Source organism: Larkinella sp. C7 (assembly GCF_006149005.1).
Lineage (GTDB): Bacteria > Bacteroidota > Bacteroidia > Cytophagales > Spirosomataceae > Larkinella.
This window is the reverse complement of the sequence record NZ_VBSL01000016.1, coordinates 57,672-115,342: the sequence shown is the minus strand read 5'-3', so window position 1 is coordinate 115,342 and position 57,671 is coordinate 57,672. Positions and strand designations below refer to the sequence as shown.

At 54.1% G+C, this 57,671-nt stretch carries 42 protein-coding genes (2 of these 42 cut by a window edge); 35 read left to right on the top strand and 7 right to left on the bottom strand.

Annotation, left to right across the window (positions count from 1 at the left end; genetic code table 11):
• The 18 genes from FH871_RS26970 to FH871_RS26885 all read left to right on the top strand — a co-directional run.
• Nucleotides 1-788: the 3' portion of a RagB/SusD family nutrient uptake outer membrane protein gene (locus FH871_RS26970; RefSeq protein ID WP_138994522.1), read on the top strand. It extends 658 nt beyond the left edge of the window; 788 of the gene's 1,446 nt are visible here — the last part of the coding sequence; the start codon falls outside the window, past its left edge; the stop codon is at nucleotides 786-788.
• Nucleotides 789-816: 28 nt separating this feature from the next.
• Complete coding sequence (locus FH871_RS26965; protein WP_138994521.1) at nucleotides 817-2,283, top strand: FAD-dependent oxidoreductase; 1,467 nt, start codon at nucleotides 817-819, stop codon at nucleotides 2,281-2,283.
• Nucleotides 2,283-3,683, top strand: coding sequence for a sialate O-acetylesterase (locus tag FH871_RS26960; protein ID WP_171062966.1), 1,401 nt, complete (start codon nucleotides 2,283-2,285; stop codon nucleotides 3,681-3,683). The genes FH871_RS26965 and FH871_RS26960 overlap by 1 nt, the downstream gene beginning before the upstream one ends.
• 270 nt (nucleotides 3,684-3,953) lie before the next feature.
• On the top strand, nucleotides 3,954-4,583 hold the full coding sequence (locus tag FH871_RS26955) for an RNA polymerase sigma-70 factor (RefSeq protein WP_171062965.1): 630 nt from the start codon (nucleotides 3,954-3,956) through the stop codon (nucleotides 4,581-4,583).
• A 99-nt stretch (nucleotides 4,584-4,682) separates the two neighbouring features.
• The gene (locus FH871_RS26950; protein ID WP_138994518.1) at nucleotides 4,683-5,690 is read left to right on the top strand and encodes a FecR family protein; all 1,008 of its coding nucleotides are present in this window, start codon (nucleotides 4,683-4,685) and stop codon (nucleotides 5,688-5,690) included.
• Nucleotides 5,691-5,714: 24 nt separating this feature from the next.
• Complete coding sequence (locus FH871_RS26945) at nucleotides 5,715-9,158, top strand: TonB-dependent receptor (protein WP_229317612.1); 3,444 nt, start codon at nucleotides 5,715-5,717, stop codon at nucleotides 9,156-9,158.
• Between the two features lie 19 nt (nucleotides 9,159-9,177).
• On the top strand, nucleotides 9,178-10,674 hold the full coding sequence (locus FH871_RS26940; protein WP_138994517.1) for a RagB/SusD family nutrient uptake outer membrane protein: 1,497 nt from the start codon (nucleotides 9,178-9,180) through the stop codon (nucleotides 10,672-10,674).
• Between the two features lie 47 nt (nucleotides 10,675-10,721).
• Entirely contained in the window at nucleotides 10,722-11,996 is a 1,275-nt protein-coding gene (locus FH871_RS26935) for a hypothetical protein (protein ID WP_229317611.1), read from the top strand.
• A 9-nt stretch (nucleotides 11,997-12,005) separates the two neighbouring features.
• The gene (locus FH871_RS26930) at nucleotides 12,006-13,361 is read left to right on the top strand and encodes a hypothetical protein (RefSeq protein ID WP_138994515.1); all 1,356 of its coding nucleotides are present in this window, start codon (nucleotides 12,006-12,008) and stop codon (nucleotides 13,359-13,361) included.
• Nucleotides 13,362-13,484: 123 nt separating this feature from the next.
• Nucleotides 13,485-14,063, top strand: coding sequence for an RNA polymerase sigma-70 factor (locus FH871_RS26925; protein WP_138994514.1), 579 nt, complete (start codon nucleotides 13,485-13,487; stop codon nucleotides 14,061-14,063).
• A gap of 902 nt (nucleotides 14,064-14,965) precedes the next feature.
• Nucleotides 14,966-15,994 carry a FecR family protein gene (locus FH871_RS26920; protein ID WP_138994513.1) on the top strand — a complete coding sequence of 343 codons (1,029 nt, stop codon included), beginning with the start codon at nucleotides 14,966-14,968 and terminating at the stop codon, nucleotides 15,992-15,994.
• A 300-nt stretch (nucleotides 15,995-16,294) separates the two neighbouring features.
• Complete coding sequence (locus FH871_RS26915) at nucleotides 16,295-19,600, top strand: SusC/RagA family TonB-linked outer membrane protein (RefSeq protein WP_138994512.1); 3,306 nt, start codon at nucleotides 16,295-16,297, stop codon at nucleotides 19,598-19,600.
• A 126-nt stretch (nucleotides 19,601-19,726) separates the two neighbouring features.
• Nucleotides 19,727-21,163, top strand: coding sequence for a RagB/SusD family nutrient uptake outer membrane protein (locus tag FH871_RS26910; RefSeq protein WP_138994511.1), 1,437 nt, complete (start codon nucleotides 19,727-19,729; stop codon nucleotides 21,161-21,163).
• Nucleotides 21,164-21,262: 99 nt separating this feature from the next.
• Entirely contained in the window at nucleotides 21,263-22,645 is a 1,383-nt protein-coding gene (locus tag FH871_RS26905) for an FAD-dependent oxidoreductase (protein ID WP_138994510.1), read from the top strand.
• A gap of 8 nt (nucleotides 22,646-22,653) precedes the next feature.
• The gene (locus FH871_RS26900; protein WP_138994509.1) at nucleotides 22,654-23,808 is read left to right on the top strand and encodes a hypothetical protein; all 1,155 of its coding nucleotides are present in this window, start codon (nucleotides 22,654-22,656) and stop codon (nucleotides 23,806-23,808) included.
• A 12-nt stretch (nucleotides 23,809-23,820) separates the two neighbouring features.
• Nucleotides 23,821-24,813, top strand: coding sequence for an FAD:protein FMN transferase (locus FH871_RS26895; protein ID WP_138994508.1), 993 nt, complete (start codon nucleotides 23,821-23,823; stop codon nucleotides 24,811-24,813).
• Between the two features lie 65 nt (nucleotides 24,814-24,878).
• Entirely contained in the window at nucleotides 24,879-27,989 is a 3,111-nt protein-coding gene (locus FH871_RS26890) for a PVC-type heme-binding CxxCH protein (RefSeq protein WP_138994507.1), read from the top strand.
• Nucleotides 27,990-28,006: 17 nt separating this feature from the next.
• Nucleotides 28,007-28,942, top strand: a complete 936-nt coding sequence (locus FH871_RS26885) for a hydroxypyruvate isomerase family protein (RefSeq protein ID WP_138994549.1) — start codon at nucleotides 28,007-28,009, stop codon at nucleotides 28,940-28,942.
• 52 nt (nucleotides 28,943-28,994) lie between these two features.
• Here FH871_RS26885 and FH871_RS26880 read toward each other — a convergent pair whose 3' ends face one another.
• From FH871_RS26880 to FH871_RS26865, 4 genes are all read right to left on the bottom strand, one after another.
• Nucleotides 28,995-30,416, bottom strand: a complete 1,422-nt coding sequence (locus FH871_RS26880; protein ID WP_138994506.1) for a sulfatase-like hydrolase/transferase — start codon at nucleotides 30,414-30,416, stop codon at nucleotides 28,995-28,997.
• A 138-nt stretch (nucleotides 30,417-30,554) separates the two neighbouring features.
• Nucleotides 30,555-30,866, bottom strand: a complete 312-nt coding sequence (locus tag FH871_RS26875) for an isoamylase early set domain-containing protein (RefSeq protein WP_138994505.1) — start codon at nucleotides 30,864-30,866, stop codon at nucleotides 30,555-30,557.
• Between the two features lie 246 nt (nucleotides 30,867-31,112).
• Nucleotides 31,113-33,410: a TonB-dependent receptor gene (locus tag FH871_RS26870; RefSeq protein ID WP_138994504.1), complete on the bottom strand. Its 2,298-nt coding sequence runs from the start codon at nucleotides 33,408-33,410 to the stop codon at nucleotides 31,113-31,115.
• A gap of 144 nt (nucleotides 33,411-33,554) precedes the next feature.
• Entirely contained in the window at nucleotides 33,555-33,920 is a 366-nt protein-coding gene (locus FH871_RS26865) for a hypothetical protein (protein WP_138994503.1), read from the bottom strand.
• Between the two features lie 121 nt (nucleotides 33,921-34,041).
• On the opposite strand from FH871_RS26865, the gene FH871_RS26860 reads away from it, so the two are divergent.
• Both FH871_RS26860 and FH871_RS26855 read left to right on the top strand, forming a co-directional pair.
• Complete coding sequence (locus tag FH871_RS26860) at nucleotides 34,042-35,235, top strand: Gfo/Idh/MocA family protein (protein ID WP_138994502.1); 1,194 nt, start codon at nucleotides 34,042-34,044, stop codon at nucleotides 35,233-35,235.
• Nucleotides 35,236-35,268: 33 nt separating this feature from the next.
• Nucleotides 35,269-36,918: an ATP-binding protein gene (locus tag FH871_RS26855; protein ID WP_138994501.1), complete on the top strand. Its 1,650-nt coding sequence runs from the start codon at nucleotides 35,269-35,271 to the stop codon at nucleotides 36,916-36,918.
• Between the two features lie 3 nt (nucleotides 36,919-36,921).
• Here the strand turns inward: FH871_RS26855 and FH871_RS26850 are convergent, their stop codons facing one another.
• Complete coding sequence (locus FH871_RS26850) at nucleotides 36,922-37,653, bottom strand: GntR family transcriptional regulator (RefSeq protein ID WP_138994500.1); 732 nt, start codon at nucleotides 37,651-37,653, stop codon at nucleotides 36,922-36,924.
• A 130-nt stretch (nucleotides 37,654-37,783) separates the two neighbouring features.
• Between FH871_RS26850 and FH871_RS26845 the strand changes: the two genes are divergently transcribed.
• From FH871_RS26845 to FH871_RS26800, 10 genes are all read left to right on the top strand, one after another.
• The gene (locus tag FH871_RS26845) at nucleotides 37,784-38,575 is read left to right on the top strand and encodes an SDR family NAD(P)-dependent oxidoreductase (protein WP_138994499.1); all 792 of its coding nucleotides are present in this window, start codon (nucleotides 37,784-37,786) and stop codon (nucleotides 38,573-38,575) included.
• A 112-nt stretch (nucleotides 38,576-38,687) separates the two neighbouring features.
• The gene (locus FH871_RS26840; protein WP_138994498.1) at nucleotides 38,688-39,566 is read left to right on the top strand and encodes an ROK family protein; all 879 of its coding nucleotides are present in this window, start codon (nucleotides 38,688-38,690) and stop codon (nucleotides 39,564-39,566) included.
• A 28-nt stretch (nucleotides 39,567-39,594) separates the two neighbouring features.
• A complete protein-coding gene (locus FH871_RS26835; protein WP_138994497.1) occupies nucleotides 39,595-40,383 on the top strand; it encodes a sugar isomerase domain-containing protein in 789 nt (262 codons plus the stop codon).
• Between the two features lie 31 nt (nucleotides 40,384-40,414).
• Nucleotides 40,415-41,293 (top strand): sugar phosphate isomerase/epimerase, encoded by an 879-nt coding sequence (locus FH871_RS26830; RefSeq protein WP_138994496.1) that lies wholly within the window; start codon nucleotides 40,415-40,417, stop codon nucleotides 41,291-41,293.
• 51 nt (nucleotides 41,294-41,344) lie between these two features.
• A complete protein-coding gene (locus FH871_RS26825; RefSeq protein WP_138994495.1) occupies nucleotides 41,345-42,709 on the top strand; it encodes an FAD-dependent oxidoreductase in 1,365 nt (454 codons plus the stop codon).
• The gene (locus FH871_RS26820; RefSeq protein WP_138994494.1) at nucleotides 42,706-43,704 is read left to right on the top strand and encodes a phosphotriesterase; all 999 of its coding nucleotides are present in this window, start codon (nucleotides 42,706-42,708) and stop codon (nucleotides 43,702-43,704) included. Before FH871_RS26825 ends, FH871_RS26820 begins: the two co-directional genes overlap by 4 nt.
• Complete coding sequence (locus FH871_RS26815; protein WP_138994493.1) at nucleotides 43,644-44,669, top strand: methionine synthase; 1,026 nt, start codon at nucleotides 43,644-43,646, stop codon at nucleotides 44,667-44,669. Before FH871_RS26820 ends, FH871_RS26815 begins: the two co-directional genes overlap by 61 nt.
• Nucleotides 44,670-44,775: 106 nt before the next feature.
• A complete protein-coding gene (locus tag FH871_RS26810) occupies nucleotides 44,776-45,630 on the top strand; it encodes an MBL fold metallo-hydrolase (protein WP_138994492.1) in 855 nt (284 codons plus the stop codon).
• A gap of 77 nt (nucleotides 45,631-45,707) precedes the next feature.
• Nucleotides 45,708-46,892 (top strand): VCBS repeat-containing protein, encoded by a 1,185-nt coding sequence (locus FH871_RS26805; RefSeq protein ID WP_138994491.1) that lies wholly within the window; start codon nucleotides 45,708-45,710, stop codon nucleotides 46,890-46,892.
• 162 nt (nucleotides 46,893-47,054) lie between these two features.
• A complete protein-coding gene (locus FH871_RS26800) occupies nucleotides 47,055-47,537 on the top strand; it encodes a GNAT family N-acetyltransferase (protein ID WP_171062964.1) in 483 nt (160 codons plus the stop codon).
• A gap of 7 nt (nucleotides 47,538-47,544) precedes the next feature.
• On the opposite strand, the gene FH871_RS26795 is transcribed toward FH871_RS26800, so the two are convergent.
• Complete coding sequence (locus tag FH871_RS26795) at nucleotides 47,545-47,910, bottom strand: hypothetical protein (protein ID WP_138994489.1); 366 nt, start codon at nucleotides 47,908-47,910, stop codon at nucleotides 47,545-47,547.
• 85 nt (nucleotides 47,911-47,995) lie between these two features.
• On the opposite strand from FH871_RS26795, the gene arfB reads away from it, so the two are divergent.
• Nucleotides 47,996-48,400: an alternative ribosome rescue aminoacyl-tRNA hydrolase ArfB gene (gene arfB / locus FH871_RS26790; protein WP_138994488.1), complete on the top strand. Its 405-nt coding sequence runs from the start codon at nucleotides 47,996-47,998 to the stop codon at nucleotides 48,398-48,400.
• Between the two features lie 6 nt (nucleotides 48,401-48,406).
• On the top strand, nucleotides 48,407-49,792 hold the full coding sequence (locus FH871_RS26785) for an FAD-binding oxidoreductase (RefSeq protein ID WP_138994487.1): 1,386 nt from the start codon (nucleotides 48,407-48,409) through the stop codon (nucleotides 49,790-49,792).
• Nucleotides 49,793-49,914: 122 nt separating this feature from the next.
• On the opposite strand, the gene FH871_RS26780 is transcribed toward FH871_RS26785, so the two are convergent.
• A complete protein-coding gene (locus tag FH871_RS26780) occupies nucleotides 49,915-50,949 on the bottom strand; it encodes a DUF3500 domain-containing protein (RefSeq protein ID WP_229317610.1) in 1,035 nt (344 codons plus the stop codon).
• A 291-nt stretch (nucleotides 50,950-51,240) separates the two neighbouring features.
• On the opposite strand from FH871_RS26780, the gene FH871_RS26775 reads away from it, so the two are divergent.
• The 3 genes from FH871_RS26775 to FH871_RS26765 all read left to right on the top strand — a co-directional run.
• Nucleotides 51,241-56,160, top strand: a complete 4,920-nt coding sequence (locus tag FH871_RS26775; protein ID WP_138994486.1) for a glycoside hydrolase family 44 protein — start codon at nucleotides 51,241-51,243, stop codon at nucleotides 56,158-56,160.
• 142 nt (nucleotides 56,161-56,302) lie between these two features.
• On the top strand, nucleotides 56,303-57,505 hold the full coding sequence (locus FH871_RS26770; protein WP_229317603.1) for a sensor histidine kinase: 1,203 nt from the start codon (nucleotides 56,303-56,305) through the stop codon (nucleotides 57,503-57,505).
• Nucleotides 57,477-57,671, top strand: the start of a protein-coding gene (locus FH871_RS26765) for a LytTR family DNA-binding domain-containing protein (protein ID WP_138994485.1). 573 nt of this gene lie beyond the right edge of the window; only the first 195 of its 768 coding nucleotides appear in the window; it begins with the start codon at nucleotides 57,477-57,479; its stop codon lies beyond the right edge, outside the window. The genes FH871_RS26770 and FH871_RS26765 overlap by 29 nt, the downstream gene beginning before the upstream one ends.

Here is a 57,671-nt window from a genome sequence, read left to right as displayed (position 1 = left end):
CCCGTGACAAGGCCGATGAGGTAATCAAGTCGGGGAAATTTTCGCTGATTCCGGTGACGACGTCCGACGACTTTCAGAAGGTATTTGGTCCGGATTTGATCACCACGCCGGAAGAGATTTTCTACCTGAAATTCTCCCGCCAGCCCGCGCAGGGCAACCTCTTTCCAACCTTGACCAATCACCCCGGAACCAAATTTCTGGGCGGTGGCGGTGGCGTTTTTGGCCTGCATGGCGACAACACCAATCCGGTTTACAAAACCTGGGATAACGCGGATTTGCGCAAGGGAATCTGGTATTCCTGGAACATCGGCATCGGTGCTACATCGTTGCTGAGCAAAAAATTCATCGATCCGAATTCGCTCGAATTTGCCGGTGCGGGGAATGATGTGCCCTGGTACCGGTATGCCGACCTGCTCCTGATTTATGCCGAAGCTGCGGGCCGGGCCGGAAATGTGCCAACGGCGGCCGCCATGGAAGCCCTCAATCAGGTCCACCGCCGGGCGTATGGCAAGACCCCAACAGCGGTGTCCACCGTCGATTTCAAGCTGGAAGACTATCCGACAACGGCGGCTTTCCTGAATCTGGTCGTCAAAGAGCGCGGCTATGAATTTCAGTACGAAGGCAAACGGTGGCTGGAGTTGAAACGGACGGGAAAAGCGCAGGAGATTATTCTGGCCGCCAAAGGGAAAACCATTGCCGACAAACATTTTCTGTGGCCGATCCCGGTTTCTGAACTGAATTACAACAAGGCAATCGATCCGGTGAAAGACCAGAATCCGGGGTATTGATTTTTAACGACTTACCAGCAAACGCATCATGGAACCCAACGATAAAAAAAACGAACTCTCCTCTCTGTTTAACCTGAACCGCCGGAAATTCCTGCGTTCTGCGGCCCTGGGCACCACGGCTCTTTCCGGTCTTGGCTTAACAAATGGGGAAGCTGCCGAACCAAAAGACGCTACCAAATTTTCGGAACCTTCCCGCGATCTGCCCATTAAAGGTGATGTCGATGTCATCGTATGCGGGGGCGGTCCCGCCGGGATTGCAGCCGCCATCGCTGCCGCCCGCGCCGGTGCCCGAACGCAGTTGCTCGAAATCCACGGCTGTCTGGGGGGCGTCTGGACGGCGGGTTTATTGACGTACATCTTTGACTTTAACAAACCGGGTCTGACGAAAGAGATCATCCAGAAACTCGACGAACGCGACGCCCGGCGCAACAAGGTTCCGGATCAGTTTGTCTATGCGCCGGATGAGATGAAGGTGCTGCTCGAAGAAATGTGCGCCGAAGCGGGCGTAAAATTCCTGCTGCATACCCGCGTGGCAGCTGCTTACAAAGACAAAAATCAGGTGACAACCGTCATCACCGAATCGAAATCGGGGCGGCAGGCCTGGAAGGCGAAAGTATTTATCGATGCCACCGGCGACGGTGATCTGGGCGCTCAGGCCGGCAATAGCTGGGAAATTGGCAAAGGCGGTGATACCTGTCCGTGTCAGCCGCTGACCCTCAATACGTTGGCGGTTGTGAAAGATGCCGCTGCGCTGAAACCGTACATTTCGTTTTACCAGGACGACAACGGCAAAGCCAACATGGACTGGCACGTGAAAGCGACGAAAGAATTTATGAAAGAGATCAACCGCGCCGGTATTACGCCTTCCTACGGGATGCCCACGCTGTTCCTGATTCGCGATAATCTGGTGATGGTGATGGTTAATCACGAATACAACATCAAGGCCTTCGATGCCGATGAAATTACGGAAGCCACTGTGCGGGCGCGGGCGGAGGTATACAGCATTGTCCGTGGTCTGAACAAACTTGGCGGGCCGTGGGAAGGGATTCAGATAGTGGCAACCCCCGAGCAGATCGGCATCCGGGATGGTCGCCGGATACACGGTCGGTATACGGTTACCAAAGAGGATCTGGCGATGGGTGCCCGGCACCAGGATGCCGTCGTTCGGCCCACGTTCGGCGTCGATATTCACGCTTCCGACCGCAAAACCAACGAGACGGAAACCATTTCGCGGGGTGGTATTAAAATGATCCCGTATGACATTCCCTTGCGGGCGCTGATTGCCAAAGACGTCGACGGGCTGATGATGGCCGGTCGTTGCATCAGCGGTGATTTTACGGCCCACGCCAGCTACCGCGTCACCGGCAATGCCGTGGCAATGGGCGAAGCCGCCGGGGTGGTGGCCGCCCTGGCCGCTAAAAGCAAGCGATTACCCCACGAGGTGCCATGGAGCGAAGCCGTGGCAGTGTTGACCAAACTCGGCATGCGCGGCTGATGAAAACCGCCCTGCTGCTGTGGCTATTGCTCCTTTCCCGTGCGCAGGCCGAGGTGGTTTTGCCTTCGATTCTGGCGTCGGACATGGTGTTGCAACAGGAAACCGACGTGGCCCTTTGGGGCTGGGCGAATCCGACCGAAAAAATAACCGTCACCGCCAGTTGGGATCACCGGCCGGTGAGCGTCACCGGTGCAGCCGATGCGACCTGGAAAATCCGGTTGCGGACGCCGAAAAGTGGTGGGCCGTATGTCATTACGATTCAGGGAAACAATACGGTTTTGCTGACCAACATCCTGATTGGCGAAGTCTGGCTGTGTTCGGGGCAGTCGAACATGGCGTTGACTGCGGCCGGAGGGGTGAAGGATGCCCGGGCTGAATTGCCAACGGCCCACAACCCCAACATGCGGTTTTTTAAGATGAACCGACGGGCGGCCGCTTCGCCCCAGAACGATGTGGGCGGAAACTGGTCGATTTGTGATTCGGTCAGTTTGAAACGATTCAGTGCCGTCGGGTACTTTTTTGGGAAGAAACTGCAAGCCCAACTCGGCGTTCCGATTGGCCTGATCGATATGTCGTGGGGCGGTTCCAAGATGGATACCTGGCTGCCCGAATCGCTCGTCAATCTGTACCCCGAAACCCGCCATTCGGGCCGGACGATGGTCAAAACGCCCTGGGCACCGAACGTTCCGGGCGTTTTGTTCAACGGCATGGTCGCGCCCATTACGCCGTTCGCCATTGCCGGGGTGATCTGGTACCAGGGCGAGTCGAACCGGCATTATGCACCGGCCTATTACCAATTGACGCGTTTGCTCGTGGAAAGCTGGCGCGGACGCTGGCAGACCGATTTTCCGTTTTATTTCGTCCAACTGGCTCCGTATCGCTACGGCGGAACGTTTGAAACGGCCCTGATTCGGGAGAATCAGACGAGGGCGATGGCTATTCCGAAAACCGGCATGGTGGTGACGACCGATCTGGTCGATAACCTGGAGGACATTCATCCGGCGTATAAAAAAGAAGTCGGGAACCGGCTGGCCAACTGGGCGTTGGCCGAAACCTATCATCAAAAAATCGATTCGTACAAAAGTCCGCAATACCGTTCCCTGCGCATCCACGGAAACCGTATGTGGCTGACCTTCGACCACGCGCCCAACGGCCTGATTGCCAGAACCGGGGTGCTGACGGAATTTGAGATCGCCGGAGCCGATCGGGTTTTCAGGAAAGCCCACGCCCGGATTCAACACAACACCGTAGAAGTTTGGGCCGATGGCGTCGAGAATCCCGTCGCCGTCCGGTTCGCGTTTCGGGACGCACCTGAACCCACATTATTCAGCCAGGAAGGTCTGCCGGTTATTCCGTTTCGGACGGATGATTGGGATCTGGGGCTTTTTAAGAAGGAATGATAAATGTAAAATGATAAACGCCAAATGTGAAAGTGTCCCCAGCTTGCACTTTTACATTTGGCGTTTATCATTCCCTTTTCTTTTCTTCCTTTTTTCGCAAAACTTTTTCTAAAAAAATCCCAACCGCCACTACGTATATTCGGCTTTGAATTTGTCTTTATTCCAAAGGGACTAAAAACCGGAAAATAGAAGTTTAAATCGTCGTGTATGCGGGCTGCTTTTACGCAAGAATCTTCGGAAAATACCGGTCGGAACAACGGCAGTGAATCGATGGCACACCGGCCCGGCGAGTCGGAGGAGACCGAACCGGTGACCACGCTGGATTCCGAATTGTTCATTCGCCGGACGTTCGGAACCGATCCGAAAAAAGGCTGCGAATTGCTTTTTCGGCTGTATTACAAACCGATGTGCACGCATGCCACCCGGTTTGTGTATTCCCGCGAAATTGCGGAAGATCTGGTGGCCGACATTTTCTACAACTTCTGGAACACCCAGGCATTCAGTCAGGTACAGCATTCGTACCGGGCGTATCTGTTCCGTTCGGTTCGCAACCGGGCCTACAATTACCTGATGAACGAGCTAAAAAAAAACGATCCGCTGGAGTCGGCCCTGCAGCAGGAATCGGCTTCCTCCGATGCGCCCGAACGCATGATGCAATTCGAGGAATTGTACCGGAAGGTGGACGAACTGGTGGGAACCTTGCCCCCGCAATGCCAGAAAGTGTTCATCATGAACCGGTTTGAGGGGAAGAAAAACCGGGAAATTGCCGACGAACTCCACCTGTCGATTCGTACCGTGGAAACCCACATCGGGAAAGCCCTGGCAACTTTGCGCAGTGGCCTGAAAGACAGTTGGATGTGGATGGCTTTGCTGGCAGGAATGACCGACTGGCCGGCCTGAAATTCCTCTTTTTAGGCCCTCCAACTACGTGTAGATCCCGCCCTTTTTGTCTAGCTAGAAACGGCGTTAAAGCAACAACCGCTTCCGACGAGCCAAACCATGAATCCGATGATTACGAAAGAACTGATGTTCGCGCATTTTGCCGGGAAGACCACCCCCTTGCAGAAGCGGCTGATCGAACAGTGGCTGCACGACGAAACCAACCAGGAATCGTTCTACCAGTGGCTGGTGGAATGGGAACGCCTGGCACCCCCGTATGTGCCGGAGCTGGACCAGGCCCTGGAGCGGTATGTGCAACACATGCAGGCCCATCCGTCGGTGGCAACCGTCAGCAGCGTGGAAACGTTGCGGGAAACCGGTCGAAGCTTCCGGTTTCCGATCCGCTGGCTGGCTGCCGCAGCGGTATTGATCGGGCTGGTTTTTGCGGGCTGGCTGGGTCGGAATCGGATTTATTACCAGACTTACCGGACGGATTTTGGGCAAACCCGCTCGCTGACGCTGTCGGATGGCAGCAAGGTGACGCTGAATGCCAATTCGGAATTGCAGGTGCCCCGGTTTGGGTTTGGAGCCGAAACCCGCGAGGTCGTTTTGTTCGGGGAAGCCTTCTTCTCAGTTACGCACCAGGCTGGACATCAGAAGTTTCTGGTGAAAACCCAGGGCGATTTTAACGTAACCGTTCTCGGAACCGAGTTCACCGTTTATTCCCGGACGCGGGGAGGGAAGGTGATGCTTCGCCGGGGAAAAGTGGAACTGAGTTACACCGAAAACCGCCAACGCCGGCAGGTGACGCTGAAACCGGGCGATCTGGCGACGTTCAGCCGACAGAGCCAACTGCAACTGCGGAGTCAGGTGGAGCCCGAAAAATATACGGCTTTTACGGAAAAACGCTTCGTTTTTGAAGACATGTCCCTGCGTGAGTTTGGCGATATGATCACGGAAAATTACGGCTTGCAGGTCGAAATCAGCAGCGACCAGCTCGCCCGGCGCACGCTGGTGGGATCGTTCCGCGCCGACAATGTAGACGATTTGCTCAATACCATTTCCGAAGTCTTTGGCATTCGGGTTGTCCGGCACGACGACACCGTCCGCTTTGTCGAAGACCACTAACCATTCCTAAACCCTTTTGATGTCATGAAAAGACCCTTACGAAAAACGCTCTGGGGTGGCTGTCTGTTTGCCTTGTTTTCCCTGATGAGCTTCCCAAACCGGGCCCAGACGTTTGCCCGCGCCCAGCAACCCACCGCCCGGCAGGAAAGCAATCCGGAAGTCCGCAAGCTGCGCGACGTGCTGAAGGATTTGAAAAACCACTACGGCGTGGATATTCTGTTCGAAGGCGGTTTGCTGGAAGGCGTTACCGTTCCGGCGGGGCGGCTGAATTACAACCGGAAGCTGGAAGTTAATCTGGACAAACTACTGAATGCAACCGGATTATACTACAAAAAAGTACAGAACGGCGCGTACCTGATTCTCGACAAAAAACAGGATCGCCGGAATGCCGACTCGCCGGAAGTGCTGCACCGCGTGAATGAAACCACGCCCGGTTTTTCTGCCCCCTTAACGGCCACGATTCCGCCGGTTCAGGAGCTGGTGGCATCCAGCCAGGCGAAAAATGCGGGCGATCAGACGATTGGCGGAACCGTCACCAGCGAAACCGGTGAAGGGCTGCCGGGTGTGAGTATCGTCATCAAAAATACCACGCGGGGAACCACCACCGATGCCGACGGAAAATTTAAACTCAGCATTCCAACTGGCGATGTGATTTTGATTTTTTCATTCGTCGGGTATCTGAATCAGGAAGTTGCGGTCGGAAACCGGACGGTTTTTGACGTTCAACTCGCTCCCGATACCAAGGCGTTGGGCGAAGTGGTCGTTGTCGGCTACGGCACCCGAATCAAAAGCTCCCTGACCGGGGCCATTGCTTCCGTCAAAGCTGAGGAACTGAAAGCAACGCCGGTAGCCAACCTGGCACAGGGGCTTCAGGGGCGCGTGAGCGGGCTGGACATGCGGCAAAATTCGGGAACGCCCGGCGGCAACATCAGCGTGCGCATCCGGGGGACGAACTCCATCAATGGCACTTCGGAACCGCTGTATGTGATCGACGGGATTCAGATTTCGGCTTCGTCGGGTGTCAATGCCGCCAATCCGCTTTCGCAGATCAATCCCTCCGACATTGAATCGGTAGAAGTGTTGAAAGATGCGGCAGCCACGGCCATCTACGGAGCCAGAGCAGCCAATGGCGTGGTGTTGATCACGACCAAACGGGGCAAAGACGGGGTGACGAACGTTTCGTACGACGGCTACATCGGTCAGCAGGAAACCACCCGGAAGCTGGGCATTCTGAATGCGACGCAGTTTGCCCAGTTGGAAAACGCCACCTATAGCCCCACTGTCGTCTATCCCAATCCGGAAGCCGTGGGTGCCGGAACCAATTACCTGGATTTGATTTTTCGCCAGGCCATGATTCAGAACCACCAGCTCTCGGTGAACACCGGCACGAACAAAACCCAGATTGCGCTCGGCGCGAATTATTTTAGTCAGGAAGGCATCATCAAAAAGACGGATTATGAACGGTATGCGCTCCGGGCCAACATCGACCACCGGATCAGTGAGCGGGTGAAGGTCGGCACCAGTCTGTATTACACCGCAACGGGTGAAAACCGGGTGAATGCGGGCGGAACGGGCGTAAACGTCACGAGCGCCCGTGAAGGGATTCTGGGCCGGGCCGTGGCGGCTCCGCCCACCTTGCGCCCTTTCCGACCGGACGGCAGCGTGTATTCCTTTGCCGATCAGTTCAACGGACGCTACCGGGAAACCGTCAATCCGATGGGCGAGCTGGCGAAGAAAAATTACACCAGCGGCAACCGGTTTCTGGGCAATCTGTACCTCGAAGTGATGATTTTCAAAGGGTTTACGTACCGCGCCAGCTTCAATGCCGATCTGTCCAACAGTTTGCAGGAACAGTATTCGCCCCGCTCCATTGTCGATTCGATTTCGCTGAACAATCCCAACGCCGTGAACGGGTCGGCCAGCAACAACAGCAGCTACGCCCGAACCTTGCTGCACGAAAGCATCCTGACCTACAAAACCCAGTTCGGTCAGAATCATACGCTCAATGCGACCGTGGTGTACGCAACGCAGTCGGATATTTTGCAGACCAATAACCAGACGGCTTCCGGTTTTGGCAACGACTTCACCGAAAACTGGTCCACCGCGAATGCCACGGTGTATGCGCTGTCGAGCTTCCGGAATAAAAGCAGCCTGAGTTCGTGGCTGGGGCGGGTGGGATATGGTTTTAAAGACCGGTATTTTCTGGATCTGACGGGTCGGGTGGATGGGTCCAGCAAGTTTGGTGCGAACAACAAATACGGTTTTTTCCCGGCAGTGTCGGCAGCCTGGCGGATCATCGAGGAGGAATTTATGAAACCCGTCAAGTTCATCAGTGACCTGAAGCTGCGGGCCAGTTACGGCGTGACCGGAAATGCGGGCGCCATCGGGCCGTACCAGTCGCTGGCAACCGTGAGCGGACAGGGTTACAACTACAATTTCAACAACATAACCCAAACTGGCATCAACCCAAGCGGGATTGCGAACCCGGATTTGAAGTGGGAGCAAGCGACGCAGCTTGACATTGGTCTGGATGCGGCTTTTCTCAATAACCGCTTGACTGTCGTCGCCGATTATTACCACAAACGCACTGATAACCTGTTGTTTACCAAAGCCCTGCCGATGTCGTCGGGCTACACGACCATCACGGGAAATTACGGTTCGATCCAGAACAAGGGGCTGGAACTGGGCCTGAGCGGCAAGATTCTGACGGGCGCGGTCAAATGGGAAGCTTCGGGAAACATCACGTTCAACAAAAACAAGGTGCTGGCGCTGGACGGTATTCAAAACGAAATCGCCCTGTCGAGCTATTCCATTCTGAAAGTCGGGCAACCGCTGGGCATCTACCGGACGTATATACTGGACGGCATCAACCAGACCGGCGAAACCTTTCTCCCCGGCTATGACGCCCGAACGGGTGGTTTTAAAATCAAGGATGTCAACGGCGACGGGAAAATCAGTACGGACGATCAGGTGATCGTCGGCAATGCGCAGCCGAAGTACTTTTTCGGGTTTTCGACGCTGGTGAAATACAAGAACTTTGAGTTGAGCGGTTTTGTGCAGGGCGTGCAGGGAAGTCGGCTATTCAACGGGTTCCGGTTCACGTTCGAAACGCCATCCGGGCAGGTCAATTTGCTGGAAGGAACGGCCAACCGCTGGTCGGCGACCAATCCCAACAACGAGTATGTCAAACCGGCGCAGGGCACGAATTTGCCGGTGGGCGATCGCTGGGTGGAAGACAATTCCTACATCCGGGTCAAAAATCTGACGCTGGCCTACAACCTGCCGCGCGTCAAATTTACCAAAGGTATTCGAGCCTATGTGGCTGGTAACAACCTGTTTACGCTGACCAAATACCAGGGATGGGACCCCGAATCCAATAATTACGGGAGTGCCAACGCGCTGTTTTACGACAACGGCACCTATCCGGCGGCCAAATCGTACGTAGTGGGTCTTCAGTGTACATTCTGATCCTAAACTCCTGACTTTCATGAAACGACCTTTTTCAACATCCATTCTGGTGGCGGTTCTGGCGGCCTTCGGGTTTAGTGCCTGCCAGGAATTAGACGAAACCGTTTATTCGTCGGTCATCACGACCAATTTTTACAAAAGTGCGCAGGACGCTGAAGCGGCTTTGACAGCGGCTTACGGGTCGATCAACGACCTGTTCGACCAGGCTCCCATTGTCTTTGCCGGTGATTTTGCCGGGGATCAGCTCTGGGTGAAACCGGTGGTGGGCCGCAATGTCTTTGCCGTTTACACCTACGATACCGATTATTCGGGGCCGAAAAGCTTTGGCCGAACCGCCGAAAGTCCCTACGGTTTATGGCAGTTTTGCTACAAGGGCATCGAGAACGCCAACTGGGTGATCGACCGGGTGCCGGCCATCGCGATGGAAACCAACCGCCGGAATGCCATTGTGGGCGAAGCCCTGTTCCTGCGGGCGTTCTACCATTTTACGCTGGCGAAAAACTTCGGAGATGTGGTCGTCCGGACCTCGCCCAGCCAGAGTGAATCGGACGCGCTGGTGGCGAAAAGTCCCAAAGCCGAGGTCTACAAACAGATTTTTAAGGATCTGGACGACGCCATTGCCAAGTTGCCGTCGTATGCGGCCTCCACGATCAAAGGGCGGGCTTCCAGAGAAGTGGCCATCGGGCTGTATGCTAAGGCGGCTTTGTATGCGGAAGACTGGACAACCGCCAAAACAAAATCAATCGAGGTCATCACGTCTGGAAAATACACGCTGATGCCGAATGTGCTCGATGTGTTCGACGTCGAAAAAGAGGATGCGGCCCGGCAGGAAAACATGTTTGCGTTTGAAGGCGATAACGCCACCCGGGCGCGCGGCACGACGTTGATGGGCTTCTGCGGCCCCGCCAACAGTGCCAGCCGGGATTACGGAAACACGACCTTCGGCTCCATTTTTGCCTTCCAGGCGTTTTTCGATTCGTTTAGTCCCACCGACAAACGGCGGCAATTGCTGGATACGAGCTTTGTCAGCGTCGCGGGGAAAGTGGTTCCGCAGAAGGAAATTACGCCCTATACCGTAAAAGGTGTGCTGATCAAAAAATACATGGATCGAAACTCGGTTGGCGCAAAAGGACGGAACAACGTACCGATGCTGCGGCTGGCGGATTTGTACCTGATTGCGTCGGAAGCAGAAGCCCGGCTGAACGGCCCGACGGCGACGGCCTACCAATACATCAACGCGATTCGAAACCGGGCGGGGCTGGCCAATCTCCCGACTGGGCTGAGTAAAGATGATTTTATCAAGGCGGTTTTGCAGGAACGGAGCTGGGAGTTTTTCGCCGAAGGCGACCGCTGGTACGACCTGACCCGCACCAACACGTTTCTGACGGTGATTCCGAAAGCGGTCAACGAAGTGTATCCAACCCGCGCCCCCCAACCCAAACACCGGTATTACCCGATTCCGCTGGATGAAATCCGGGCAAATCCGAAGCTGGAACAAAATCCGGACTGGAAATGAGGCAATATCGGAAAAATACGGTTTTATGTTTCGTCGGATTGATCCTAATGGTATTCAGTTCGTTTCAGCTAAAAACCGTAACGGTTTTCGAAGAAGCAAACCGCAAACTGGAAGCGAACGACAGCCTGAACGTTGAAAAAGCGCACCAGGAAATCTGGCGACGGTTTATCGACGAACATGCCATTCTGATCGATTTTGCGGATTTCAACGGCCACTTTGACCGTCCGACGGCGGCCGAGTTTCGGGAAAATAAACCCAATGCGCTGGGTTGGTGGACGCCGACCGAAAACGGTTCGATGTTTAACGGCTTGTATCTGGACGGCATTTGCCAGCGTTGGATGCACCGACGGAATGAAGCCGACCGGCAAAAGGCGAAGCGACTGGCGCAGGGTCTTTTGTTTCTGGCTTCGGTGGGCGACACCCCCGGTTTTATCGGGCGTGGCGTGGCGACGGACGGTAAAACGCCCCCGGCGATGGGATCGAACGATCAGACGTCACCCTGGTTTTACGGCCTCTGGCGCTACCTCGATTCCGGCATGCCCGACCCGCCCGAACGGCGGCAGATCATTGCCAAAATGACCGAAGTCGCCAACGCGTTGCTGGCGAATAACTGGCGGTTGCCGACCATGTCGTATGCCCCGGCACGGTTTCGCAACTCGTTTGCCACGTTCAACTGGGAGGGCGCGCCCCGCTTGTTGTTCATCCTGAAAGCGATGCACCAGTTGACCGGCGACGCTAACTGGGATAAACGCTATCAGAAAGCGGCCCGTGAAGTGGGCGGGGAAGCCCAACGTAGCCGTCTCCAGATTTGTGCGGAAGGCATGAAATTCGATGTTCCCAAGCAATTTCGCTGGACGGGCGTGTCGAGTACCGTGGATGTGCGGGCATTGTGGGAAATGGAAAAAGACCCGGTTCTGCGAAAAGCGTACGAAGATGGGCTGAATGCCAGTGCGCGCAGTGCCGCCAGCGGGATCAGTCTATGGCATCAGTTCGATCTCAACGATCAGAAAACGTTTCTGCACGACTGGCGGACGCTGAACCAGTGGTGGAAACCGCAACACAGCGAACAGGACGCGCTGGACGTATCCCAAACGGAATTGAATGAGCTGGTCAAATTGTCTCCGCGCCGGAATCAGGAACTGGGCTTCGTCCGCGAACCGCTCTGGATGGCGTGGATTGTGACGATGGCCCCCGACCGGAAGCTGGTAGACCCGCATCGGGCCGAAATTCGGGGTGCCCTGGCTCATTTTCGGGCCGACAAACTCTATTATTCCCAATTTTTTCCCGCCGAAGCTGTCTGGTTTCGTCTTCAGCATCCGTAACGAATCAAAATGAAAAAGGATCTCCGGCTTTCTCAAGGGGTTTTTACTACGGTTTTATCAGTGATTGGTATACTGTTTTTGTCACCCGGCTGTGCCCAAAACCGGTCAGTTTCGCCGTCCGATGATTCGCTCGGGAATCAGATTGAGTTGGCTAGCCAGGAAATTGAAAAGCGGTTTCTGAGTCCGCAAACCGGTATTCTGTACGATTACGCCGGACGGGACGGTACCAATTTTATTCCAACCCCGGAAGAATGTCAATCGGATAAACCGAACGGGCTGGCGTGGTGGTCGCCCATCGAAAACGGGGCATTTTTCAACGGGATTTACCTCGACGGACTGTGCAATCGCTGGAAAATAACCCGAAAAAAAGAGGATGCTTTGGCGGCCCGCAAGATAGCCGATGGCCTGGTTTTGCTGGCAACGGTTGGCAAGGCCCCCGGTTTTATTGCGCGGGGCATTTCGACCGATGGAAAGAGCCACCACGTCGCTGGTTCCGACGACCAGACCGGGCCGTGGTTCTACGGTTTATGGCGGTATATCAAAAGTGGTATTCCCGATCAGAATGAGAAAATCCGGTTGATCAATCTGATGGAATCGGTGGGAAAGGCCCTGGAAAAAACAAACTGGCAGTTGCCGTGTGACCGGGATGGGTACGGTTTTCGTGGAAACCTGACCGATAAAGGCTGCCGGATTTCGGTCCGGCTGGTGTTTATTTACCGGGCGTTGTACGATGTGACGAAAAATAAACACTGGCTGGACGGCTACCACCAGCGGTTAAACGAGATTCCCGAAGGCGATTCGATGAACCGACTGGAAGTGTGTTCGGCGGGGCTTCCATACGAAACCGTCAATCCGGAAAAAGGCAACAAAACCGAAAATGAATTCTGGATTACCGGGATTTCACAGGCCATGCTGAAGGCCCTGGTCGGACTGGAAGAAAACCCGGAACGGCGTGAAAAATTCCGGAAAGGCTTACTGGCGGGAGCTGAACGGGCGGCTCTGCATTTGTCACGCTACAAAAACTTCGACAACGCCCACGACCTGGCATTTACCGAAAACTGGCGGGTTATGAATACGCTGTGGAAACCGCAGCCCGACATTGCCACCACGCTCGAGGTGGCGCTTCAACAGGTTCGGGAGTGGAATAAGCTGTCACCCGCCCGTGGCTATGAAGACAAACACATGCGCGAACCGCTGTTCGCCTGTTGGGTAGTCCTTTTGTCTGGCAACAAAGAATTGGTTGCCCGGTATCAGCCGGAATTGAAACGGATGCTGAAGCATTATGATTGGAAGCGGTTGTATACGTCCCGGTTTTTTGTGGTCATCCCGGCCTATTATGAAGCGAAGCTTAATGAGCTTTTATAATGACGATTCCATTAAATAATCGGTTTCGGTAGGAAAAAGAACCAGTCCTGAAAAATTAAAAAACCGTTACGTTTTGAAATATTTGGAGATTTGTTACAATTTTGGTAATAAATCGCCCCGTAAATGCCCCGCCAGGAACGCACTGATGCTGAATTGTTAGACCTGCTCCGCGACGATGACGAACAGGCTTTCAGGGAGTTGTATGACCGGTATTGGTATAAAATGTACGTCGTGGCCCACCGCAAACTTCGGCGAAAAGAGGTGGCCGAAGAACTGGCGCAGGAACTATTTGTGATGCTTTGGCAGAAGCGTGACTCCCTCCGTATTCTGAATTTGTCGGCTTTTCTGGGTATCACGCTCAAAAACCTGATGGTAGACTACATCCGTCGGAACATTCTGGAAGAACACTACCTCGATCAACTCCGGTTGTTTTTCCCGGTAGAAACGTTTACAACCACCGAAACCGTCCAACTGAACGAACTGACGGAAGCCATTCAGAACACACTGGCGCAGCTTCCTGAGAAAACCCGCGAGGTGTTCATCCTTCGGCGGTTTGAGCAATTGTCGATCCGCGAAATTGCCCAGCGGCTGGAATTGTCCGAAAAAGCCATCGAATACCACCTTTCCCGTTCCACTGCCTTTCTCCGCCAAAACCTGCGCGATTTCGTCGCGGTTTGGGTGTTATTTTTTCTTTACCCCTAAATCCCGAAACATCGGGTTTGCTACAAAATGGACCATCCCTACGGGATTTTTTAGATTTTCCTGTGGGACGTGATTTCTACAAAATGGGGCATCCCTACGGGATTTTTTGTTTTTCTTGTAGGACCGGGTTTCTACAAAATGGACTATCTCTACGGGATTTTTTAGATTTTCCTGTGGGACGTGATTGCTACAAAATGGGCCATCCCTACGGGATTTTTTGAATTTTCCTGTAGGACGTGATTGCTACAAAATGGGCCATCCCCACGGGATTTTTTGAATTTTCCTGTAGGACGTGATTGCTACAAAATGGGCCATCCCCACGGGATTTTTTGGTTTTTCCTGTGGATGTGGTTCTACAAATTGGGCCATCCCCACGGGATTTTTTGAATTTTCCTGTAGGACGTGATTTCTACAAAATGGGCCATCCCTAAGGGATTTTTTGGTTTTTCCTGTAGATGTGGTTCTACAAAATGGGTCATCCCCACGGGATTTTTTGGTTTTTGATGTGGACCCGGGTTTGCTATAAAATGGACCATCCCTACGGGATTATTTTTGGTTTTTTGCGGGTGCGGTTTCTACAAAATGAATCATCCCTACGGGATTTTTTGATTTTTTCCTGTGGATGCGTTTTCTACAAAATGAGGCATCCCTACGGGATTTTTTAGATTTTTTTGCGGATGTGGTAGCGCCATCCGTCCCGTAGGGATGGTTCATTTTGTAGCAAAGGCGTTCGTTTGTAAATGAATGAGTCCCGTAGGGATGATCCATTTTGTAGGGTTTTTCTGGAAACCCCAATCGCTTTTAAGGGTGTCAAAAGAATAAATCTCAAAAAAATCGAATCAGACCCTTAGGGATTTTCGAGAGTTGTTCGTCTATGCCTTTTGAACGAACCACGCAGCCCGATGGATAGTGCGAAATACCAGGAATTACTGGCCAAATACCTGAACGGTGATTGCTCCGATGAAGAGCGGGCGCTGATTGACCAGTGGTATGCGTCGCTGGATGCGGAGGTAGATTTGCCGGCCACGGCTGATGAGAAGAAGCAACTGCTGGCCCGAAACTGGCAGGACCTGAGCCAGCGAACGCTGAAATCCAAACCGGTCCGTCCACTTCATTTCCGGCCTTACTGGGCAGCCGCTGCGGTTTTGGCGGTATTGTTGGGCGTCGGCTGGTATTTCCAGCGTTGGAAAAACGCTACCGTACCAGCACAACCGTTCGGAATTTCGGCGGCAAAACCGTCCTTTCTTGAGAAGACCAATACCTCGACCCTTCCCGAGCGAATCACCCTGAGCGACCGGAGTGTGGTCACGCTGGAACCCGGTAGCAAAATCCGGTACCCGGCCACGTTCACCGGCCAGAAGCGGGAAGTCACGCTGACGGGCGAGGCTTTTTTCGAGGTGCAGAAAAATCCGCACCAACCGTTTCTGGTGTATTCGAATGATCTGATAACCAAAGTATTAGGGACCAGTTTTCGCATTAAAGCCAATGCGGCCAACCGGAACATCACGGTGTCGGTGCGGACGGGGCGCGTGTCGGTGTATTCCCCCACGCTGGCAACGGCGGCCAAAACCAAATCCGACCCCGAAACCATTGGCGTGGTCCTGACGCCGAACCAGCAGGTGACCTACCTGGATCTGGAGCACCGGCTGGTGAAAACGCTGGTGGAAAAACCGGTCGTGCTGGTTCAAAAAACCGAACTCCCCACCTTCACGTTTCAGAACGCGCCGATCTCGGTGCTGATGACGGCCATCGAGAAAACGTACGGCGTCGATGTGGTGTACGACGAGGAGGTGATGAGCAACTGCTTCATTACGACCTCGCTGGAGCAGGAAGACCTGTACGACAAACTGAACATCATTTGTAAACTGCTGGGAGCCAGCTACAAGGTGATCGACGCCCAGATCGTCATTTCCGGGCCGGGTTGCCAGTAGTGAAAACGTTCAGGGGCAACAGCGAAAGTCTATGAAATTTACCACGGGCCAGGAGGCTCACCGTTCCATTCTAAACTAAAACGCTAAACCATTAACACGAAACCGTAAACTAAAAACCAAAAAAGAAGGTCGGTGATGGGTCCAAGCATCACCGACCGGATCAAGCCCCAGCCGCCGGATCGTGTTCCGACGCATCTTTTCAGATGTGCAGGGCTTCTTTGTCTTTGCCTAAATCCTCAAACAAAAACATCCAAAGGTATGAAATTACCTCGAATCTCTCACGCATTCGTCCTTACCCTTATGCGTATCACGTTTACCCAACTGATTTGCACTTTTCTGGTCGTGGGGGTTACTTACGCCAAAACCGTCAGCGCGCAGGCGCTGCTGGAACAACCCGTTACGCTGTCGATTGAGAATAAGGAGATTAGTGTCGTTTTATCCAGAATCGAAAAGGTGGCGAAGGTGACGTTTTCGTACATCCCGCAGCAGATTCATGCCGACCGCCGGGTGTCGCTCAACGTCACCAACCAGCCTTTGTCCAGCGTACTGGATCAGCTTTTCCGCAATGCCGCCGTGTCGTATGAAGTCGTGGGCCGGAAGCAGATTCTGCTCAGCAAACCGCCGGTTTCGCCCGCCATCAATCCCGGGTTTTCACCAAAAAGTACCCAGATCGAAACGGAAAAACCGCTGGATCGCGCCATTACCGGAAAAGTGACGGACGAAAAAGGCGAAGGCTTGCCGGGCGTGAGTGTGGTGGTCAAAAACACGACGCGCGGCACCAGCACCGATGCCGACGGGCGGTTTAAACTGAATGTGCCGGACAATGCAACGACACTGGTTTTCTCGTTCGTGGGCTATTTGAGTCAGGAAGCTGAGATTGGAAACCGCACGGATCTGGCGGTCGATCTGAAAGTCGATACCAAAAGCCTGGAGGAAGTGGTGGTGGTGGGCTACGGAACCGTTAAAAAAAGCGACCTGACCGGTTCGTTATCGCAGGTCAAATCCAAGGAACTGAACGCTTTTCCAAACAGCAATGTGTTGCAGGCGTTGTCGGGCCGGGCGGCTGGCGTGCAGGTTTTGCAGAATACCGGCGCGCCCGGAGCCGGAGTCAGCGTTCGGATTCGGGGTACCAACTCCATTCAGGGCAGCAACGAGCCGCTGTATGTCGTGGACGGTTTTCCGATTTCGGGCAGCAATCCGACGGCCCTCAACAACTCGGATATTGAAAGCATTGAGATTCTGAAAGATGCCTCGGCCACGGCCATCTACGGGTCGCGGGGCGCTAACGGCGTCGTGATCATTACCACCAAACGCGGAAAAACCGGCAAAACCAACGTCGATTTCGAGACCAGTTACACCAGCCAGAAGCTGATCAAAAAACTGGATCTGATGAATGCGAAAGAATACGCAACGTTTTACAACGAACAGGCCCTCAACGATAAATTATCCCCTTACTTCACACAGGCGCAGATCGACGGTTTTGGCGAGGGGTTCGACTGGCAGGATCTGGTCTTTCAGAAAGCACCCATGATCACCTCGGCGCTGAACATCAGCGGGGGGAATGAGAAAACCCAGTTTTCGGTGTCGGGGAGTGTGTTCAATCAGGATGGTATTGTCAAAGGCAGCGATTACAAACGGTATTCACTGCGGGCCAATGTCAATCACGAGATCAGCAAGAAGTTCAGTGTCAACCTCTCCAGCACACTGACGCGGCTGAACACGGGGCGCAAAGACAGTGGGGGAGGGAGCCGGGGGAACTCGATGATTTCGGGGGCGATTTCGGCCCCGCCGACGCTGACACCCTACAAGGATGACGGCACGTATCGTGTGTTGGCCACCTCGTATCCCTTTGTCGCGACGGATTTGATCAATCCGCTGAATTTTATCAATGAACAATCCGACCAGATCAGGGCAAACCTGGCGCTGGTGAACGCGGCTTTGATTTTTCGTCCCATTCCCGATCTGACCATCAAGATTGCGGGCGGTATCGAAAACCGGGATGACCGCACCGACTCCTACCGTACCCGCAATTTTGTGAACTCGGCGGGCGTCGCCAATGTCAGTACGAATCAGATTACCAGCCTGTTGAGCGAAAATACGATCAGCTATACCAAAAGTTTTCAAAAGCACTCGGTGTCGGCCGTTGCCGGGTTTACCTACCAGGATTTTGTGAGTACGTCCCTGTCGGCGGGCGGGAACGGTTTTCTGAGCGACATCTTCGGCACGTATGACCTGAGTGCCTCCATCACGCCGGGCATTCCCAATTCCGGGTATTCCAAGTCGGTTTTGCTCTCGTATCTGGCCCGCGTCAATTACGGTTACGATGGGAAGTATTTACTGACGGCCAGTTTTCGGCGCGATGGTTCGTCCAAATACAGCGAAGGCGACAAGTGGGGCTTTTTTCCGTCGGCAGCTTTTGCCTGGCGAGTCTCCAACGAGGATTTCCTGAAAGAAAATACCGTTATCTCGGACCTGAAATTCCGGGCGAGCTGGGGGTTGACGGGCAGCCAGGCCATTGGCGCGTATGCCACCTTAAACCAGCTTTCGTCGGGCAAAACCGTGTATGACAATGCCTTATACAACACGTTTGCGCCCGGCACGCGCCTGCCCGGCAATCTGAAGTGGGAGACCACCGAACAGAAGGACGTAGGGATCGATCTGGGGATTCTGAAAAACCGGGTGACGTTTACGCTCGATTACTACATCAAAAATACCCGCGATTTGCTCAATACCGTCGTCCTGCCGTCGTCGCTGGGCTTTACGAGCACGATTCAGAACGTGGGGCAGGTGCAGAACAAGGGCTTCGAACTGGGCGTCGATTCGCGGATTCTTACCGGCGCTTTCAGGTGGGATCTGAATGCCAACCTTTCCCTGAACCGCAACAAAGTGGTGAAGTTGCAGGGGGGCGAGGACATTCTGGGCGGAACCGTGAGCGTCGTTGCGATCAACGATGTGACGAACATCCTGCGCGAAGGCCAGCCCATCGGGCGGTATTGGGGCTATGTGGAAGAGGGCTACGATGACAAAGGCAAAATCAAGTTCAAGGATCTCGACGGCGACGGGGCCATCAGCATCAAGGATAAAACGTACATCGGTGATCCGAATCCCACGTTTACGTTCGGCGTGAATTCGGCCATGAGCTACAAAAACTTCGATCTGACCATTTTCCTGCAAGGCGTTCAGGGCAACGATCTGTTCAACGCCAGCTCGATTGTCAACACGATGGACTACGGTTTTGGCCTCAACATGCCGAAGGAGGTTTTTTACAACCACTGGTCGCCCACCAATCCGAACGCGAAATACCCGATCATCAGCAATTCCAGCCGGACCAGTGTGTCGAACCGGTACATCGAAGACGGTTCCTATTTGCGGCTGAAGACCATTCAACTGGCCTATAACCTGCCGTTGCAAACCTGGGGTGTCAACTGGATTCGGAACGCGCAATTGTATGCCAGTGGACAGAACTTGCTGACGCTGACCAATTACTCGTGGTGGGACCCCGAAGTAAACTCCAACGGGGGAGCCAACTCGACCAGCCAGGGCGTTGATTTCAACAGTTATCCATCCTCCAAATCCGTCACCGTCGGCGTGCGGGTAGGGTTTTAAAATTATTGAGTGATTGAGCAAATGAGTGATTGAGTGAAAAGACCAGCGCTATTGTAGCTTCCAGGCTCGCCCAATTGCTTGATTATGTTTCACTCAATCACTCAATTACTCAATCGCAATTGAATTATGAAAAAGATATTCCTTCTCCTCTCGATACCCCTGCTTCTGACGGCTTGCGAAGACGCGCTGGTGGAAGCCCCCAAATCCATTGTGGTCGAAACGTTTTTTAACACGGCCAGCGATGTCGAAACGGCGGTGAATGCGATTTTTTCACCCCTGCGGAGCACCATGTATTCCAATTACGAAGCGACGCTCGAATGCCAGGCCGACTATGCCTCCGGGCGCGGAAGCTGGGCTCCGTTGCACGAGTTTCAGGGCTTCAACGACGCCAACATTTCGCGGGTGTCCGGTTTCTGGAATTCGTTTTACCTCAGCATTCGGAATGCCAATCTGGTGATTAAAAACGCCCCCACCGGTACGGCGATCAGCAAAGCCGATGTGGATCGGTACGTCGCCGAAGCGAAGTTTCTGCGGGCGTTCAATTACTTCCAGCTGGTGCGCAACTGGGGGGGCGTTCCGATTCGGACGGAAAGCAACATGACCGACATTGATCTGAAACGCAGCTCCGTCGATGAGGTGTATGCCCTGATTCTGGCCGATTTGAAAGAAGCTGAAACCAACCTCCCGGAAAAACCGGCTCAGGTGGGCCGACCGACGAAATGGGCCGCCAAGACCCTGCTGGCGGATGTGAATCTGCAACTGGGAAAATTTGCCGAAGCCCGCGATAAAGCCGAGGAAGTCATGAAGTCCAACCTGTTTTCGCTGGTGCCGGTGGCCACCAAAAATGACTTTCAAACCAAGGTGTTTGGGCCGGATCTGGTGTCGACATCGGAGGAGATTTTTTACCTGAAATACATGCGCCAGGTTGGCCAGGGGAATTACATGCTCTGGATCAGCAACCACCCGGATACGAAATTATTCAACTTCGGGGGCGCGTATGTGATTTACGTCGATGTGACCAGTACCTATTATAAATCCTGGGATGCCGGAGATCTTCGCAAGAGTATGTGGGATTTGATCAACTTCGGGCTGGGCGCCAACACGCTCGTGAGTTCGAAGTTTATCGACCAGGCTGCGGTCGGACAAAACGGCGCAGGGAACGATGATCCGGTGTATGGTTATTCGGATGTATTGCTGATCTACGCCGAAGCTTCGGCCAAAGCCGGGAATGGCCCCACGGCCGCTGGCATGGAAGCCCTGAATCAGGTGCATCGCCGGGCGTTCGGCAAAGCCCCCGCCGTGGCGTCGACGGTGGATTTCAAACTGGCCGATTACAACGCTGCGACGTTCGTTGATCTGGTTTTAAAAGAGCGGAGTTACGAATTTCAACTGGAAGGAAAACGCTGGCTGGACCTGAAACGAACCGGAACCGCCAAAGCCGTGATTCTGGCGGCCAAAGGCAAAGTCGTCGCCGACAAACACCTCCTATGGCCCATCCCGGTTTCGGAAATGAATTACAACAAAGCCCTGAACCCGGCGACGGATCAAAATTTGGGATATTAATGACCGGTTATACGGTTTTCAGTTTACGGTTGCTGACGCACGAAATAAGACGCGTTAGCAACCGTAAACCGTAAACCGTAAACTGAAAACCGTAAAAACATGGAAAAAATAAAAAGAAGATCGGCTTTAACCTCGCTCGGCGCACTCTCTTTCGGGATGGCCGTACCGACCTTATCAAAAGGCGAACGGCTGCGTGCGCCTTACAAACTGGTTCAGCAAACGCTGAAAACCGACATCCTGGTGATCGGCGGGGGAACGGCAGGTGTGGTGGCGGCCATTCAGGCGGCCCGGGCCGGACGCAAAACGATGTTGGTCGAAAACGGCAGTCAACTCGGTGGCACGACGACGACCGGCGGGGTGAATTATCCGGGGATCTTTTTTGCCTGGGGCAAGCAGGTCATCGGTGGCATCGGCTGGGAAATGGTACAGGAAGCCGTCGCTCTGAATGACGATACCTTACCTGATTTTTCAATTCCCCACGGCAAAAACCACCCCCGTCACCAGGTTCGTTTGAATGGGCAGTTGTATGCGATGCTGATCGAGGAAAAAGCCGTTGCCGCGGGCGTTCAAATCCGGTTTTACGAAACCCCCACCAGTGCAACCTTTCAGAAAGGAAGCTGGACGGTCCAAACCGTCGGCAAGGGAACCAGTACCCAAATCATCTGCAACCAGTTGATCGATTGCACCGGAAACGCCTACGCGGCTTCGCTGGCCGGTTTTCCACTGCTGCGGGAATCGGTCACGCAGCCCGGAACGCTGATGTTCCGGCTGGAAGGGTACGATTTTAAATCACTGGATCTAAAGCTGATCAAGGGCCGGTATGAGGAAGCCATCCAGAAAGGCGAACTTGTCAAAACCGACTTTCGCAACAACATCGTGGGCCTGTTGAAAAGCGCCGGGGACAACATCCAGCACGTGATGGGCGCCGATTCCACCACTTCCGAAACCCATACCGTGGCGAATTTGAAAGGGCGGTCGTCGCTGTTGACAACGCTGCGCTTCCTGCGAACGCTGCCCGGCTGTGAAAAAATCCGGCTGGCGGACGTGCAAAACGAAACCGCCGTGCGCGAAACCTACCGCATCGACGGCCATTATAAAATTACGCACGAAGATTATGTCACCGGGAAAGTCTTCGACGATGCGGTTTCGTATTCGTATTATCCCATTGACGTCCACGACGAAAACGGCGTTATTCCCGATCATTTAAAAGAAGGCGTGGTGCCGACGGTGCCGCTGCGGGCGTTGGTGCCGAAAAACAGCCGGAATTTTCTGGTGGCCGGACGGATGGTGAGCAGCGACCGGCTGGCGAATTCGGCGCTACGGGTGCAGGCATCCTGCATGGGCATGGGCCAGGCCGCCGGTGCTGCTGCGGTTTTAGCCAATTTGCAGAACAAAACACCGCTGGACGTGTCGATGAAAGACCTCCGGAAAATGATTGAAGAACACGGCGGAATCGTGCCGGTTTCGGCTCAAAAAGGGTGAATTTTGGTATGCGAAGTTGGCTCAGCATTGGTTTACTCAACGCGGTTATTCTAGCAATACTCCTGCTTTCGGCTTACCGGAAGCAGGACAAAATTCGCTATTTCCAGTCGCAAACGATTCCGCTAAAACCGGATACGATTCAAGCGTTTGTCAGCCAGTTTAAAGACGATGCGGGCAACGATACCCTGTTTCAGGTGCGGTCGAAAGAAGGGTATCCGGTTTCGTATTTCCGGAAAATCAAAACGAGCGTCTGCTTCGATAACAAATGCCGGTTGCTGGACATTGTGCTCTACTGGAACGTCACCGGGCGGTATCTGGGGTATGAACTGCCGGAAGGGGAATTCCTGAGTAAAACCGAGCACGAACCGTTCAAACCCGCCGAATACGCCCGGTTGAACGACCTGTTGGCCGATCCGTTTTCGCCACTGGCCAATTATTCGTACGAAGAACTGGTGCCCAAAGCGGATCTGGCGGCTTCGGGACTGGATGCGGTTTCGTCGGCAACCTCGAAAAATGTGCTGGATTACGTGGTCGAAGGGGCGGTGTATACGACCTACAAAATGTGGCATTTTGTGTACGGTGCCGCGCAAAAAGAAGTCATCAAATTGACCGAGAAACGGTTGTCGCCCGGTTTTCTGTTACAGGTGCTGGAAAGTCAGGATTCCAGCGATAAGATCTGGGCGCTGAACCACATTCGCGGGCAGGTCGAGCTGACGCCCGCGCTGCGAAATACCGTCCTGAGTTTCATCGATAACAACCGGTTTAATCTGGCCGAACGCGCCATCAACGCCTTGAGTCCGACCGAACTGAAATCGGATTCCTTGCAAAAAATGCTGTTTGAAAAATACCCCAAAGCGAATTACAGCCTGAAAAACCTGATCGTTACCAAATACAAAGAAGCCCCTCATCTCCATAGTTCGGTCAAGACCGCATTGGCCAATGCCCTGAAGTTGGCCAATGGTGAATTATTGACCAATATTCTGGATTTGTTCAAACAACACCGGGTGTCGGATCGCGAAACCGGTAGGATCATTGCCGACCTGCTGCAAAGTGACAATAATTTCCTGGCCCAAAAAGCGTTTATCTACCTGAAAAGTGCGAATATTGACGATCAACGTGTGACGGAGCAACTGAATGCCTACAAAACGAAGCACCATTTATAGTCGAAACAACGCATGAAAGGACTGGTGTGGCTGCTTGTGCTGGTTCCATTTTGGGGCAAACCGCCTGCTTTTCAGCGGCCGGCGGAGGTTCCGATGGTCAGTCTGGAAGGCGAAGCACAGGGCACTACCTACCACATCAAATACCGCGACGAACGCCAGCGGAATTTTAAAAAACCGGTCGATTCGCTGCTCATCGAGATCGATCTTTGTCTTTCCACCTACCGCCCCGATTCGGAAATTTCGCAGTTCAACCAATCCGAGTCGCACCGGTTTCAGCGGCCTTATTTTTACCCGGTTCTTAAAAAATCCGAAGAGGTGTATCGGGCCACCCACGGCGCATTCGATCCGACCGTAAAACCGCTGGTCGAAGCCTATGAGTTGGGCAAAAAGTCTCGCGAACCCTGGCTCCCCAATACGGATTCGCTGCTGGAATACGTTGGATTTCAGTATATTTCGTATGATACGGTTTCCGTAAAAAAGCGCAAAAAGAACGTCCGGCTGGATTTCAACGCGCTGGCGCAGGGCTATACCGTCGACGTGCTGGCGGTTTTTCTGGCGTCAAACGGCATCGATCACTACATGGTGGAAGTGGGCGGAGAGGTTCGCTGCAAGGGCGAACGCAGCCCCGGCCAGTGGTGGAACGTCGGGATCGAAAGCCCGGTGCGACCGGGTGGGCTGCAGTCGTCGGTTCGGATGGCGAACCGGGCGATGGCGACGTCTGGCAATTACCGCAACTTTTACCGGCAAACCGGCGAAACCTTCGGCCACATCATCAACCCCAAAACCGGCTTTTCCAAACCCGATGCGCTGCTGAGTGCCACGGTTTTTGCCCAAGACGCCATGACTGCCGACGCCTTCGCGACGGCTTTTCTGGTGATGGGCCTGGTCGAAACCCGGCAGTTTCTGGCCCAACACCGCGAACTGGATGCCTATCTGATCTACAAAGACGATGCGGGAAACCTGAAAACCGTTGCCACGGACGGGATCAGGGAGTTTATCAACTAACATTGGGGTTTTATTGCTACATTTACACGTTTTATTCCAACCCTCACAAACCTTACGGGTCGTTTATGAACTCAACTCGTTACTCTTCTTTTTTCCGGTTGTCACGGCGGGCTTTGGCCTGGTCTACCACCGGGCTGATCGTCGGGGGCGTCCTGGTCGGCGCCTGGCAAAACGACAACCTCAATCAGGCTTCTACGGAATACCTTAATCGCTTATTCGCCGGACTTTCCGACGACGACAAGCGCGATCCAAAATACGCGGTGGGAAGTCTGAGCGTGGCGCCGGGTCTGGAAGCCAGGCTTTTTGCCGCCGAACCGATGCTGACGAATCCGACCAACATCGACGTCGATGCCCGGGGCCGCGTCTGGGTTTGCGAAGCCTATAACTACCGCGCCAACATCAGCGGAAACCCCACCCGCCCCGAGGGCGACCGGATTCTGATTCTGGAAGATACCAACGGCGACGGGCAGGCCGACGTCACCAAGACGTTTTACCAGGGGCCGGAACTGGTTTCCCCGCTGGGCGTTTGGGTGCAGGGCAACAAGGTCATTGTGTCGGATAGCCCGAATGTGTTTGTGTTTACGGACGAAAACGGCGACGATAAAGCCGATAAAAAAGAACTGCTGTTTACCGGCCTCAGTGGTGCCGACCACGACCACGGGATGCACTCGTTCGTTTTTGGACCCGATGGCAAGTGGTATTTTAATTTCGGGAACGAAGGCAAGCAAATCCGCGACAAAGACGGCAAAGCCATCTTCGACCGCACGACCGGCAAGGAGATCGACACCAAAAATTACCGCCAGGGTATGGTTTTCCGGTGCAACCCGGATGGCAGTGACATGGAAGTGCTGGGTCAGAATTTCCGGAACAACTTTGAAGTCGCGCTGGATTCTTACGGAACCATGTGGCAGTCGGACAACGACGACGACGGCAACAAGGGCGTTCGGATCAACTACGTGATGGAGTATGGCAACTATGGCTATACTGACGAGATGACCGGTGCGGGCTGGCGTGTAAACCGCACCAACCTGGAGGCTACCATTCCGCTGCAACACTGGCACCTGAACGACCCCGGCGTGGTGCCGAATTTGCTGCAAACCGGCGCGGGTTCGCCCACCGGCATTATTCTGTATGAAGGGAAATTGCTGCCGGAAGTGTTTCAGGGTCAGATGATTCACTGCGATGCCGGACCGAATATCGTCCGGTCGTATCCGGTCACGAAAGACGGCGCGGGTTACAAAGCCACCATCGTACCGCTGCTGGAAGGCGTGCGCGACCAGTGGTTCCGGCCTTCGGATGTGTGTGTCGCGCCCGACGGTTCGCTGCTCATTTCCGACTGGTATGATCCCGGTGTGGGTGGTCACCAGGCGGGTGATCAAAACCGGGGGCGGGTCTACCGCGTAGCCCCACCGAATACGCCGTACAAAATACCGAAAGTCGATCTGGCTACGACCGCAGGCGCCGTTGAAGCCCTGCAAAGCCCGAATATGGCGATTCGCTATGCCGCCTGGAACAAACTCCACGATCTGGGTGTGAAAGCCGAAAAAGACCTGGCGAAACTCTACAAAACGTCACCCGATCCGCGCATGAAGGCCCGCGCCCTCTGGTTGCTGAGCAAGCTGGATGGCAAAGGCAAAAAATACATCGAAACCGCGCTGAAAGAAAGCGATCCGAACCTGCGCATCACCGGTTTGCGGGCGGCTCGTGAATTGAAAACCGACATTATTCCCTACGTGAAGCAGTTGGTCAATGACACCGATCCGCAGGTTCGCCGGGAATGTGCCATTGCCCTGCGCCGGAACACATCGCCCGAAGCACCGGATTTGTGGGCGCAACTGGCGGCCAAACACGATGGCAAAGACCGCTGGTATCTGGAAGCGCTCGGCATTGGGGCTGATGGTCAGTGGGATACGTATTATGCCGCCTGGTTGAAACACTCGGGCGCGAATCCGGTGGCAACCGATGCCGGGAAAGACATCGTCTGGCGGGCCCGCACCAAAGAATCGGTGCCCTTGCTGGCCAGCCTGGCGGGCGATTCGAAAACCGATCTGACGAGCCGTTTGCGGTATTTCCGGGCCTTCGATTTCAATCCGGGGGCTACCGAAAAATCGACGGCTTTGCTGAGCATTCTGAAAAGCAACCCGAACGACGTACAGATTACCAAACTGGCCTTGCGCCACCTCGACCAGAACTTCGTGAAAAATTCGCCGGAAGCGATGGCGTCGTTGACCAAACTGCTGGACGAAACCTACGGCAAGCCCGAGTACATGGAAATGGTGAGCCGGTATGAACCCGTAGCCGAAAATCCACGCTTGCTGGCGCTGAGTCAGAAGCAGTTCAACGACATTGTGGGCCGCGATGCCACCCGCCAATTGCTGAAGCAGGGTGGTGGGAAGCAGGTCTGGGAAATCCTGAATGGCAGCAACCCGGAAGCCGCCATCAACATGGTGTCGGCTTTGCGCTGGGTAGGGACTAAAGAGTCGCTCGAAATGCTGAAAACCATTGCGTTGGACGAGAAACGCCCGACGCTGCTGCGGAAAGAAGCCACCCGCGCCATTGGCGGCAGCAACGATGGGGAAGAAATGATTCTGGGACTGCTGCGCTCCGGCCAGATTAAACCGGAATACAAAACGGCGGCTGTTCAGGGCGTTAGCAACACCTGGCGGAAGAAAGTCCGGACGGAAGCCGCCAGTTATCTGGACGGTGCCAAAGGGGCTGAGGGCAAGAAACTGCCCGCTATTCCGGATCTGCTGGCCATGACCGGCGACGCGGGTCGGGGGATGACGGTTTTCAAAACGAATTGCTCCATTTGCCACCAGATCAACAGCGAAGGCATGGATTTTGGCCCCAAACTGTCCGAAATCGGGAGCAAACTGCCGAAAGAAGGCCAGTATCTGTCCATTTTGTATCCCGATGCCGGGGTTAGCTTCGGCTACGAAGGATTTGAGGTCAAGTTCAAAGACGGTAGCACGGTTTCCGGGATCATTTCCAGCAAGACCGAAACCGACCTGCAAATGAAGTTTCCGGGTGGCGTCGTGAGCGATTACAAGATGAGCGACGTCGTTTCCATGAAGCAGATGGATGCCTCGATGATGCCATCCGGTTTGCAGGAAAATATGTCTACCCAGGAGCTGGTCGATTTAGTGGATTATTTATCGAGTTTAAAGAAAAAATAGAACCTTCCTTTATCATGATTCAACGACGCGATTTTGTCAAATCAACGTTAGGCCTTGTCGGTGCGACGCTTGCCGGCAATGCCCTGGCGGGTACGAACGCTGTACAGCCGCAGACGGTGGTGAAAAACAAGTTCAAATTACAATATGCCCCCCACTTCGGGATGTTTACGAACAGTGCCGGGAAAGATGTGATCGACCAGCTAAAATTCATGGCCGACAACGGTTTTACGGCCCTGGAAGACAACGGCATGATGGGCCGTCCGGTGGAGGAGCAGGAGAAAATCGCGAAGGAAATGACCCGCCTGGGCATGAAAATGGGCGTTTTTGTGGTCGATAAGGGCGGAAATGGTCAGAATACGCTGGCGGCTGGCAAGCAGGAGTTCATCGACATTTTTCTGAACGGCTGCAAAAAAGCCGTCGAGGTGGCCAAACGCGTGAATGCGAAATTCATGACGGTGGTTCCCGGTGATTTCCAGCGCAATCTACCCATCGGCATTCAAACCGGCCACGTGATCGACGCCCTGCGCCGGGGCTCCGACATTCTGGCTCCGCATAACCTGACGATGGTGCTGGAACCGCTGAGCGACACGCCCAACCTGTTTTTACGCACTTCCGACCAGACCTACGAAATTTGCCGCGCGGTCAACAGTCCGGCCTGCAAAATCCTGTTCGACGTCTACCACATGCAGAAAAACGAAGGGCACATCATTCCGCACATCGACTGGTGCTGGAGCGAAATCGGCTATTTCCAGATCGGCGACAATCCGGGCCGGAAGGAACCGACGACGGGCGAAATCAATTACAAGAACGTTTTCAAACACGTGTACGAGAAAGGTAAAGCCGAAAACAAGGACTTTATCTGGGGCATGGAACATGGCAATGCCTATCCGGGGAAAGAAGGCGAAACGGCTTTGATCAAAGCCTACGTCGAGTCGGACAGTTTTACGGTTTAGTATGCATGGCGTGCCAGTCTTCCACCGACTGGCACGCCATTCGATGGTTGAATCACGGTTGCTTCCCCCAATCAGGCTGGCTGAGGTCCAGAAAATCGTGATAGGTCTGCATCTCGCTGATCAGGCGGTTTTCCAGCAGCTTCTTTTTTTTCGCAAAAACCGGGTTGTTCGCCAGGTTGTGAACTTCGTAGGGGTCTTTATTGAGGTCGAATAACTGTGTGGTTTCCTGCCGATTGACGTTGTATTTGATCAGTTTCCAGTTGTCGTGGGTTCGCACGGCCCGCTGAAAATCCCGGTAGGCGTAATAAACCGACGCCCGGCCCGGCTTTTTGGTTCCATTGATAAAGGGGAGCAAAGTCTGACTTTCAACCGTTGCCGGAACCGGCAGGCCGAGAAAATCCGTCACCGTTGGGAAAATATCAGCCAGATAGGCCAGTGCATCGACGCGTCTGTTTTGCGGCAGGGCCGGATGGCTCATGATCAGCGGTACGCGCATACTGTGTTCATACAGATTCTGTTTGCCTAGCAGTCCGTGACTGCCCACCGCCAGGCCGTTGTCGCCCGCAAAAACGATCAGTGTCGTTTCGAGTAAACCGTTCTTTTCCAGCACATCCAGAATCCGGCCAACCTGGGCATCCAACTCCGAAATCATGCCGTAATAGAGCGCAAGTTCCTCCTTCGCCTGTTCTTCCGTTAAAGGTCGCGGCAGCAGTTTTTCATCGCGCACGTTCAGTTCTCCATTGTCGAAGGGGTGCTGCGGGAGAAAATTAGCGGGCAATTTCATCCGGTCTTTCGGGTATAACTTCCGAAACGCTTCCGGCGGGGTGCGCGGGTCGTGGGGTGAAGTGAAGGCAACGTAGCAGTAAAAGGGACGGTTTTCCGGTTTTTGGTTATTCAGAAAGGCGATGGCTTCGTTGGCATACAGTTCCGACGAATACACATCGGCCTTTTTAGTAGGCTCCTTAAATTGCCCGGAGGGGTCAAAATTGACATACTGCGGATGTTCCTGACCGCCTTTTTCCGGGAGGTGCATGCCGCCGAAAAACAGGGCGGCACCCCCTTCATAACTCCTCGAAAACGAAGCTTTGTCGTTGTGCCATTTGCCAATCGCGTACGTTTGGTATCCTTTCGTTCGGAGGTATTCGGGCAGGGTGGTGTGTTCTTTGGGAATCACATCGCCGGTTTTGTGTAAACTGTGTAAGTAACGACCCGTGTGCAGCATCGCCCGGCTTGGCGCACAGAGCGCACCGTGTAGTCCGCCCATCGTCTGCGCCCGCGTAAAGGCGACCCCCTTTTTCACCAGGCGATCCAGATTGGGCGTCAGAATGGCGTCATTTCCCAGGGTGTGAATCGTGTTGTACCGCTGATCGTCGGAATAAAGAACCAGCACATTCATCGGTTTTTTCTGCCCGAAAACCGGGTATAAAAAACCACTTAAAAGGACAAGGAGGAGTCTGTTGACGTATTTTCTCATGCTCGGGCGGAGGTTCGTTGTGGCTGACTACGGCCACCAAACCCCAAAACTACGGTCAGATCCCTGATAAACAAGATAGCCCGATCTTACGGTCGGGCTATCACACGCGTCCGACTGTGGACACGAAATGGAAATCAATTACAAAGCAACCACCGAATTTTCGTCAGCGGAAACTCCGCTGCTAATGTACTTATCGGCTTCCGAATCGTTCAACCAGGTTGCCCCATCGATCAGATAGCGGAACTGCGTTTCCTGACCCACCGGAAGTTCAACCGTTGTTTTGTATGAACCGTCTTTTTGTTTCTTCAGAGCCGTAGCCGACGCATCCCAGCCGTTAAAATCACCAACCAAAGCAACCGCTTTCGCACCATTAACGGCGTCAGCAGGCAGCGTAAACGTTACTTTGCAAATTGTAGGCTTGCTTTTTACATACTGTTTTGCAAGTGCCATATAGAGTAGAGTGTTTGGTTTACGGTTGTAAATTTATATGGAAAAATGAGTAATGCAATGGTTATCAAATCATTAAAACTGGGCTTTCTTGTTATTGTTCTATTATTCGATACAATAATTTAAAAAATCCAGCGATTGAAATAGAATTTTTCCAATAAACGATCCAGCCGTTAAATTGTTTGAGCCGGTTAGATTCAGTGGTAAGGACAGGATCAAACCGACAATCGTTGCACCAGGTAGTGTCCTTTACCGAACCGTATAACGGATGCCCAGAAAACCGCGGATGCCCTGATTCGGAGCAAAGACGTAGTTCGGGTCGAAGGTCAGCCGGTATGGATTATCGGGCGTCGCCACCACCTGCCCGTTCCGATCGAACACGACGCGCTTGTCGAACGGATCGTTGGCGCGGGCAATGCTGTTGGCCGGGGGCGTAAAATTCAGCAGGTTTTTAACCCCGCCATAAATCTCGAAACCACTGTTGAATTTTTTGGTCAACTGAATGTTCTGAATACTCCAGGTGGGCGAATATTCGGCCCGCGGATCGTCGGAACTCAGCAGCGGCAACCGCATCGGGCCGTACAGATTGCCCGTGTAGTCCGTCGAAAAACCGCGTCCGAAATCATACGAAACCGTCCAGGTACCGGTGACACGTTCGGTCAGCAACTGGCGGGTTTTAACGGCTTTTCCGTCGGCATCGTCTTCCACTTTATACACGTCCATGAGCGTAAAACCGGCGTTGACTTTCAGCGGAAACGCAAAATTGGCGTCCAAATTCACACTGACACCCTTGGACGTCGAATGGCCGTTCAGGTTGTCGAAGAAAATCTTGTTGGGGTCGGTGTCGTAGTCGGCAATGATGCGGTTGGTAAAATAGGTGTAAAACAGCGATGCGTCGATGCCCAGAAAACCGCTCCCGAACACAATCTGTTTGGTGTAGTTCAGGTTCACATTCCAGCTTCGTTCGGGTTTCAATTCATCCTGTACCACCACCTGCCGGGCGCCGGTCAGGGCCGCGTGGTCTTCGGTAAAGAGGTTGACAACCCGGTACCCCGTTCCGGCATTCAGCCGGATGATGTTGTCGCGGTTGGGTGCCCATTTGTACGAAAACCGGGGCGTCAGGATGTTGCCGTGCCGCGAATTGTAGTCATAGCGCAAACCCAGCAGCAGTTTATGTTTTTCATTGAACGTAAACTCGGGCTGCACGAAGACGCCGGGCAAAACCGTCCGGTCGGGCTGGTTGGTGGGGCGCAGCGAATCGGCCGATTGGGTGGCTGGCGTGTTGTCGTCGTAAAAGGTGTAGCGGAAGGGCGTTCCGACCAGCAGGCTAACCCGGCTGTTAAATTCCTTCGTCCACAGCAACTGGGCAAAAAAGATCCGCTGGGTCGCGTTGAAGGAAGTCGTGCCATAATACGAATTCTGGTTGTGGCTGTTGTACGACGACTGGAGCGTGATGTTTTCCGTCGTCGGAAGTTGGTAAGAGCCAATCAGTTCCAGTCGTTTCGTGTAAATGCTTTCAGCATACAGGCTGTCCGTGCCCCGGAGCTCGGGCGTCCAGTTGGTTTGACCGCCCCAGCGGTTTTCGTAGAAATACCGTCCGGCAATGCTGGCCTGGCGGTTTTCTTTCCGTTCGAACTGCCATTTATTGAACACCGAAATCCGGTGTTGCAGCGTCACATCCGTAAATCCATCATTGTTTTTGTCGTACGGATTCTGGTAGTTGTAATAATTCAAACCGATCAGCGAATTGGCTTTTCCGACCCGGTATTTCACGCCCAGATCCGCGTTGTATTCCTGCCAACTCGTGCCGAACACATCCGCCGTCACGGTCGGCGCTTTCAGCGGATTTTTCGTGATGATGTTGATCAAACCGGCCACCGCTTCCGAACCGTAGAGCGTCGACGCCGGGCCTTTCACCACCTCAACCCGCTCCACCAGCGAATTCGGAATCCCGGATAAACCGTACACGGTCGACAGCGAGCTCACAATCGGCATCCCGTCGAGCAGCACCATCGTATACGGCCCTTCCAGCCCGTTGATGTGAATGTCGCCGGTGTTGCAGACGTTGCAGTTCAACTGGGGCCGAACGCCGTTAATGGTTTGCAGGGCGTCGTAAATATTGGGCGTGGGGTTTTTCTGGAAAAATTTCGGCGTATAAATCTCCACCGGAACGGGGCTTTCCAGTTTGGAAACTTCCTTCATCGTTCCCGTAATGACCACTTCGCCCAGCGTGTTGGCGGCTTCGCGCAGATCGACATTCTGGCGAATAGTCTGGCCCGCCGTTACGTTCACGGTTTTCTGAAAACTGTCAAATCCCACCAGCGAAACCACCAGCTGGTAGCGACCCGCCGGTATACCGGTCAGGCGAAAAGCCCCCGATGTGTCGGTCAGAACGCCGAACCGGGTGCCTTTCAGCGCCACCGTGGCCAGTTCGACCGGTTTCTGTTTGGAAATTACTTTGCCTTCGACGGTGGCCGTCGACTGGGCACGGGCAAAGAAGGTACTGCCTAAAATAAACAGAACCGATAGGTATATCGTTTTGAACATGGTTGTATGGGATCGATCAGAAGGAATGAAGGCCCGAATGCTGGCAATACGCGATGATTCAAACGGTTACAAACCGATACGCATCAAAGCTACTGGCAGCAGGGCAATGAAAAGGAATCGCGGGTGCGATTCATCAGGAAACGATCATCCGACAACCGGCGGACCCCGGCGGGAGAAGTAGGGGAAGACGTACGCACTCTGAAACGTATAAACCGACCAAAACCGCTGGATGGCCGGTGCGGTCAGAACGATGCAGGCAAATACGAACGGCGTCAGGCCGTCATAGAGAACGTTGGTAAAGTTTTCGAGCCAGACTAACTCGTTGGTCGTGTGCGTATTGGGCTGGTAGGGACTGTCGCCAACGGGCTTGAAAGGGTGGGCGTGAACGATAATCCGCCCGCTGGCCAGTTTGTGCGCGTGCCGGAAAACCACCGAATTGACCATCATCAGGCTGAAGAGAATCAGCAGGACGCGGGCAATTTTTCGTCGATAAACCGGCAACCAGTACATGGCTCTTTATAATAAGTTGTAGATTGCGTCTGTAACCATTTTAACAAATATAGAGAATAGATTTAGACTTGTCTAAATTTTTTGCAGGATTGAATTTATTCGCTTAAATTTCCTTCGACACATGCGAAAAATTGCCATGCTGGGTTCCGGCTTCATTGGCCGGTTTTATGCCGAATCGATCCACGGTCAACGCGGACGTGACCGGGTGGTTGCCATCTACGCCCGCCGGGAAGAAAGTGCTAAAAAATTTGCCAACGACTACGGCTGTTCCATCTGGGGGACGGATATGGAAGAAGTGATTGCCAATCCAGAAGTCGATATGGTGTGCATTGCGCTGCCCAACAACATCCACGAAGCCGCCGTCATGCTGTGTGTCAAACACAAAAAAGCGGTGGTGAGCACCAAACCGCTGGGACGCAACGCCGACGAGGCTTTGCGGATGATGAAGGCCGTGGAAGAAGCCGGTATTTTTGCCGGGTATCTGGAAGACCTCTGCTACACGCCTAAATTCCTGAAAGCGCTGGAGAGTGTGAAGAATGGGGCACTGGGCCGGATTCTCTGGGCCAAATCCCGCGAAACGCATCCGGGACCGCACAGCGACTGGTTTTGGGACAAGGAGCAGGCCGGTGGCGGTTGTATGCTCGACCTCGGTTGCCATTGCGTCGAGATTGCCCGGAATTTTATCGGCAAGGACGTCCGACCCGTTGAGGTGATGTGCTGGGCGGCCACGCAGGTGAAACCCATCGACGCCGAGGACCACGCGATTGCGCTGGTGAAATACGAAAACGGCGCCATCGGGCAGTTTGAAGTAAGCTGGACGTTCCGGGGCGGGATGGATTTGCGCGATGAAGTGATGGGCACGGAAGGCACCATCTGGATCAACAACTTCCTGCGTACCGGTTTTGAGATGTTCACGACCGGAAAAGGCGCGGATTACGTGGCCGAGAAAGCGGAAAGCACCACCGGCTGGCTGTTCCCGGTCGGCGACGAAGTGAACGATTTGGGCTACAACCACATGTTCACGGACATGTTCAACGCGGCCGACCAGGGGCGCGAACCGGCCGAAACGTTCTACGACGGCTACGTGGTGAACGCCATTCTGGATGCCGCCTATCGGTCGGCGGAAACCAAACAGTGGGAGCCGGTGAATCTGCCGGTTTGGCGCGGTCGCGAAGGGCTGACGCAGGAATCGACCCTGGTCGATTACGACGAAGAATTTTACCTCATCAAAGAAGAGGTTACGCACGATGGCCGTCACAAAGTGATCCTGAAGGACAAGCAAACCGGACGGATTTCGGAGCGGGATTTGACCTAGAGAATCGGTACTTCTAACACCACTACCTTGCCGGTGCCTTTCAATAGCCTGAAATCCGGTTCCGATGAACTGGATTTCGAATACCTGCCCGGTTTTGCCCAATTCCTCCTGGAACACCACCTCGATGAATTGGCGGCCGAGTTTATTCGCTTGTTCCGGGAAGTCGATCTTCCGATGCTGGCTTTTTATAAGTCCCTGTCGGAAGATCAGCTTCTTGCGCTGTCGGTGAAAACGACTACGCAATTGTTGACCGCGTTCATCGAGAACCGGACGGTTGCCAACATCAACGCGACCTTGGTGCGCTGGGCGCAGGATCAGCTACCGATGATTGGCCGGAACCAGGTGGCCACCAGCGATATGGGCCTCATCAGTTACGTTCGGAAACAGGCTCTGACGGTTTTTTTGCCGCGCTATACCACCGATTTGTCGGTATTTATTCAGATTATCCGGGAACTGGATCGGTATGCGTTCGAACTGCAAAGCCGGATGATGGCGCAGTATATCAGTTTGTTAAATACCAGCATCAACGAACAGCTCCATTTTAATGCGAAAATAACCGACACCGCTCCCGCGATTATTGCGACGTACAACATCCATACCGGGAAGTATCTGTTTGTCAGTCAGGGAATTGAACTATTGCTGGGCTATTCACCCCGCAAGGTGCTGGAGGAGGGTGCCAGTTTCTTAATGACCATCCTTCATCCTGACGACCTGCCCAAATTGGTGGAAGACAATAACCGGGCACTGGAAAAAGCCAATCGGCTGTCCGGAGAACGGGCTGAAAGTGAACAGGTTGCGGAATTTACCTACCGGATGCGTCACCGAAATGGACACTACCGGTGGTTTCAGACGTACGGTACCATTTTCGACCGCAACGGCGAAGGAAACGTTGAGCACGTGCTGAACATCTCGCTGGATATTACGGACAAAGTGGAAGCTGAACGGCAGGCACAGGAGAAAAACCGCCGACTCGAACAGTCGAACGCCAGTTTGCAGGAATTTGCCTACATCGCCAGCCACGACCTGAAAGAGCCGCTGCGGAAAATAATGACCTTTGGCGAGCGACTGCTGAGCCAGGCAACCCAACTCAGCGAAGAAGGACAACTGTATTTGTCGAAAATCATTGACGCGGCCCAGCGTATGCACGAACTGATTGGTGATGTGTTGTCGGTTTCCCTGATCGCATCCGATCAGACGTTCGAAAACCAGAGTTTACAGCGGCTACTGGAGGAGGTTCTTCAATCGCTGGAATACCAGATCGAGCAGGTAAACGCCAGCATTGAATCCGATGGGCTGCCGGTTGCTACTGTCGTAGCGGCCCAGTTTCGGCAGGTATTCCAGAACTTGTTGACAAACGCCCTGAAGTTTGCCCGGAAAGACACGCCCCCGGTGATTCGGATTTCACACCGGTTTTTATCCTCAAACCAGGTTTCGATACCGGGTCTGACCAAAGCCCGGCGGTATCTGGAGCTGAAAATTTCGGACAATGGCATTGGCTTCGATAACCGGTACGCCACAAAAATCTTCGCCATTTTTCAGCGTTTACACGCCAAGAAAGACTTTGAAGGAACCGGAATCGGGTTGGCGATCTGCAAAAAAATAGTGGAAAACCACGGCGGCATCATTACGGCGGATAGTGCGCCCGATCACGGGGCTACGTTTACGATTGTCATGCCAGCCTGACGCTCAGAACCGTCCGTGCAAAATATACCGATCCGTTCGGGCGTATAACGAAGAATAAAAACTGAAATCGGGCCGGTTGGTATCGAGCCGTTTGTCGAGCCGCAAAACCGGGTTGCCCATTGGAACGCTTAACAACCGCGCCAGATCGCCGTCAGCCGCCACGGCCAGCACTTTCTGCTCTCCGCCTTTCACCAGCAAACCGTATTTGGTTCGTAACAAATCGAACAGCGAGCGGTTTTCCAGCCGCTGACGCGAAAAACCGGGCAAATAGCGGTTCGGCAGAATGATCTTCTCAAAAAAGACCGGCTCTTCCTCCACGGCCCGCAGTCGTTCCAGAAAATAAAAACCGGCTTTCGTATCGTCTTCGGTGGGCGTAAACAGAAAATCGTCCGGGAAAGGATGCAACTTCGGTTTGGTTAGAATGGCAGTGGTCATCCGCTCGGTGCGGCTCGCGTTGGCCGTATTGGCCAGCCGCCCAACAATGGACATTACGCCCAGACCAATGGGCAGGGGCTGCACAATGCTGCCTTTGCCCTGGTGCTTGCGGATGTAGCCATCCTGCACCAGCAGCCCCAGCGCCTGCCGAATGGTGGGCTGGGTCAGGCGAAACTGGTTCTGGAGTTCTTTTTCAGAAGGCAACAGGTCACCCGATTTGAAATCGCCCCGGATAATCTGCTGGCGTAATGATTCATAGAGGTACTGATACTGGGGAATGCGGGTGGGCCGATCGTTCATAGAGAAAGGTTGTTGGTGAACAAGTATACGAAAATCTGTTTAATCTGAAACTTATTATAATAAGTTGTTGCAATACTAAAATTGCCTTTATACCTTCGTCGTTCGTAGTTTAACCGTTTATTTTTTCAGGATGGATCAACTCTGGCTGGCCAACAAACGGATCGTGGTCATTGGTGGAACAACAGGTTTGGGGCTGTCGGCGGCCCACGCCTTTGTCGCGCAGGGTGCGCGGGTGGTGGTGGTGGGCCGGAATGAGGAAAGCTGCAAAGCGGCCGAAGCCCAGTTGGGCGGTTACGGGTTCGCGCTGAACGGCGACGCCACCGAACCGGCCACGGCGCTTTCGGCCATTGCGCTTTGTCAGGGAGAGTTTGGCGGTTTCGACGGACTCTATCATGTTGCGGGCGGCAGTGGCCGGCGGTTTGGCGACGGACCGTTGCACCAGCTAACGCTGGAAGGCTGGAACAAAACTTTCGAACTGAATCTGACCTCGCTGATGCTATCGAACCAGGCGGCTATCCGTGCTTTTCAGGAGCAGAATACCGGCGGAACGATCCTGAACATGGGATCAGTGCTGGGCTATTCGCCGTCGCCGAAATACTTTTCGACCCACGCCTATGCCGCCACCAAAGCCGCGATTATCGGTTTTACCAAATCGATTGCCGCCTATTACGCGCCCCACGACATCCGCGTGAACGTGCTGGCGCCCGGTTTGGTCGAAACGCCGATGGCCCAGCGAGCCGCCACCGACGAGACCATCCTGAAATTTGTCGCCACCAAGCAACCCCTGGACGGCGGTCGCATCGGCCAGCCCACGGATTTAGACGGCGCGGCCATCTATTTTATGTCAGATTATTCCCGCTACACGACGGGTCAGGTGCTGTCTGTCGACGGCGGCTGGAGCGTCAGCGAGGGTCAATATTAAGGACGGTATTCGGTGTTCGGTATTCGGTTTACGGTGGCTGACGCATCCGTATTCTCGCGTCAGCCACCATAAACCGAACACCGTAAACTAAAAACCGTAAACCAATTTATAAATGAACGCAATCGGCATCGACATTGGCGGTACCCGCATCAAAGGCGTTTTGATCGACGTCGAAACCGGCGCGGTGTTGCACCGCGTGGTTTGCCCGACCAACGATGGGCAGGACGGACAATGGAAACAGGCCGTTGCCGATACATACCAGCAACTGAAAACCGCTACGCCCGAACCGGTAACGGGCGTGGGATTGTCGGCACCCGGTTTGCCAACCCCGGCCAACGATGCCATTGCGTGCATGCCGGGCCGACTGCCGGGGTTGGAAGGCTTTGTCTGGTCGTCGTTTCTGGGCGTGCCGGTGCGGGTGCTGAACGACGCCCACGCGGCCCTGATGGCGGAAGCCCGGTTTGGGGCCGCGAAAGGCATTCGGAACGCCTTAATGCTAACCCTGGGAACAGGTGTTGGGGGCGGGTTGCTGATCGACGGAAATCTGTACCAGGGCTATTACCAGATGGCGGGTCATTTGGGTCATGTGTCGGTGAATGCCGACAGCAACCAGTTGGATATTACGCAGATACCGGCCAGTCTGGAAGATGCGATCGGCAACGCGACGGTTTTTCGCCGGTCGTATGGCACGTACCAGACCACGCAGGAACTGGTCGATGCCTACCGGCAACGGGAACCGCTGGCCACGCTGGTCTGGCTGACGTCCATTCGGCAACTGGCTGTTACCATCGCCGGTTTTGCGAATGCTTTTTCGCCGGAAGTGATCGTGCTGGGCGGGGGAATTACGCAGGCCGGGGAGGCTTTGTTCAATCCATTGGAAGCCTTTCTGGCGGTGTTCGAATGGCGACCGGCCGGTAAGAAAACCGCCATCCGCAAAGCCCATTTTGAAGATTGGGCCGGGGCCATCGGGGCCGCTGGTTTTGTGATTTAATAAGTTCGGAGATCCATCAAAAGCTTGTATGATAGCAACGTATTTAGAAAAATGCCGCCAACTGATCGACACGGTCGAGGAGCAAAAATCACAACTGCAACAGGCCGCCCAGTGGTTTGCCGAAACGATTCTGGCGGGTCGGATGGTGCATGTCTTTGGCTCAGGACACAGCCGGATCATGGTTGAGGAAATGTGGCCGCGCTACGGTTCGTTTCCGGGTTTCAATCCCATTGTCGAATTGTCGCTTACCTTTCACAATTTGGTTGTGGGGGCCAACGGCCAGCGGCAGGCGATGTTTCTGGAAAATGTCTCCGGACTGGCCGAGCGGATTCTGCGCAATTACGATCTTTCAGAACAGGATACGGCGTTGATCATTTCATCGAGTGGCTGCAACGTCGTCCCGATTGAAATGGCGGAAGAGTTTCAGAAACGGGGCGTGAAAGTGGTGGCCCTCATCACCAAAGAACATTCGGACCAGAGCACCAGCAAACGTAAAGACGGCCTGAAACTGAGCGATTTCGCCGACCTGATTCTGGACACCGGCGCACCCGTTGGCGATGCGATGGTGACGGTTCCGGGACTGGAAACACCGGTGGCACCCGGCAGCACGGTCGGGGGCGCGTTGATCGTGAACAGCATCAAAGCCGAACTGGCGCGTTTGCTGACCGAAGCCGGTCAACCGCCTAAAGTGCTGACGGCCACCGCCCTGGTCGGTGCTGAACGGGCCACCGAACTGTTTGAATCCGCCTATGACGAACACGCGCACCGGCTGGCGAAGTTGTATGCCGAGGTTGGCAAAAAGACCTTTGTTCGCTAAAAAGTACGTCAAAAACCTTGAATGGAGTCCTATGAACCGTCGTGACTTTCTTGCTTCCAGCACCCTGGCGCTGGCTACACCGGATGTTTTTTCCACCGTCGATCGCAAACCCGTCGTTGGCCTGCACGTTTGGATTTATTCATCGGACAAGCCCGCTTATGATTGCTTTCCGGTTTTGGATCAGGTGTTTTCGGACGCAAAATATGCCGGCATTGAAGCCGTCGAGTTGATGGAAGTCAACTTGCGGCACGATGACGCCGTCGGCCGGATTGGCGACAGTTCCCGGAAGAGCGGGGTTGCCGTCATCGGTGCCTCGTATAGCCAGCCGATGTGGGATAAAAGCAAACAGACGGAGATTCTGGACGATGCCGAGAAGGTGGTCGAACGTCTGGGTAAACTGGGTGGCCGAACGCTGGGCATCTCGGTCGGTAGTACCCCGAAAAAGAAAACGCCCGAGCAGTTCGATGTTCAGGCCGAAACCCTGAAACAAATTCAGGAAATTTGCCGGAAGAATAAGGTCGTTCCCAATCTGCACAACCACATTTACGAAGTAGCCGATGATTTGTATGATCTGCAAAACACCTTGCAGCGCGTACCCGACATCGCTCTGGGACCCGATCTGGATTGGCTGTTTCAGGCCAAAGTGGACGTTCTGACGTTCCTGCAAAAATTTTCCGATAAAATCGTTTATCTCCACCTGCGGGACCACCTTTGGACGGGAACCCGGTCGGAGGCTCTGGGCGAAGGCATTGCCGACTGGGGAGCTGTGGCCCGGCAATTAAAGAAAAACCGGTTTGCGGGTGATATCACCGTTGAGCTGGCTTTTCCCCCCGGTTTTAAACCAACCCGGCCCATTCGGGACAGCCTGAAAATGAGCCGTGACGTCATCCGTCAGAAATTTGGAGTCTAAATTCAAAAACCGGAATATGCTAGCCGCAGATTGGCCGTCCGTACCCGTCACATGCATCCATTCTTAAACCATTCCCACATACCGTTGCTGGCAGAAACCGACATCCTGGTTATTGGGGCCGGGTCGGCGGGTTGCGTGGCTGCTTTGGCGGCTGCCGAAGCAAGGCGGTTTTCGGTGATGCTGGTGGAACGCTACGGTTTTCCGGGCGGAACCTCCACGCAGATGCTGGACACCTTTTACGGTTTTTTTACACCCGGTTCCACACCCCGCAAAGTCGTGGGGGGCTGGCCCGACCGCGTCGTGAATGAACTGGATAGAGCCGGGGCTGTTTTTCTGCGTCCCAATACCTACGGAGCCGGAACGGGCGTCAACTACAACCCGGAACGGTTAAAACTCGTCTGGGATCAGTTGATTCTGCAAAGCGGTATTCGGTATGTGCTTCATACGACTTTGGTGGATGTGAGTCCGGAAGGAGAGCGCTATGCCTGTATTTTCTGGAACAAAGCCGGTTTTTGCAAGGTGCTGGCAAAACGGGTTATTGACGCGTCGGGTGATGCCGATTTTTGCCATCTGGCTGGTTTTGCCTATGAAACGGCGGGCGAAAACGAACCGGCGCAGAGCATGACCACCACGTTTCGGATGAGCAACGTCGATCTGGAGCGCTACGAGCGGGAAGGCGGCAAGAAAATGCTGGGGGAGCAAATGCGGATGGCCGTCGAAACCGGTCATCATCGCTTACCCCGGAAAAAAGGCTCGGCCCATGAGATGAACGCGAAAGGCTGCATCTCGACGGTGGCCGTGAAAGTGAGCGGTTTGTCAGCCCTGAAAACGGACGAACTGACGCAGGCTGAGGTCGAAGGGCGACGGCAGGCGTTTGTCTACGAAAACTTTTTTCGGGATGCCGTACCTGGTTTTGAGCAGTCGAACATCATTGGGCTGTCGCACCAGATTGGCGTTCGTGAAACCCGGCGCGTCTACGGCGAACACCGCCTGACGAAGGAGGAATGTTTGTCGGGCAAATTGCCATCTGACCGGATTTTTCTCTGCGGAGCGCCCATCGAGGACCACCGTCAGGGCCTCAATGGAGAAGACGAAACGCACTGGGAATACATTCCCGGCGACGGCATTTACGGCGTTTCCTACGGTACGATTGTGCCCAAAAGCAGCCAGTCGGTCTGGGCGGTGGGGCGGTGTTTTTCGGCCACCCACGATGCCCACGCGTCGTGCCGGTCGATGGCGCAGACCATGTCGATGGGCCAGGCTGCGGGGCTGGCGGCTGTGCAATCACTGGCGCGTGATGAAGCCGCTAATCAGCTTACTGTCAGTTTGTTGCAGGAGAAATTATACAATATTGGGGCGGTTTTGGAACTGCCGGATGCGATGGCCGATATAACAAGAAATGGCTGGAAACGATGAGCTTTGTTAGAACGGTTTTGGGGGACATTGATCCGGAGCAATTGGGAATCACGTATTCGCACGAGCATGTGGTGATCGACGAAAGCTTTCCGACGCGCGGCAACCCGGATTTTTTGCTGAATGACATCAACAAAATTTCGGAGGAAGTACAGCGGGTGTATGACGCCGGTGGACGGACGATGGTCGACGCGATGCCCGCCAACTGCGGCCGCAATGTGCTGAAACTCGCAGACGTTTCGCGCCGAACCGGTATGCAGATTCTGGCGCCAACAGGGCTTCATCTGGAGACGTATTACCCGCCTGACCACTGGCGCTACCGGTATTCGGAAGATCAGTTGACGCGTCTGTTTATGGCCGATATCGAAGAAGGAATCGACGCGTTTGACTACAGCGGGCCAGTCGTCGAACGAACCCCGCACAAAGCCGGTCTGATCAAACTGGCTACGGGCGACGAACCGTTCACCAAGCACCAGGAGACGGTTTTTCGGGCCGTAGTCAATGCGCATCGGGCAACCGGTATTCCGATTTTGACCCATACAAACGAAGGCAAACATGCCCTCGCTCAGGCGGAATTATTCGCTAAACTGGGAGCAGATTTGCAGCATGTGGTACTCTCGCATGTCGATCGGTACAAAGACATTGCCTACAATCGGGCGGTTTTGCAAACCGGTGTTCGGGTCGAATACGACAGCGGTTTTCGCTGGAAGCCGGATCAGCAAAACTGGACGTATACGCTTTTACAAAATCTGCTGCCCGAATTTCCAAATCAGATTACCGTGGGCATGGATGCTGCCCGAAACACCTACTGGCAGTCGTACGGCGGAAAACCGGGCCTGATGTGGCTCCTGACCACCTTTCGCGATGATTTGCGGAGACTGGATCTGGCGGCCTATTTTCAAAATGTATTTATTGATACCCCTAAACGACTTTACACATGCAACCCAATCCCATCCGCACCACCGTCATCGGCAGCTACCCGTTTCCGGGCTGGCTAGAATTTGCATCCCAGAACCTCGACCAGTTTGGTCAGGCCGACATTGAGGAAATGATCGAAGATGCCGTCGTAGCGGCTGTTCACGACCAGACCACCGCGGGTTTGGACGTAATTACTGATGGCGAGCAAACCCGGCTGGACTTCAATCTGTCGTTTTATGGCTACATCAAAGGCCTGCAACCCAACCATTCGGAGACGCGTAAATTTGGCCCACCCGCCCACGACCAGCGCGGCAAGCACTCCATTGTGGAAGAATTAACTGCGCCGAAAGGGCTGGGAGCCGTCCGGGAATTTGAACGATTGAAGAAGCTGGCGCCGGCTGGCCCCACGCTAAAGGCTTCGATTCCAGGGCCGTATACGCTCAGTGGCCGGATGCTGCCAAATGATCGCTACAAAGATCGCTACGACATCACGGAAGCCCTGCTGCCGTTTGTCCGGAAGGAACTGGAAGATCTGGTGGCGGCAGGCTGTACGGAAATCACCGTCGATGAGCCGTCAATGTCGTGTTACGCCTACAAGGAGGACACGAAGCGATTTGTCGATATTTTTAACCGGACGGTGGCACCGGTCGTTGGGAAGTGTCGCCTGTCGACGCACCTCTGTTTCGGAAATTTCAAGGGGCGACCGGTGGGGTACCGGAAAATTCACCCAATGCTGCCGGATTTTCTGGATCTGGCCGTCGATGAGGTGCACGTTGAAATGGCCAATCGCGAGTTTGACGAAATTGAACTGATTGCGGAATTTGCCCGGAAAATGGACGTGGCTGTCGGCATTATCGACGTGAAGAATTACTACATCGAAACCGTCCAAGACGTGATTGAGCGCATTGAGCGGTGTCTGAAATACATTCCCGCCGAAAAACTGGCCGTTGCTCCCGATTGTGGATTAAGCCAGACCGCCCGTTGGGCCGCCCGCCAGAAACTGACGAATATGGTAGCTGGCGCCAAAAAAGTGCGCTTGGGGTAGAAAACCGGTGTTCAATACCGAGTTCGCTACGTCGCCGGTTTGACCCGAAAACCGTTGCTGGTGAGGGTGGGTTTTATGAGCGTAATATTGATTGAAAATCCATTGTATGAACGATTTAATCCCGGCTTTCCAAAAAGACCAGACCTTTCTTTCGGATCTGGAAAACGCCCGTTCCCAACCCGATCAGCTCCATATCTGGTGGTTGGGGCAGAGCGGTTTTTTGCTGCAATGGCAGGATCGGCGGCTGTTGTTCGATCCGTATTTGTCCGATTCGTTGTCGGTTAAATACGCTCAAACTGACAAGCCGCACGTTCGGATGTCGGAACAAGTCGTTGATCCGGGCCAACTCACCGGGATCGATGTCGTCACGTCGAGTCATAACCATACCGATCATCTGGACGCGGAGACCTTAACTCCGTTGTTCAATGCCAATCCGGCAATCCAGTTTGTCATTCCGGAAGCCAACCGGTCTTTTGTAGCCGACCGGATCAAACGCGAACCCGGTCTTCCCATCGGTCTGAACGACGGCGAAACCGCCGAGGTAGCCGGTTTTACGTTCCACGGCGTTCCGGCGGCTCATAACAGCCTGGAGCGCGACGATCAAGGCCATTGCAAATTCATGGGGTTTGTGGTGCAGGCCGGACCGTGGACGGTGTACCACAGTGGGGATACGCTGTGGTATGACGGGATGGCCGAAACGCTAAAACCGTATCAAATCGATGTGGCCTTTTTGCCCATCAACGGCAACAAACCCGAACGACGCGTGGCCGGAAACCTGAATCCGCAACAAGCCGCCCGCCTGGGAAAGGAAATCGGGGCCGGTCTGGTTATTCCGCATCATTACCACCTGTTTGAATTCAATACCGAAGATCCCGCCCATTTTGTTCACGAAGCGGAGCGGCATCAGACGCCCTATAAAGTGCTGCGATTGGGCGAGCGCTGGAGCGGAAAAAAGGAATAGGCTGGAACTGTTGATTATTGCCGGGTGAATGCCGAATATTGAAGAAAGGTCTATCTACGAACCCTGCCTTTCTTCCCATGAAAAAAATAGCTGCATTTTTTCTGCTTGCCGGGCCGCTCTACGCCCAAAATCCCAATTTCAAGATTCAGGTGGTTGATAATCAGATTGATATTGGCTACGGACTGGCCATCGGTGACGTCGACGGCGACAAAAAACCGGACATTCTGATGGCTGACCAGAAAGAAATTGTCTGGTACCGCAACCCGGGAAAACCGTCTGACGCCTGGCCACGGCACGTCATGGCGCAGAATCTGACCCCGCAGGATAACGTCTGCCTGGCTGCCCGCGACATCGACGGCGATGGCAAAGTAGAAGTGGCGGTCGGAGCGGGCTGGAACCCGTCTGAAACCAACGATTCTACCAAATCCGGGGCGGTTTTTTACCTGATTCGCCCGAACGATCCGACCCAAATCTGGGAAGCCGTTCGGCTGCACCACGAAGTGACGACCCACCGGATGCGTTGGGCCAGAGTGGCACCCAACCGGTACCAACTGATTGTGGTGCCTTTGCACGGGTTGGGGAACAAAAACGGTGAGGGGCGGGGTGTGCGGATTTTGGGGTACGAAAAACCGAAAAATCCCCGCGATCCGTGGCGGATGCAACTGGTCGATTCAACGATGCATATGACCCATAACTTTGAGATCTGGGAAGATGGCAATGAAACCCGGATGCTGATTGGCAGCAAGGAAGGCGGAAAAACGGTGTCGTATCGAAGTGGACAATGGACGCCCGTGGATCGCTGGATTGGGGCCGGAAACGGTATGGGGGAGGTGCGCCGGGGTTTTCAGGCTGCTAAAATGCCCTTTGTGGCCGCTGTCGAACCCATGCACGGCAACAAACTCGTGGTGTATAAAAATGGCCCGATTGCCGATGCGCCCGACAAGCTAATGTACGGTGTTCAACAAACGCTGACCGAAAAACTGAGTCAGGGACACGCGCTGGCCTGCGGGGACTTCCTGAAACTCGGCGTCGACCAGATTGCCGTCGGCTGGCGCAATCCGAATGCCGAAAAGAAAGTAGGTGTGCGCCTTTTTGTGCCGGATAAAACGCTGCAGACCTGGCAGGAACACGTTCTGGATGACAGTGTGATGATGGCGGCCGAAGACCTGCAGGCCGCCGATTTAGACGGTGACGGTGATCTGGACTTGATTGCATCCGGCCGGGCTACGCTGAATCTGCTGATTTACTGGAATTTAAGATAGGAACACTGATTGGACGGATGGAACAGATTTAAACTGATATTATCCGTGAAAATCTGTTCCATCCGTCCAATCAGTGTTCCTATCATCTATCCCCAAACACCAACGATCAGTGAATTAAATACCAAACTAATGAACAACCAGCGTCATAACCTCATTTTCGCAATGGAAGAAACAATGAAACAGCTCGACGAAGTGGAAATCATTGATTTCGATCCGGCCTATCGCGAACAGTTCAAGCAATTGAATCTGGCCTGGATTGAGACGTATTTCAAAGTAGAAGAACCCGATATTCGGGCTTTGAGCAACCCGGAAGGGTACGTGATTGCCAGAGGTGGACGCGTATTTTTTGCCCGGTATCGTAACGAAATTGTGGGAACCTGTGCGCTGTTGAAAAACAGCAACGAAATCTATGAACTCGGCAAGATGGCCGTAGCACCGGAAGCACAAGGTAAACAGATTGGGAAGAAACTATGCTTACATGCCCTGGAAATGGCCCGGCAAATGGGGGCCAAACGAGTGTATCTGGAATCGAACACCAGCCTGACACCTGCGTTGGAACTGTATAAAAAAGTGGGATTTTACAAAGTCGAATCCCGCCCGTCACCTTACCAGCGGTCGAACATCAGGATGCAGATTGACCTCTAAAACCGCCTTACGAAAGCTGAATGGCTAGATTACGCAAAGCTGCAGCAAGCGCTTCCAATTGTGGAGGAAGTTCCCCTTCAGGCCCCACTTGGGTTGCGAATTCGGTTGTATCGTCGGCAATTTCATTCAGGAGACGCTGGGTCGTAGCCTGATCCGGCGATTTAGTGGTCAGGGCATCGCTCAGCTCCGACAGTTTTTCACCCAGTGGCTGCGTGTTTTCATTCTGTTTCAGAATGTCGACCCATTTCTGAAGCAGGTTGGTGTCGGCCTTTCCCGTTTCCGGATCAATGCCGTCGGTCAGGGTATCGATCGTATTTTCAAGCAGTTCGCTTGTTTTGGGAAGGCTGTCTAAAAAATCGTTTTGGGGCTCCATTTTGCTCGAATGCTATGTCGTATTCCTGTAAACTGAACCGTTGGTATCGGGGATTGTTTGTAGCTTTGTCAAGTTTTTGCAGAACATGGACCCAACCCGACTATACCCCGAATTACAATTCCAGTTTGCCCGCAGTGGGGGCAAAGGCGGTCAGAACGTGAACAAGGTAGCAACAAAAGCGGAATTATACTTCGACATTCCCAACTCGACAGTATTGACGGAAGAAGAAAAAGCGGTTTTGCTCGAAAAACTGGTCAATAAAATTACGACCGAAGGCGTGTTGGTGCTCTATCACCAGACCGAACGAACACAACTGGGCAACCGCGACAAGGTTACCGAAAAATTCTACCAGCTTATCCGCAAGGCGTTTGAGAAAGAAAAGCCCCGGAAAGCCACCCGGCCGACGAAGGCGTCGCGGGAAGAAAAACTGGTGGCGAAGAAAAAAAGGGGCGAAGTCAAGGAACGCAGAAAAAAAGTTGATTTCGACTAAAACCGCATGGACGATCTGCTCAGACAACGCGTTTCCTCGGCGCTACAGGCTCTTTTGGGCGACCGGGTGACGGACCAACCGGAAATCCGGAAGCAACACGGAGCCGGGTTTAGTTACCACACTTGTCAGCCACCGGATTGGGTGGTTTATCCCCAGACGACGGAAGAAATTGCCGCGATCGTCCGACTTTGCCAGGAACATCAGCTTCCCATCATTCCATTTGGTGCCGGAACCTCGGTGGAAGGCCACGTTCTGGCGCTGAAAGGGGGCGTTTGTGTCGATCTCCGGTTGATGAATCAGATTCTGGAAGTCGATGCGGCCAATCGGTGCGCTACGGTTCAGGCGGGAGTGACCCGAAATCAACTGGATGCCTGGCTGGAAGGCAGCGGTTTCTTTTTTCCAATCGGCCCCGGCGTCAATGCCACGCTGGGCGGTATGGCCAGCACCCGGGCGTCCGGAACGAATGCGGTTCGCTACGGAACCATGAAAGACAATGTACTGTCGCTAACGGTGGTATTGCCAGACGGCCAGGTGATCAGAACGGGGAGTAAGGCCCGAAAATCCTCGACCGGTTATGACCTCACCCGGCTCTACATCGGTTCGGAAGGCACCCTGGGGATTCTGGCCGAACTGACCCTGAAATTGCACAGCTACCCGGAGGCCATCTATGCGGCTGTTTGCTCCTTTCCGGATGTGGAAGCTGCCGTCAATACCGCCATCCAAACGATTCAGGCTGGCGTGGCGATTGCCAAAATTGAGTTGCTGGATGCGCTGATGATGCAGGCCGTCAACCGGTATTCGGGTCTCGGGTATCCCGAAAAACCGACGTTATTTCTGGAATTTCACGGTTCCCCGGCCGAAATCGAAGGACAGATCCAGCGCGTAGAGGCTTTTGCGAGTCGGTTCGAGGGGACTGATTTGATCTGGGAGCAGGAAGAAGCCGCCCGCCTGAAATTATGGCAGGCCCGGACGGATGCCGCCCCGGCCGCCCTGGCGATGGTGCCCGGTTCCAGTATGATGTCGACCGATGTGTGCGTACCGATTTCGCGGCTGGCTCAGTGCATTGTCGATACGCAAGCTGATCTGGCCGAAACCGGACTTTTTGCTCCCATTCTCGGACACGTGGGCGACGGCAATTTTCACCTCACCATCCCGATTGACCCCGCAGACCCCGGCCAGTTTGAAAAAGCCAAAGCCCTGAACAAGCGGCTGGTGCAGCGGGCGCTGGCGCTGGAAGGAACCTGTTCGGGGGAACACGGGATTGGCATCGGGAAACTGGCGTATCTGGCTCAGGAACACGGCGAAGCCCTCGACGTGATGCGGGCCATCAAACAGGCCCTCGACCCCAACAACCTAATGAACCCCGGAAAATTGCTGCCGCCGGTTTCGTAATACCCTGAATCATGGATAAAATAAGCGGCAAGTGGCTGACTTACTGGCACTGGTTGTCCATCAACAGGCTACAACATTGACCATCCCTACGGGATTATACGCGTTGACTTTACTGTCGTCTTTTATTTGTGCTGCGATTTGTAATGTTCCGCCAGCACATCTTCGCCAAAGTCACTGGTTAAATCCCGCACTACGGTGTGGGTATGGTTGGCCTGATTCTGCGCATTGTCGTATTCGATCAGCAGTGTGGGGCCGTGAATGCGGTAATACTGGCCTTTGCCGGGACCAAAACCGGGTTGCCGGTCGCCCGCCCAGGCAAACACCAGTTTGTCCAGGCCGATTTTTTTCAGCTTGTCCATCTGCTGATTTTTCAGCGTCACGTGGTAGTTGTTCAGGTAGGTATCCAGCAACGTCAGAAAGGTTTTCTGCTGGCTTTCCGTCAGTTTCGGAAACGGAATGCCCTCCATTTTTTCGATGGATACTTTCCGAACGTTGGTGGAGAAAATTTCCTGGGGGGAGGTTTCACTCATGAGGGCCATCTTTAACTGGTCGCTGTTCAGGGAGTTAACCAGCGCCAGCCCCAATTCGGCTTCCTGTTTCAGAATTTGTTTGCCTTTCTGGGGGACATCGACCCGAACGATGTCCGGATTGCTGCCGAGAAACGTGGGTGTCATGCCCGATATTTTGCCCGTCAGCGACGAAAATTGCCACAATAAATGGTGCCCATTGAGCCGCCAGCCCCAGGGTTCCTTGCTGTTCGGTTCGCCAAAAAACGTGAAAAAGTAGTTGATTGGATCGCGGTGGGTGTCGTTCGGCGGGCGGTTTTCCTGTACGCGCAGCACATTTTCCATGTCCATGATGGCCGCTGTCTTCTCAAATCCCTGTTCACTCATGGCCAGTTTCACCAGGGCCATGGCGGCTTTTTGCTGCTCGGGTGTCATTTTTTTCATCGACAGCCCTTTGCGCGGAACCGGCGTGTAATACCACACAAACCGCTCATCATCGTTGAACGGATAGAGCGCCAGTTTGCGCTGCTCTTCATCCAGGGTTTTCAGGAAGGAGGTCACGGCGGCTGCCATTTCCTTGCCGATGGGTTCGCGGGTAGGGGGCGTAAAGGCGAGCAGAAACCCGGTCAGGAGAATGAAGTACTTTTTCATGAAGGCTTAGGAATTTTGGGGGGAAGATACGGAATTTTACGGTTTGTGGTACTATAACTTGTTTTCCGGAACCGGTCTGAGAGCCGAAGCCGCACCCTCCCTTCTTTTCATCCGCTACAAACCCCCGTTTGAATAATAGAAAATCCAGTTCAGCCATTTGTGCTTAATCCCCGGATTTCAGATGCTGTATTTTGTCTGATAAATAACCGGCTCAATCTCTTTTTTGACCCTTCGTCCGGACGTTCAGTATAACAACAAAACAAGTCCACTATTCACTTATCATTTACCACCGTGCCACAACCTGTAAACAACAACCGGTTTCGGAGCTTCCGGCTTCTGAAACCGAGGCTTTTCTGGAAGTCTTCCCTGTTAGGCCTCATGCTCATTTTGTTAAGTCGATACGCCTACAGCCAGACCCGTGTCAATTTTAGCATCAATCCACAAAATTCCCGCAAGCCAATCAGCCCGCTGATTTACGGCACCAACGACCAGTATCCCTACGCGACCGCCAAACGGCTGGGCGGCAACCGCATTACGAACTACAACTGGGAAAACAATGCGTCGAACGCCGGTTTCGACTGGTTTCACGAAAGTGATAACTACGTCCCCGGACAACAGAATGTGCCTGAAAATCAGTACGATGTTCCGGGAGCTGCCCTGTCGACGTTTCACCAGCGGTCGTTGAACCAGAACGCTTACTCGCTGGTGACGCTTCCCATGGCGAAATACGTGACGAAGGATAAAAACGGGGCCGTTACGCCGGAACAGGCCGCCCCGTCGAGCCGTTGGGCGGCCGTCAAATACCGTAAACCCAGCCCGTTCACTCTGCTGCCCGATGTCAACGATGGCGACGTGTACGTGGACGAGGAACTAAATTACCTGCAACACCACTTTGGCCGGAGCAATACACCCCGGGGTGTTCGGGGCTATGCGCTGGACAACGAACCGGGCTTATGGGCCAGCTCCCACAGCCGGATGTGGGGAACAACGCCGGTCAGCGTTCGCTACCTGATGGACAACTCCTTTGAATTGGCCCAGCGCATCAAGGAAATGGACCCCACCGCCGAAGTTTTTGGCCCCGCATCGTTTGGGATCTCGGAGTTTGAAAACCTGCAGTTTGCGCCTGACTGGGACCAGGAAAAGGGCAATTATCCCATTTTTCTGGATTTGTACCTGGGGAAAATGCGGGAAAAAGAGCAGCAGGGCGGAAAGCGTTTGCTCGACGTGCTGGACGTACACTGGTATCCGGAACGGAGAAATGACGGCCTTCGCCCGACTGACAACCGGACCGACTACGCCAACAATGCCGCCCGCATGGCCATGACCCGTTCGTTGTGGGACCCGACGTATAATGAGGGGACGTTCGTGAGCGATGATCCGGTCAAACGGCAACTATTTTTGCCTTTTCTGCCCAAAATGCACCAGCACATCGCACAGTATTATCCGGGAACGAAACTGGCCATTACCGAATACAGCTACATGGGGCTGACGCACGCTTCCGGCGGAATTGCCCAGGCCGACGCGCTGGGGATTTTTGGCAAGCAGGGCGTTTACCTGGCTACCTACTGGGGTGGCGTCGTGGATTTTATCAAATCGGGCTTTGACCTGTACCGGAACTACGACGGGCAGGGTGGTCACTTTGGCGATACTTCGGTGGAATCAAGTACGGGTGATCTGGTCAATACCTCGGTTTTTGCGGCCATCAACGGCAGCGACGATTCGAAACTGCACGTCGTGGCCCTCAGCAAAAACCAGGATGGCCCCATAACCGCCACGTTTACCATCGGCGGCAGCCGGTCATACAAAAGTGCGACGGTTTGGGCGTTCGACAATTCCAGCCCGGTGCTGAAACAATTGAAAAGTGTTCGGACCATCAACGACAATACCTTCGAATACGTCCTGCCAGCGCTGACGGCCTGCCATTTCGTTTTGTCGGAAGAAAATATTGCCATTTATCCCGACATCACCGAAACGACGATCAATCCGTCGGCGGGCTATTCCGACGGGACGGCAACGTTTGAACTGACGGCCAAAGTCGCCGATGGCGACAATGATCTCGCGGGTGTAACGGCCGATCTGAGTCCGCTGGGCGGTGGTACTGCCGTGGCATTTACCCCCAGTGCGACGGCAGCGGGGTTGTATCGCCTGTCGGTTCAGGTGCCCGCCGGAACCGCGGCCGGATCGAAATCCATTAAAATTACCGCGAAGGATGCGGCCAATCACACCGCCGAAGCCGCCGTTTCGTACCGGGTCATCAAGCGGACGGCGGAAACCGTGATCTGGGATGGCGACGAAATCAAGCGGGGCACCGGCGGGTCTTACTACGATCCGAGTGATACGCAGGCGCGAAATGCAAAAATAGAACGGCGCGAAACCGGTGGCCAGCATCAGCCGGGCAGTCTGTTCATGCACTTCGAACACGCCAATAACCGCTACAACACCATGACCTGGCGGCTAACGGATAACGACAATCCTGCCGACGCCCGGGACATCCGGGATTTCGGAGCCCTGGAGTTCTCCCTCAAATCGAATGCGCCCGAAAATTCCGATATCGAAGTGAGTCTGCGGGATGCCACGGCGCAACTGCACACCTCCAATACCGTGTGGCTGAAGCAGGGCGGTTACCTCGGTTCGCTGAATTCCAGTGGCTATACGCGGGTTAAAATTCCGCTGTCGGCCTTCACGACCGACTCGCAAATTGATCTCGGACAGATCTGGCAGTTGAATTTTAACTGCAACACGGCCCAGAAACCGTTCGATGTGTGGATCGACGACGTGCGGGTGTTACCGTATTCCAACCCGGTTTTGCAACCCGTTATCCGCGAAACGGGGATTACGCCGACCGCCGGATATGCCGATGGGAAAACGACCGTTACGATTTTTGCCCAGGTAGACGATCCGGACAACAATCTGCGGACGGTAACCGTCGATCTGGCTCCGCTGGGGCTTACCAATAAACAGGCCATGACGCTCGAAAATGGCCGGTATGCGGCTACGGTAACGGTTCCGTCGGGCGTTGTCAAAGGCGCAAAGCAACTCAACATCGCGGCTGTGGATGCCGAGGGTAACTCCGCCGATGCGTCGGTTCAGTTCACGGTGAATGAGCCAGCCAGTTCCGTGGTTCTGTGGGATGGCGATGTGGTGAATACCGGAAAACCGACCACGCTCAATGCGGTGACGACCTGCGTGGTCGATGAAGCCAACGGCAACAAGGCTCCCAAAAGCATGAAAATGCACTTCGATATGGCCGACAACGGTTTTGCCGCGATGGTTTGGGACTGGAACGAAAATACCAACGACGAAGCCATCAAAGACCTGAGCACCAAGGGTTACGTAACGTTTTACGTGAAAGTCAGCAACCCCGGAGAAAACTTCGATTTTCAGGTGTTTCTGAAAGATCGCTCTGCCGCCAGCACCTCGCCCGTGCCGGTGCGCGGAGGAGGGTATGTGACGGGTTTTACCGGTGATTACCAGCGGGTTCGGGTTCCGATGAGCGCGCTGCTGGCGGGTGACAAAATTGATACGAAACAGGTAACGCGGATCGGTTTTCTGTCGACCGGACTGGACAAGGCCTATGATTTCTGGGTCGATGACATCGAAGCGGGGGGCAGCAACGTTGCGGATGTCAAACTGACGACGCAAAATGCCGCCTGTGGTTCTACCGGAGCCATTCGGGTGGTTTCCATCAACGGCAGTGAAGCGGTTTCGGGGTATACGTTTTACCTGAACAACGTGGTCAATCCGGCCGGGGCGCATGTAGCGGTTTTCAGCAATCTGGCCCCCGGAAAATACGATTTACGAATTGAGGGGAACGACGGTTTTCTGTATTACGAAAACGTACCCGTCGGTGGGGGCACCAATCCGCTGTCGGCGGCCATTGTGCAGAACCAGACGACGCTGGATCTGACCGTTTCGGGCGGTAGCGGTTCCTACAGCTATCGTTGGTCGAATGGCGGTACGACGGAAGATCTGACCAACGCAACGCCCGGTACGTATCGCGTCACGGTGACGGATCAGGTGAGCGGCTGTACCATCGAAGCATCCATAACCGCAACGGGAGGAACCGCCAGCGCGGACTTTGTGGTGACCGACGCGACGTGTAAACCCAATGGCCGGATTGAGGTACAAAATGTTACCGGCTCGGGAGGTAACACGAAGTATGCCATCAATGGAAAACCGAATCCGGCGGGGGCCGACCAGCCGGTTTTTAGCGACCTGGCTGTGGGCGATTACGAGATTGTGGTTACGGGCGACGGCGATTTCCGGTTGGCCAAAACCGTTTCCGTGCAGGACAAGGGCGAAAAACCGGTCGTTCAGGCGGAGGTCAGTATCGAAAATGAAAAAGCGTACATTAATCTGAATGTTACCGGTGGCAGTGGAATTTACATCTACAAATGGTCGGAAGGATCGGAATCCCAAAATCTGTGGGAAGTGCTCGACGGCACGTACCAGGTGGAGGTGAGCGATGCGGCTACGGGCTGTAGCACGACGGCGTCCTACACCATCGTCATTCCCGGAATCGAACTGACCCCGGAGAACCCCAGTTGCGCGCCCAACGGAAAAATCCGGGTAACCGCCGTGAAGGGTTCGGGTGGGAATAATAAATACTACATCAACGGTGAGCCGAATCCGGCCGGGATCAACAACCCCGAGTTTGGCGGGCTGGTGCCGGGGACCTTCCGCATCAAAGTAGAAGGCGAGGGCGGTTTTCAGATTGAAAAAGAGGTGACGCTGGAAGGGTCCGGTTCGGCACCGGAAGTCACGGCCAACGTCAGCTACCTAAACGGCAAGGGCTACATCAACCTGAACGTTACGGGCGGGAGTGGTATCTATACCTACGAGTGGTCCAATGGTGCCACCACCCTGAACATCTGGGAAGTTCCGGCGGGTACGTATTCCGTCGTGGTCACCGACCTCGTCAGCCAATGCAAAACGACTTATTCAGCAACGCTGAGTGACGCCAGTGAAAGCATTATGATTTACCCCAACCCGGTGGTGGGTCAGGAACAGGTGCTGGTTCGCTACAATTTTGTGGATACCCAGGTTCGGAAAGTGGTGTTGAAAGATCACGTTGGCGTGGTGGTGTATACCGCCGATGTAGCCGAACATGCTACTGAAATAACCGTGCCGGTTCGGAATCTGCGGAGTGGGACCTATCTGGTAGTTTTGGAGGGAAAAACGCTGATAACGAAACACTTGATTGTTCAGTAGGGTAGTCGTTCTACCCGGTTTTACACGGCAACCCGCACGGGTTGCCGTGTATTTGTTTAAAAGAAAGGGAGGAGTGTAAGAAAAATTGCTTTGCCTTTAAAGAGAGCCGCCCGGGACCCGGCTATCGTTGTTCTGTTCATACATGAAATTCACCATCGATCGCTTGTTGCAGACTTCGGGTCTGCCGCTGACCGTCCGCCAGTTCTGGTGGTACAGTTTTTTCTACTGGAGTTTTTTTTCGCTGATCTGGTATGGTCAGGCCGCTATGGTCTGGTTGCTCACGCCCAATGCCCGGCTGTATTTCACCGACACGCTCTACTGGCTCATCGAGTTGTTGTACTGGTGGGGTGCAACGCCCCTGATCATTTTCTGCGCCCAGCGGTTTTCGCTCCTCAAAACCCAGCGTGCCAGCCGGTTCATCACCCAGGTGCTGACACATCTGCTGATTGCTGCGGTGTTGTATGGGATCGAACTGGTGGTGGAACACCTGCTGCTGGGGGCCGCTATTGCCCACGAGCAGGGAAAGGTGATCACCGTCCGGCGGGTGATGACGGTTTTTTTCCTGAGTTTTGGCAACGCGTTTGCCCAGTACATGCTGCTGGTGGTTTGTTATACCGTGTTGACGCACGTCTACCAACTGCAATCGCTGAAACAGCAACATTTGCAGGCCGAACTGGTTAATGAACAGCTCAAGAGCCAGTTGGCCAATGCGCAGTTGCAGGCGTTGAAAATGCAGTTAAATCCTCATTTTCTGTTCAATACGCTCCATACGGTGGTCAGTTTGATGCTGCGGAACCAGACCCGCCGGGCCGCCCTGATGGTGACGACGCTGAGCGACCTGCTCCGGAGCGTGCTGGTCCGTCAGCAAGCCAACTTCATCTCGGTGCGCGATGAGCTGACGCTGACCCGGCAGTACCTGTCGATCCAGCAAATTCGTTTTGAAGACCGCTTGATGGTCGACTATGAGATTGCGCCTGAAGCGGAAGAATGCCTGTTGCCGCAGTTGATTCTGCAACCCATCGTTGAAAACGCCATCACCCACGGTATTGCCGACCTCACCGAGGGCGCGCTGATTCGCATCACGGCGCAACGGCTTGGCGATACCGTCGTAATTCAGGTGTTCGACAATGGGTTGGGTCAGGAACAACTGCACGATACGTCCGGGATGGGTCTGGGCCTGTCCAACACCCTTTCGCGGCTGGAGAAAGCGTACGGCGAACAGGCGACGATGCAGTTCGATCAGCCGCCGGGGGGCACCACCACCGTCAGCTTGCGGATTCCCTGCCAGTGTTCCTTGTTAAATTCAACGGTATCCCATGAACCCGTATCACACGCTCATCATTGACGACGAACTGGCCGCCCGCGAGGTGATCCGTACGTTGCTGGCCGACACGCCCATGCTCCGGGTGGTCGACGAAGCGGCCAATGGCCTGGAGGCTGTGCAGAAAATTCTGCTTCACCGCCCGCACCTGATTTTTCTCGACATTCAGATGCCCCGGCTCGACGGTTTC

Bases quoted from the DNA above. Each gene is read 5' to 3' on its own strand.
- FH871_RS26880 (WP_138994506.1), bottom strand. From the start codon at position 30,416: ATGAGAAAATACGTCAACAGACTCCTCCTTGTCCTTTTAAGTGGTTTT.
- FH871_RS26850 (WP_138994500.1), bottom strand. From the start codon at position 37,653: ATGAACGATCGGCCCACCCGCATTCCCCAGTATCAGTACCTCTATGAA.
- FH871_RS26905 (WP_138994510.1), top strand. From the start codon at position 21,263: ATGGAAAAAATAAAAAGAAGATCGGCTTTAACCTCGCTCGGCGCACTC.
- FH871_RS26840 (WP_138994498.1), top strand. From the start codon at position 38,688: ATGAACGCAATCGGCATCGACATTGGCGGTACCCGCATCAAAGGCGTT.
- FH871_RS26925 (WP_138994514.1), top strand. From the start codon at position 13,485: ATGCCCCGCCAGGAACGCACTGATGCTGAATTGTTAGACCTGCTCCGC.
- FH871_RS26920 (WP_138994513.1), top strand. From the start codon at position 14,966: ATGGATAGTGCGAAATACCAGGAATTACTGGCCAAATACCTGAACGGT.
- FH871_RS26900 (WP_138994509.1), top strand. From the start codon at position 22,654: ATGCGAAGTTGGCTCAGCATTGGTTTACTCAACGCGGTTATTCTAGCA.
- FH871_RS26910 (WP_138994511.1), top strand. From the start codon at position 19,727: ATGAAAAAGATATTCCTTCTCCTCTCGATACCCCTGCTTCTGACGGCT.
- FH871_RS26835 (WP_138994497.1), top strand. From the start codon at position 39,595: ATGATAGCAACGTATTTAGAAAAATGCCGCCAACTGATCGACACGGTC.
- FH871_RS26805 (WP_138994491.1), top strand. From the start codon at position 45,708: ATGAAAAAAATAGCTGCATTTTTTCTGCTTGCCGGGCCGCTCTACGCC.
- FH871_RS26810 (WP_138994492.1), top strand. From the start codon at position 44,776: ATGAACGATTTAATCCCGGCTTTCCAAAAAGACCAGACCTTTCTTTCG.
- FH871_RS26930 (WP_138994515.1), top strand. From the start codon at position 12,006: ATGAAAAAGGATCTCCGGCTTTCTCAAGGGGTTTTTACTACGGTTTTA.
- FH871_RS26895 (WP_138994508.1), top strand. From the start codon at position 23,821: ATGAAAGGACTGGTGTGGCTGCTTGTGCTGGTTCCATTTTGGGGCAAA.
- FH871_RS26795 (WP_138994489.1), bottom strand. From the start codon at position 47,910: ATGGAGCCCCAAAACGATTTTTTAGACAGCCTTCCCAAAACAAGCGAA.
- FH871_RS26845 (WP_138994499.1), top strand. From the start codon at position 37,784: ATGGATCAACTCTGGCTGGCCAACAAACGGATCGTGGTCATTGGTGGA.
- FH871_RS26780 (WP_229317610.1), bottom strand. From the start codon at position 50,949: ATGAAAAAGTACTTCATTCTCCTGACCGGGTTTCTGCTCGCCTTTACG.
- FH871_RS26785 (WP_138994487.1), top strand. From the start codon at position 48,407: ATGGACGATCTGCTCAGACAACGCGTTTCCTCGGCGCTACAGGCTCTT.
- FH871_RS26890 (WP_138994507.1), top strand. From the start codon at position 24,879: ATGAACTCAACTCGTTACTCTTCTTTTTTCCGGTTGTCACGGCGGGCT.
- FH871_RS26940 (WP_138994517.1), top strand. From the start codon at position 9,178: ATGAAACGACCTTTTTCAACATCCATTCTGGTGGCGGTTCTGGCGGCC.
- FH871_RS26770 (WP_229317603.1), top strand. From the start codon at position 56,303: ATGAAATTCACCATCGATCGCTTGTTGCAGACTTCGGGTCTGCCGCTG.
- FH871_RS26945 (WP_229317612.1), top strand. From the start codon at position 5,715: ATGAAAAGACCCTTACGAAAAACGCTCTGGGGTGGCTGTCTGTTTGCC.
- FH871_RS26860 (WP_138994502.1), top strand. From the start codon at position 34,042: ATGCGAAAAATTGCCATGCTGGGTTCCGGCTTCATTGGCCGGTTTTAT.
- FH871_RS26825 (WP_138994495.1), top strand. From the start codon at position 41,345: ATGCATCCATTCTTAAACCATTCCCACATACCGTTGCTGGCAGAAACC.
- FH871_RS26800 (WP_171062964.1), top strand. From the start codon at position 47,055: ATGGAAGAAACAATGAAACAGCTCGACGAAGTGGAAATCATTGATTTC.
- FH871_RS26820 (WP_138994494.1), top strand. From the start codon at position 42,706: ATGAGCTTTGTTAGAACGGTTTTGGGGGACATTGATCCGGAGCAATTG.
- FH871_RS26965 (WP_138994521.1), top strand. From the start codon at position 817: ATGGAACCCAACGATAAAAAAAACGAACTCTCCTCTCTGTTTAACCTG.
- FH871_RS26870 (WP_138994504.1), bottom strand. From the start codon at position 33,410: ATGTTCAAAACGATATACCTATCGGTTCTGTTTATTTTAGGCAGTACC.
- FH871_RS26830 (WP_138994496.1), top strand. From the start codon at position 40,415: ATGAACCGTCGTGACTTTCTTGCTTCCAGCACCCTGGCGCTGGCTACA.
- FH871_RS26815 (WP_138994493.1), top strand. From the start codon at position 43,644: ATGCAACCCAATCCCATCCGCACCACCGTCATCGGCAGCTACCCGTTT.
- FH871_RS26955 (WP_171062965.1), top strand. From the start codon at position 3,954: ATGGCACACCGGCCCGGCGAGTCGGAGGAGACCGAACCGGTGACCACG.
- FH871_RS26875 (WP_138994505.1), bottom strand. From the start codon at position 30,866: ATGGCACTTGCAAAACAGTATGTAAAAAGCAAGCCTACAATTTGCAAA.
- FH871_RS26865 (WP_138994503.1), bottom strand. From the start codon at position 33,920: ATGTACTGGTTGCCGGTTTATCGACGAAAAATTGCCCGCGTCCTGCTG.
- FH871_RS26960 (WP_171062966.1), top strand. From the start codon at position 2,283: ATGAAAACCGCCCTGCTGCTGTGGCTATTGCTCCTTTCCCGTGCGCAG.
- FH871_RS26935 (WP_229317611.1), top strand. From the start codon at position 10,722: ATGGTATTCAGTTCGTTTCAGCTAAAAACCGTAACGGTTTTCGAAGAA.
- FH871_RS26915 (WP_138994512.1), top strand. From the start codon at position 16,295: ATGCGTATCACGTTTACCCAACTGATTTGCACTTTTCTGGTCGTGGGG.
- FH871_RS26950 (WP_138994518.1), top strand. From the start codon at position 4,683: ATGAATCCGATGATTACGAAAGAACTGATGTTCGCGCATTTTGCCGGG.
- arfB (WP_138994488.1), top strand. From the start codon at position 47,996: ATGGACCCAACCCGACTATACCCCGAATTACAATTCCAGTTTGCCCGC.